Annotated in this window: 50 protein-coding genes (1 of these 50 running past the window's edge); 22 read left to right on the forward strand and 28 right to left on the reverse strand. The window is 55.3% G+C overall.

Annotated features, from left to right (window positions below):
- Nucleotides 1-236: 236 nt before the first annotated feature.
- Entirely contained in the window at nucleotides 237-1,262 is a 1,026-nt protein-coding gene (locus KR51_RS06350) for an ABC transporter permease (protein WP_022606014.1), read from the reverse strand.
- Between the two features lie 942 nt (nucleotides 1,263-2,204).
- Between KR51_RS06350 and KR51_RS06355 the strand changes: the two genes are divergently transcribed.
- On the forward strand, nucleotides 2,205-3,887 hold the full coding sequence (locus tag KR51_RS06355) for a multicopper oxidase family protein (protein WP_071783225.1): 1,683 nt from the start codon (nucleotides 2,205-2,207) through the stop codon (nucleotides 3,885-3,887).
- 72 nt (nucleotides 3,888-3,959) lie between these two features.
- Here the strand turns inward: KR51_RS06355 and KR51_RS06360 are convergent, their stop codons facing one another.
- Together KR51_RS06360 and KR51_RS06365 are read right to left on the reverse strand one after the other, a co-directional pair.
- Entirely contained in the window at nucleotides 3,960-5,669 is a 1,710-nt protein-coding gene (locus KR51_RS06360) for a diflavin flavoprotein (RefSeq protein ID WP_022606018.1), read from the reverse strand.
- A 108-nt stretch (nucleotides 5,670-5,777) separates the two neighbouring features.
- The gene (locus KR51_RS06365; protein WP_022606020.1) at nucleotides 5,778-7,505 is read right to left on the reverse strand and encodes a diflavin flavoprotein; all 1,728 of its coding nucleotides are present in this window, start codon (nucleotides 7,503-7,505) and stop codon (nucleotides 5,778-5,780) included.
- Nucleotides 7,506-8,111: 606 nt separating this feature from the next.
- On the opposite strand from KR51_RS06365, the gene KR51_RS17355 reads away from it, so the two are divergent.
- Nucleotides 8,112-8,450, forward strand: coding sequence for a hypothetical protein (locus KR51_RS17355; RefSeq protein ID WP_051358095.1), 339 nt, complete (start codon nucleotides 8,112-8,114; stop codon nucleotides 8,448-8,450).
- 493 nt (nucleotides 8,451-8,943) lie between these two features.
- Here KR51_RS17355 and mfd read toward each other — a convergent pair whose 3' ends face one another.
- The gene (mfd, locus tag KR51_RS06375) at nucleotides 8,944-12,483 is read right to left on the reverse strand and encodes a transcription-repair coupling factor (RefSeq protein WP_022606022.1); all 3,540 of its coding nucleotides are present in this window, start codon (nucleotides 12,481-12,483) and stop codon (nucleotides 8,944-8,946) included.
- A gap of 280 nt (nucleotides 12,484-12,763) precedes the next feature.
- Here mfd and chrA point away from each other — a divergent pair, with 280 nt between their 5' ends.
- Nucleotides 12,764-13,948, forward strand: coding sequence for a chromate efflux transporter (chrA, locus tag KR51_RS06380; RefSeq protein WP_022606023.1), 1,185 nt, complete (start codon nucleotides 12,764-12,766; stop codon nucleotides 13,946-13,948).
- Nucleotides 13,949-14,005: 57 nt separating this feature from the next.
- Here the strand turns inward: chrA and KR51_RS06385 are convergent, their stop codons facing one another.
- Together KR51_RS06385 and KR51_RS06390 are read right to left on the reverse strand one after the other, a co-directional pair.
- Nucleotides 14,006-14,254, reverse strand: coding sequence for a hypothetical protein (locus tag KR51_RS06385; protein ID WP_022606024.1), 249 nt, complete (start codon nucleotides 14,252-14,254; stop codon nucleotides 14,006-14,008).
- Entirely contained in the window at nucleotides 14,254-14,436 is a 183-nt protein-coding gene (locus tag KR51_RS06390; protein WP_156914995.1) for a hypothetical protein, read from the reverse strand. Before KR51_RS06390 ends, KR51_RS06385 begins: the two co-directional genes overlap by 1 nt.
- Nucleotides 14,437-14,927: 491 nt before the next feature.
- Here KR51_RS06390 and KR51_RS06395 point away from each other — a divergent pair, with 491 nt between their 5' ends.
- Together KR51_RS06395 and KR51_RS06400 are read left to right on the forward strand one after the other, a co-directional pair.
- Complete coding sequence (locus KR51_RS06395; RefSeq protein ID WP_022606026.1) at nucleotides 14,928-15,740, forward strand: SirB1 family protein; 813 nt, start codon at nucleotides 14,928-14,930, stop codon at nucleotides 15,738-15,740.
- Nucleotides 15,741-16,075: 335 nt separating this feature from the next.
- The gene (locus KR51_RS06400) at nucleotides 16,076-17,914 is read left to right on the forward strand and encodes an ABC transporter ATP-binding protein (RefSeq protein WP_022606027.1); all 1,839 of its coding nucleotides are present in this window, start codon (nucleotides 16,076-16,078) and stop codon (nucleotides 17,912-17,914) included.
- A 61-nt stretch (nucleotides 17,915-17,975) separates the two neighbouring features.
- Here KR51_RS06400 and KR51_RS06405 read toward each other — a convergent pair whose 3' ends face one another.
- The 3 genes from KR51_RS06405 to KR51_RS06415 form a co-directional block, all read right to left on the reverse strand.
- On the reverse strand, nucleotides 17,976-18,842 hold the full coding sequence (locus tag KR51_RS06405) for an HAD family hydrolase (protein WP_232214547.1): 867 nt from the start codon (nucleotides 18,840-18,842) through the stop codon (nucleotides 17,976-17,978).
- A gap of 56 nt (nucleotides 18,843-18,898) precedes the next feature.
- The gene (locus KR51_RS06410; protein WP_022606029.1) at nucleotides 18,899-20,161 is read right to left on the reverse strand and encodes a dihydroorotase; all 1,263 of its coding nucleotides are present in this window, start codon (nucleotides 20,159-20,161) and stop codon (nucleotides 18,899-18,901) included.
- A 270-nt stretch (nucleotides 20,162-20,431) separates the two neighbouring features.
- Nucleotides 20,432-21,109 carry a potassium channel family protein gene (locus KR51_RS06415; RefSeq protein WP_040655414.1) on the reverse strand — a complete coding sequence of 226 codons (678 nt, stop codon included), beginning with the start codon at nucleotides 21,107-21,109 and terminating at the stop codon, nucleotides 20,432-20,434.
- 430 nt (nucleotides 21,110-21,539) lie between these two features.
- On the opposite strand from KR51_RS06415, the gene KR51_RS06420 reads away from it, so the two are divergent.
- The 4 genes from KR51_RS06420 (at nucleotide 21,540) to KR51_RS19330 (ending at nucleotide 23,804) form a co-directional block, all read left to right on the forward strand.
- A complete protein-coding gene (locus KR51_RS06420; protein ID WP_022606031.1) occupies nucleotides 21,540-21,800 on the forward strand; it encodes a GlsB/YeaQ/YmgE family stress response membrane protein in 261 nt (86 codons plus the stop codon).
- 203 nt (nucleotides 21,801-22,003) lie between these two features.
- Nucleotides 22,004-23,299 (forward strand): exodeoxyribonuclease VII large subunit, encoded by a 1,296-nt coding sequence (xseA, locus tag KR51_RS06430; RefSeq protein WP_332254509.1) that lies wholly within the window; start codon nucleotides 22,004-22,006, stop codon nucleotides 23,297-23,299.
- The gene (xseB, locus tag KR51_RS06435) at nucleotides 23,283-23,552 is read left to right on the forward strand and encodes an exodeoxyribonuclease VII small subunit (RefSeq protein WP_022606034.1); all 270 of its coding nucleotides are present in this window, start codon (nucleotides 23,283-23,285) and stop codon (nucleotides 23,550-23,552) included. Before xseA ends, xseB begins: the two co-directional genes overlap by 17 nt.
- Nucleotides 23,553-23,666: 114 nt before the next feature.
- Nucleotides 23,667-23,804, forward strand: a complete 138-nt coding sequence (locus KR51_RS19330; RefSeq protein ID WP_156914996.1) for a hypothetical protein — start codon at nucleotides 23,667-23,669, stop codon at nucleotides 23,802-23,804.
- 141 nt (nucleotides 23,805-23,945) lie between these two features.
- Here KR51_RS19330 and KR51_RS17360 read toward each other — a convergent pair whose 3' ends face one another.
- From KR51_RS17360 to KR51_RS06450, 3 genes are all read right to left on the reverse strand, one after another.
- Nucleotides 23,946-24,389, reverse strand: a complete 444-nt coding sequence (locus tag KR51_RS17360; RefSeq protein WP_156914997.1) for a hypothetical protein — start codon at nucleotides 24,387-24,389, stop codon at nucleotides 23,946-23,948.
- A gap of 415 nt (nucleotides 24,390-24,804) precedes the next feature.
- On the reverse strand, nucleotides 24,805-25,074 hold the full coding sequence (locus KR51_RS06445; protein WP_022606037.1) for a TfoX/Sxy family DNA transformation protein: 270 nt from the start codon (nucleotides 25,072-25,074) through the stop codon (nucleotides 24,805-24,807).
- Nucleotides 25,061-25,471 (reverse strand): VOC family protein, encoded by a 411-nt coding sequence (locus KR51_RS06450; RefSeq protein WP_022606039.1) that lies wholly within the window; start codon nucleotides 25,469-25,471, stop codon nucleotides 25,061-25,063. The genes KR51_RS06445 and KR51_RS06450 overlap by 14 nt, the downstream gene beginning before the upstream one ends.
- Nucleotides 25,472-25,851: 380 nt before the next feature.
- On the opposite strand from KR51_RS06450, the gene KR51_RS06455 reads away from it, so the two are divergent.
- Nucleotides 25,852-26,109: a hypothetical protein gene (locus KR51_RS06455; protein WP_022606041.1), complete on the forward strand. Its 258-nt coding sequence runs from the start codon at nucleotides 25,852-25,854 to the stop codon at nucleotides 26,107-26,109.
- Between the two features lie 133 nt (nucleotides 26,110-26,242).
- Here KR51_RS06455 and KR51_RS06460 read toward each other — a convergent pair whose 3' ends face one another.
- The 9 genes from KR51_RS06460 to KR51_RS06495 form a co-directional block, all read right to left on the reverse strand.
- Nucleotides 26,243-26,749 carry a hypothetical protein gene (locus KR51_RS06460; protein WP_022606043.1) on the reverse strand — a complete coding sequence of 169 codons (507 nt, stop codon included), beginning with the start codon at nucleotides 26,747-26,749 and terminating at the stop codon, nucleotides 26,243-26,245.
- Nucleotides 26,750-27,586: 837 nt separating this feature from the next.
- Nucleotides 27,587-28,840 (reverse strand): glycosyltransferase, encoded by a 1,254-nt coding sequence (locus KR51_RS06465; protein ID WP_022606045.1) that lies wholly within the window; start codon nucleotides 28,838-28,840, stop codon nucleotides 27,587-27,589.
- Nucleotides 28,841-29,353: 513 nt separating this feature from the next.
- Entirely contained in the window at nucleotides 29,354-29,773 is a 420-nt protein-coding gene (locus tag KR51_RS06470) for a GFA family protein (RefSeq protein ID WP_022606047.1), read from the reverse strand.
- Between the two features lie 612 nt (nucleotides 29,774-30,385).
- Nucleotides 30,386-30,799: a VOC family protein gene (locus tag KR51_RS06475; RefSeq protein ID WP_232214548.1), complete on the reverse strand. Its 414-nt coding sequence runs from the start codon at nucleotides 30,797-30,799 to the stop codon at nucleotides 30,386-30,388.
- A 645-nt stretch (nucleotides 30,800-31,444) separates the two neighbouring features.
- On the reverse strand, nucleotides 31,445-31,582 hold the full coding sequence (locus tag KR51_RS21410) for a GFA family protein (protein WP_456300043.1): 138 nt from the start codon (nucleotides 31,580-31,582) through the stop codon (nucleotides 31,445-31,447).
- A 175-nt stretch (nucleotides 31,583-31,757) separates the two neighbouring features.
- A complete protein-coding gene (locus KR51_RS17365) occupies nucleotides 31,758-32,324 on the reverse strand; it encodes an ankyrin repeat domain-containing protein (RefSeq protein ID WP_232214549.1) in 567 nt (188 codons plus the stop codon).
- A 128-nt stretch (nucleotides 32,325-32,452) separates the two neighbouring features.
- Nucleotides 32,453-32,824 carry a DUF1801 domain-containing protein gene (locus KR51_RS06485; protein WP_022606052.1) on the reverse strand — a complete coding sequence of 124 codons (372 nt, stop codon included), beginning with the start codon at nucleotides 32,822-32,824 and terminating at the stop codon, nucleotides 32,453-32,455.
- A 1,232-nt stretch (nucleotides 32,825-34,056) separates the two neighbouring features.
- On the reverse strand, nucleotides 34,057-34,920 hold the full coding sequence (locus KR51_RS06490) for a hypothetical protein (protein ID WP_156914998.1): 864 nt from the start codon (nucleotides 34,918-34,920) through the stop codon (nucleotides 34,057-34,059).
- A 740-nt stretch (nucleotides 34,921-35,660) separates the two neighbouring features.
- Nucleotides 35,661-36,155 (reverse strand): lactoylglutathione lyase family protein, encoded by a 495-nt coding sequence (locus KR51_RS06495; RefSeq protein ID WP_022606059.1) that lies wholly within the window; start codon nucleotides 36,153-36,155, stop codon nucleotides 35,661-35,663.
- A 617-nt stretch (nucleotides 36,156-36,772) separates the two neighbouring features.
- On the opposite strand from KR51_RS06495, the gene KR51_RS06500 reads away from it, so the two are divergent.
- From KR51_RS06500 to modB, 6 genes are all read left to right on the forward strand, one after another.
- Entirely contained in the window at nucleotides 36,773-37,486 is a 714-nt protein-coding gene (locus KR51_RS06500; RefSeq protein ID WP_022606061.1) for a phage integrase N-terminal SAM-like domain-containing protein, read from the forward strand.
- Between the two features lie 219 nt (nucleotides 37,487-37,705).
- Nucleotides 37,706-37,858, forward strand: coding sequence for a hypothetical protein (locus KR51_RS19335; protein ID WP_156914999.1), 153 nt, complete (start codon nucleotides 37,706-37,708; stop codon nucleotides 37,856-37,858).
- A 168-nt stretch (nucleotides 37,859-38,026) separates the two neighbouring features.
- Nucleotides 38,027-39,769, forward strand: a complete 1,743-nt coding sequence (locus KR51_RS06505; protein WP_022606063.1) for a hypothetical protein — start codon at nucleotides 38,027-38,029, stop codon at nucleotides 39,767-39,769.
- Nucleotides 39,770-39,834: 65 nt separating this feature from the next.
- Nucleotides 39,835-41,475, forward strand: a complete 1,641-nt coding sequence (locus tag KR51_RS06510) for a glycosyltransferase family 39 protein (RefSeq protein ID WP_022606065.1) — start codon at nucleotides 39,835-39,837, stop codon at nucleotides 41,473-41,475.
- A 276-nt stretch (nucleotides 41,476-41,751) separates the two neighbouring features.
- The gene (gene modA, locus KR51_RS06515) at nucleotides 41,752-42,567 is read left to right on the forward strand and encodes a molybdate ABC transporter substrate-binding protein (protein WP_040655426.1); all 816 of its coding nucleotides are present in this window, start codon (nucleotides 41,752-41,754) and stop codon (nucleotides 42,565-42,567) included.
- A gap of 18 nt (nucleotides 42,568-42,585) precedes the next feature.
- Complete coding sequence (gene modB / locus KR51_RS06520; protein WP_022606071.1) at nucleotides 42,586-44,589, forward strand: molybdate ABC transporter permease subunit; 2,004 nt, start codon at nucleotides 42,586-42,588, stop codon at nucleotides 44,587-44,589.
- A gap of 116 nt (nucleotides 44,590-44,705) precedes the next feature.
- On the opposite strand, the gene KR51_RS06525 is transcribed toward modB, so the two are convergent.
- Nucleotides 44,706-45,467, reverse strand: a complete 762-nt coding sequence (locus KR51_RS06525) for an ABC transporter ATP-binding protein (protein ID WP_022606073.1) — start codon at nucleotides 45,465-45,467, stop codon at nucleotides 44,706-44,708.
- A 213-nt stretch (nucleotides 45,468-45,680) separates the two neighbouring features.
- Here KR51_RS06525 and KR51_RS06530 point away from each other — a divergent pair, with 213 nt between their 5' ends.
- The 3 genes from KR51_RS06530 (at nucleotide 45,681) to KR51_RS06540 (ending at nucleotide 48,224) form a co-directional block, all read left to right on the forward strand.
- Nucleotides 45,681-45,926, forward strand: coding sequence for a hypothetical protein (locus KR51_RS06530; RefSeq protein ID WP_040655418.1), 246 nt, complete (start codon nucleotides 45,681-45,683; stop codon nucleotides 45,924-45,926).
- Between the two features lie 259 nt (nucleotides 45,927-46,185).
- Complete coding sequence (locus KR51_RS06535) at nucleotides 46,186-47,469, forward strand: FIST signal transduction protein (RefSeq protein ID WP_022606075.1); 1,284 nt, start codon at nucleotides 46,186-46,188, stop codon at nucleotides 47,467-47,469.
- 95 nt (nucleotides 47,470-47,564) lie between these two features.
- Complete coding sequence (locus tag KR51_RS06540) at nucleotides 47,565-48,224, forward strand: NAD(P)H-dependent oxidoreductase (protein ID WP_022606077.1); 660 nt, start codon at nucleotides 47,565-47,567, stop codon at nucleotides 48,222-48,224.
- Nucleotides 48,225-48,338: 114 nt separating this feature from the next.
- Here the strand turns inward: KR51_RS06540 and KR51_RS06545 are convergent, their stop codons facing one another.
- The 3 genes from KR51_RS06545 to KR51_RS06550 form a co-directional block, all read right to left on the reverse strand.
- Nucleotides 48,339-50,045: a helicase HerA domain-containing protein gene (locus KR51_RS06545; RefSeq protein WP_022606079.1), complete on the reverse strand. Its 1,707-nt coding sequence runs from the start codon at nucleotides 50,043-50,045 to the stop codon at nucleotides 48,339-48,341.
- A 198-nt stretch (nucleotides 50,046-50,243) separates the two neighbouring features.
- On the reverse strand, nucleotides 50,244-50,381 hold the full coding sequence (locus KR51_RS19340; RefSeq protein WP_156915000.1) for a hypothetical protein: 138 nt from the start codon (nucleotides 50,379-50,381) through the stop codon (nucleotides 50,244-50,246).
- A gap of 69 nt (nucleotides 50,382-50,450) precedes the next feature.
- The gene (locus KR51_RS06550; RefSeq protein WP_040655430.1) at nucleotides 50,451-50,939 is read right to left on the reverse strand and encodes a low molecular weight protein-tyrosine-phosphatase; all 489 of its coding nucleotides are present in this window, start codon (nucleotides 50,937-50,939) and stop codon (nucleotides 50,451-50,453) included.
- Nucleotides 50,940-51,222: 283 nt separating this feature from the next.
- Here KR51_RS06550 and KR51_RS06555 point away from each other — a divergent pair, with 283 nt between their 5' ends.
- Nucleotides 51,223-52,620 carry a hypothetical protein gene (locus KR51_RS06555; protein WP_022606083.1) on the forward strand — a complete coding sequence of 466 codons (1,398 nt, stop codon included), beginning with the start codon at nucleotides 51,223-51,225 and terminating at the stop codon, nucleotides 52,618-52,620.
- Between the two features lie 127 nt (nucleotides 52,621-52,747).
- Here the strand turns inward: KR51_RS06555 and KR51_RS06560 are convergent, their stop codons facing one another.
- The 3 genes from KR51_RS06560 to KR51_RS17370 form a co-directional block, all read right to left on the reverse strand.
- Nucleotides 52,748-53,347 carry a Uma2 family endonuclease gene (locus KR51_RS06560; RefSeq protein ID WP_022606085.1) on the reverse strand — a complete coding sequence of 200 codons (600 nt, stop codon included), beginning with the start codon at nucleotides 53,345-53,347 and terminating at the stop codon, nucleotides 52,748-52,750.
- An 88-nt stretch (nucleotides 53,348-53,435) separates the two neighbouring features.
- Nucleotides 53,436-54,551 (reverse strand): ABC transporter permease, encoded by a 1,116-nt coding sequence (locus KR51_RS06565; RefSeq protein WP_022606087.1) that lies wholly within the window; start codon nucleotides 54,549-54,551, stop codon nucleotides 53,436-53,438.
- Nucleotides 54,552-54,682: 131 nt separating this feature from the next.
- Nucleotides 54,683-55,636 carry a hypothetical protein gene (locus KR51_RS17370; protein ID WP_022606089.1) on the reverse strand — a complete coding sequence of 318 codons (954 nt, stop codon included), beginning with the start codon at nucleotides 55,634-55,636 and terminating at the stop codon, nucleotides 54,683-54,685.
- 102 nt (nucleotides 55,637-55,738) lie between these two features.
- Between KR51_RS17370 and KR51_RS19345 the strand changes: the two genes are divergently transcribed.
- Together KR51_RS19345 and KR51_RS06575 are read left to right on the forward strand one after the other, a co-directional pair.
- Nucleotides 55,739-55,891: a hypothetical protein gene (locus KR51_RS19345; RefSeq protein ID WP_156915001.1), complete on the forward strand. Its 153-nt coding sequence runs from the start codon at nucleotides 55,739-55,741 to the stop codon at nucleotides 55,889-55,891.
- A 63-nt stretch (nucleotides 55,892-55,954) separates the two neighbouring features.
- A protein-coding gene (locus KR51_RS06575; protein ID WP_022606091.1) for a hybrid sensor histidine kinase/response regulator crosses the window boundary here: on the forward strand, nucleotides 55,955-57,671 show its 5' portion. The gene runs 455 nt beyond the window's last position; only the first 1,717 of its 2,172 coding nucleotides appear in the window; the start codon lies at nucleotides 55,955-55,957; the stop codon falls past the right edge of the window.

Here is a 57,671-nt window from a genome sequence, read left to right on the forward strand (position 1 = left end):
GAAGATGGGTGCTTCTGGGGCATCGAGCCCCGTCAGCACCCGCGACTCTCATCCCGACGCTCACCCTAGCGGGTAGAGCGCGGGGCTTCCCGTCTAAAAGCTAAATTTAATGACCTGGGGGTCTTTGTAATACAACTGCCAGGCACTTACAAGGTTTGTTGGCTGCCAGAATGGGACTGGAGCAGCTCGATATCACAGTCGGTCTATTGTCGGTGTTGCGCGCGCCTTGCTCGGGGTTAATACCGAATGCGCGGGTCGATCCAGGCATTGATCGCGTCGATCGCGATGCTGGCGAGTGCGACAATTACACCGAAGAACACCATCACTCCTTGCACTGTTGGATAATCTCGCAAGGCGATCGCTTCATACAGTCGGTTGCCCAACCCCGGCCAGGAAAAGGTCACTTCGGTCAGCACGGCACCGCCCAACAATGCCGCAAAGGTCAAACCCAAGACGGTAATAGCCGGGATCAGGGCGTTCTTGAGGGCATGTGCGACCAAGATACGGCGTTCGGGAATACCGCGCGCGCGCGCAGCTTCTACGTAGTCAGCACGTAACGTTTGACGCAAATTAACGCGAATAATGCGTTCGAAGATGCCGCTCAGCAGCAGACCGAGGGCAAAACTCGGGAGTGCAAGATAATGGAGCGCCGTTATGAGATGGTCGAATTGCCCGCTGAGCAGGCTATCGAGTGTATACAACCCGGTGATATTCGGTGGCGGGGATTCCGCGATCGGGTAGCGCGTACCGAGCGGAAACCAGCCGAGCTGCACGGCAAACACGAGCTGCAACAACATCCCGATCCAAAACAGCGGCAGCGCGTAAGTCACTGCCCCAAACAGCCGCCCGAAGGCATCCCAAATCGTGTTTGGGCGGGCGGCTGCCAGAATACCCACGCCGACGCCGATTGCTAAGGCTACAGCCATTGCGAAGACTGACAGCTCTACGGTGGCAGGAAAGTAATCGCGGATGACATCCCACACGGGCAGTCCGCGACTGGTTAGGGAGGTGCCCAAGTCCAGATTCAACAAGTCGCCGAGGTAGCGGACGTACTGCAGCCACAGGGGGTCGTCTAAGCCGAGTTGCGAGCGGAGTGCTTCTTTGGCAGCTTCCGGCGCGCGCGCGCCCAAAATTGCGTCGGCTGGATCGCCGGGCGTCGCACGCAGGAGCAAAAACACCAACGTGACGATCGTCCACAACATCAGCGGTGCCAACAGCAGGCGAGTCCCAATGTAGTATTGCAGGGCTTTGGAGCGAGACATGGCGATCGCGATTCCTTACAAGTCGAGTCGGGTCGAGCAAAGCGGGCGCGTGGATATTATCGACGCTTTCGCTAGGGGCGGAGTTCGCGACGCAGCATAACGCTCCATGTAGAGTATGTCTAGGAACGATTGCCTTGTGGTTCCTGTTGTTAAGTTATAAGGAATTGTCTCATGACAGACTGTTGCCGCAAAGCAATCAAGGTCGCGACACTTGCTGCCATCACGCCAAACTCGCTATTCAAACTGCGGTGTTAACCAGATAAAGCAATTAACGCAGCTCGTATCACCTAACGCTTCAAGCGCATTGCTTGGCCTCTCCTCTAAACGGTCGAGCAAACCGTCAACCCAATCAGATAAAGAAACGAGTATCGACGCTGGGTTGCAACCAGCGAGCAGTCTTCCTGATAGCTTGCCATTTCGGCTAAAAAAGCTCGGTCTGCATGAAGGTAGGACAGGTTGACGGCTGTCACGCTCTACCTTCAGGGTGTTTCATTTCAATAACGCGCCTCTGGAATATGTGGATGTTGTTTATCAATCCCGACCCACTTCGAGGTTGAAGGTTTGTTTCAAGGACTGGTTTGTTGGTGGCAAACAGGTTAATCTGTCATTGTATTGACATGCTGTCATGTTGGATTTGCTGCTTCGATTTCAGCTGGTGCCAACGGCTAATCCATCCATTTCACAGATCGTTTTTTTTGCTCTAGACAAATTTTGAGGCACTTGGGGCATACGCGTCAAGGAATCTGCCTCGTGGATCTCTCCCGAGCAAACGAATGGCTGCGGATTGTGCATTTTCAGCAGTCATGAAATGTTTTGTTGCCCGGCTTTACGCTGGGTCGCTTTATAGTCTTGCAATATCGCGGCGGGCCCGTTTTCAATCCAACAAGTTGATAACAGCATCGATCGCGATCTCAAATTCTATTGGGAGCAAAGAAAATGAAAATGAATAGACGAGATGTTCTGCAGTTGGGTTTATTGGGCAGCAGTGCCCTATTTCTGCCTTTCGGATCGCAAAAGTCTGCTTTTGCTGCCCCATTAAGTCCGCAGATTCCCCGTTTTGAAATGCCGCTGCGCATTCCTCCGGTGTTATCTCCGCAGTATTCTGACGCAACGACGGATTACTATGAAATCAAACTGCAAAAAGCCCGCGTCGAGATCTTGCCGGGCACCACCACTGAGATATGGGGCTACAACGGGTTGTTGCCGGGGCCGACCATTCGCCAGCGTGGCGGTAATCCCCTGACCGAGGGGCGGCAGTCGGTGGTTCGCTTCATCAACGAACTCGGTGTGGACGCGCGCGGCTGCGATATCGACGCTGTCATCCACTTGCACGGTATGGCATCGCTGCCACAGTACGACGGCTTTGCTACGGATTTTATTCCAACCGGTTACTTCAAAGACTATATCTACCCTAACGATCGCGCAGCGACTATTTGGTATCACGATCACGCGATCGATAAAACGTCTCGCAATGTCTATATGGGACTGGCAGGCATGTATATCGTCGAAGACGAATTCGAGCGCAACCTGCCGTTACCCAAAGGGCAATATGATGTGCCCTTGATACTCCGCGACGCCTTCTTCGCACAAACGGGCAATAATGCCGAGTTAGTTTTTGATAATCGCAATGAAAGAAGTACTTACGGAGATATTCCCCTTGTCAATGGCGTTCCCTGGCCCAAGATGGAAGTCGCCAATCGCAAGTATCGATTTAGAGTGCTGAATGCGTCCGCCTCTCGTGCTTTCCAACTAGCCTTGAGTCGTAAGGCCGATCGCTTGACGTTGGGCGAGAAAATAGCGGTCATCGGCAGTGACGGTGGGTTGCTTGAGGCTCCGGTAGTATTAACGACACCCTATCAAACGCTCGAAATCGGCATGGCAGAGCGATATGAAGTCATTATTGATTTCAGCCAGTACGAAGTGGGCGAATCCGTTTATCTCCGGAATATTGGATTTACCGGCAGTATCGATACGGATGCGCGGATTCATACCTTGATGCGCTTCGATGTGGTTCGCGAGGAACCGGATGATAGTCGAATCCCTAACTCACTGAGAGCGGTCGAGCGACTTCCCATTGGTGACGTTGACAAAGTTCGCACATTTAGATTCGAGAGGAGCTTCAACCAGTGGCTGATTAACGGAAAGGGGTGGAATGAAAACCGAGTGGATGCCAATCCAGATGTTGGGGATATTGAAATTTGGGAATTTGTGAATCCAGGGAGCGGCTGGTTTCATCCAATTCACGTCCATTTGATCGACATGCAAATGCTCGATCGCAATGGGATGCCCGTTCGCCCCTACGAACGCGGCTGGAAAGATGTATTCCACGTTGGCGAGTTCGAGAAGGTAAGGGTTATCGGGGAGTTCGGTCCCCGGAATCCAAAGTTCGTGAAGGGGTTCATTCGTGGCAAGTTTATGATGCACTGCCACAACCTAGTCCATGAAGACCACTCGATGATGACGGTATTTGAGGTCGGTCAGGGAGGCGACGGACCGAAGAGCGCTCCGGCTCAGCCGATCGCCGGGATGCAATCCTTCGAGGCGACTTATCCGACTCCACCAGACGTCTACAACCTGGAGTCTATCGAAGAGTTCGACGAGGAAATCTACGGCAAAGGTCGATAGGCCGCGGCCTGCCAGCTGCACTTAAGCTAACGACAAGTCGGCTGGCCGAATTGCCATCAGCCAACCCACCAATTAGGCGCGTGCGGAGTTGCGATGGTGAACTGCCGTGACGCCTTGCAGGTCTAGGACCTTGCCGGATTCGGCAACGGCATATATCAACCAGTGGTCGCCGCAGTCCATGCGGTTTTCCGCTCGGCATTCCAGGTACGCCAGCGCTCCGTTCAGGAGCGGAGCGCCGTTTTCGGTGGTGCCAATTTCCAGATCGGCGAGCGTATCGCCGTGGATCGATCGCTCTTTGGCAAACCGCTTCTGCCAGCGCTTGCTCTCGGGCAAGATATTGAGGGCGAAGTGATCGCCTGAATGTAGGAACTCTTCGATACCGCTCGCTTTGGAGACGGCAACCGTCAACCCCGGCGGATCGAATGTCGACTGCGACACCCAAGATACCAGCACGAGCTCGGTGCGATTGTCTTTCTTTGCTGCCACCGCACACATCGACCCGACAATCCGCCCGACCGCTTGCTCGGTGCGCGCGGTCTGGGAGTCGCTGCTGACTAAGCGGGCGGGACGTTGCTTCTGCCGCCGCTTGAGCGCGCGCGCAAACTCCGCTCCGACCGTTTCGCAGCGAGCGATGTCTTCATCGGTAGGCTTAAACTTAACCCGAATCGGATCGAACCCGAAGGAAAAACCGGCATCGCGAATCTTGCCCGCCAACAAATCGACCGCTTCGCCACTCCAGCCGTAAGACCCAAAGACACCTGCTAACTGCACTTTATCGGCGGTGGAGAGGACAATGCCGAGTGCCGTTTGTATCTGAGTCGGTAGGTGACCGCCTAGCGTCGGCGAACCGATGACAAAGCCAGCCGTGTTCGCAACGATCGCGCCGATCGCGTCGGGGTCGATTTGCTCGCAATCGACGAGCTTGACATCGGCTCCAGCCGTTTCGAGACCGCGCGCGATCGCCCGCGCCATAGTCCCCGTGTTGCCGTAAGCCGATGCATAGAGCAAGGCAACGGCTTCTTTGCGCGTTTGCTGCTGCTGCGTCCAATCGCGATAAGCGCTCGACAACTCGCTGAGGTCATAGCGAACGAGCGGACCGTGGCCCGTAGCATAGAGCTGGGCGGGCTTTTTACTTAACTTTTCGAGGTTGGCAGCCACTTGCACGGCGTGCGGAGCCATCAAACAGTCGAAATAATATCGGCGATCGGCGCGATAAATTGCCGCCCCTTCATCGAACACTTGATCGCCGCAAACATGTGCGCCGAAGTATTTATCGGTATAAAGTACGTGCGTTTTGGAGTCGTAGGTACAAAGCTCGCCGGGCCAGCGCGGGGTTGGCGTCAGCACGAACTCCAACCGATGGTGACCGCCAAGATCGAGGCAACTGTCCCCCCTGACCGCGACAGTCTCCGGCAAGCGATCGCCCAGAATCGTCCGTAGCGCAATGGCTCCGGGCTTAGAACACACTAGGGTTGCTTGCGGGGCTAGCTCTAAGAGCGCCTGCAAGGTCTTGCCGCGATTGGAATTGACGTGACCGAGCACGATGTAGTCGATCTCCGCTGGATCCTGGCGCTCCTTAAGGGCGGACAGAAAGATCTGCGTAAACGACTCGCCGGGCGGGTCGAGCAATGCCACGCGATCGCCGCGAATGAGATAAGTATTCGCCGTAGTTCCCCGTTGTCGGGCATATTCGGCTTCAAACTTGAGTCGGTCCCAGGTACGCGAGCGCAATAGGGTGGTTTCCGCCGCAATCGGGAAAACTTGCACGTCTTTGGGCTGCATGATCTCCTCTTGACTCTGCGAGCAAACTTGGGTCAGCGAGCGGCACACTAGCTAAAGACAGGCAATGCGCGATGCCCGCCGTTGGCAATCGAACTTGTAGATTGTCAATCAATAGTGATTGCCGACCTTGCGATGATGAACGGCTGTGAGTGCTTCGGCTTTCGATACGCGGCCGGTATCAACCGTGCTGTAAATCACCCAGTGGTCGCTGCACTCCATGCGGCTGACAACTTCGCATTCAAGATAAGCCAATGCCCCAGCCAAAATCGGCGCGCCGTTGCTAGCTTGGCGCGTCTCCACGCCCTCGAAGCGATCCGCACCGGGTGGGAAGCGCTTCAAGAAATGCTTCATTAAGGATTGGTAGTTACCTGCTTCCAGCACGTTCAAGATGAAGCGATCGCCAACCTGCATCAAAGCTTCAATCGCGCGGTCTTTAGCAACAGCAATCGACACGCCCAATGGTTCGGCACTCGCTTGAGCGACCCATGATGCCAGCATGGCACTTTTGAGCTCGCCCTTCTTGGCAGTGATGATGTACAAACCGCCGGAGAGGCGACCCATCGCTTTGTCGAGGTCGCTGTCGAGGGATTTCATCTGTTTGACGGTCTTCTCCCGCAGCAGCCACTGTCCTAGGTCGGTGCCAGCTTCTTCGCAGAGCTTGTACGTAGCTTCGCCGGGAGTTTCGGTGATGCGAATGCTCGGGAAACTCGGCTTCAATCCTAGGTTGCGGAAGCGCGTCAGCAGCGGGTCGATCGGCTCGTCATCGCCGCCGTAAGCTTCAAACAATCCGATTGCTTGCTTCTCGCGAGCCGAGGCCAGAATCGTGCCGATCGCGGTGGCAGCTTCAGTAGCCTCGCGACCGGACGAGGGTGGCATACCTAGAACGATGCCGGCCGCACGTTCGGCCACTTCACGAATTTCCTGTTGGTCGGTACCGGTCAGATCGACCATTTCCACTTCGACCCCGGTTTTACCGATGCCGTAGGCCAGCGCCTGGCTGAGGCGATCGCTGTAGCCGTAGTTGGGCACATAGAAAACCGCCACCATCTTTTCTGCCTTGGCTTTCGCCTGGCTCCAAGTGCGATAGCACTCGATCAGTTCCTCAGCATGGTGCTTGAGCAGCGGACCGTGACCGTTAGCAACTGCCTCAATGTCACCCAAACCGCCCATGCGCTTGAGGGCCATCAGCACGGAACGTGCGTTAGGAGCCATCAAGCATTCGAAGTAGAAGCGGTAGTCCGGCGCGATCGCCTCGAGGTCTTCATCCCAGAGTGCATCGCTGCAGTAATGCATCCCAAACACGTCGCAGGTGAACAACACCTGGGTGCCCCAGTCGTAGGTGAGCATGGTGTCGGGCCAGTGCAGGTTGGGAGCATTGACGAACTCTAAGTCATGCCCGTCGCCTAGATCGAGGCGAATGCCGCTCTTGACGATGCGCGACTCGAAGGGGTGGTGCACGAAGCCTTCGAGAAACTGAATGGCAACTTTCGTGCCAACGACGACCGCTTGGGGGGCGAGTTCGAGCACCTCTCTAACCAAGCCGCTGTGATCGGGTTCCGTGTGGCTGATAATCAAATAATCGATCTCGCGAGGGTCGATTGTCTCCTGCAGACAAGCGATGTACCGATCGCGAAACTTGGCATGGGAGGTATCGACCAGGGCGACCTTGTCACCGCGAATGATAAAGGAGTTGTAGGTCGTGCCGTTCTGCAGCCCAAACTCGATATCGAAGCGATCGCGGTCCCAATCGAGCGACCGAATAGCTGTAGTTCCTGAGGCGATCTCGGCTAACTGCACGGTCAAACGCTTCTCGGTGCTGCTCGCAAGTGCTACCATTGGCTGCCCTCCTGCTCGATCCCGGCCGTTTGTTACTTTACTTAACTATTGCACAAGTTACTGCACTGTTAGGGCTATTATTTGCGTTCCAGCTCCTGTCATTGCAATAAATCCGTCTCTCAGAAAACCTAGCCAACCTGATATGGCACTGTCGCAAAAGGGGATGTACGTGCTGACCGTCGAGTAAATCTAGATCGAGATTGGGACGGCATTGTCTCTCCTGCCGGAGTGTTGGGGCGATCGCGTCCACTGTATCGAGACCAAGTTATTGTGCAGTTATTAGCTCAACAAACGTCCGTTTCCAAAACTCGCGCGGATTGGACGTACTTATCGTTATCCCAAGAATTTCGAAACGATCTCTAGTTCAGCAGCGAGCCATTTAAGTTGATCGTTTGCGTAAGTATTTGCAAGTTCAGTTCAGCAGAGTGCGCGGAAGGGTCCATCGCAATACCTGTTTGCCCCGCAATGCTTCAACGGCCAGTTCTTCACTTCCCGGGAATGCGAACTTGACGCAGACCGCAGCCTCTGGTGAGAAGTCGCTGGCGATTTTCGCTAGTGGCTTTTCCAGCTCGTGGTGAATGTAGGTGAGCTTTTCCTATCAGAGCTTTGCCCGCTATTCCACTCGGGCGGCACCTGGTTATCGCCGATGTGCTCCAGGATAACGAGTTCAACTTTCCGCCGCTGGAAGTACTTCAGCACCTTGGTGCTAGTCCCTATTTGGGAATTTGTCTGCAACCTATTAAAGCTTGCGATAAAGTCCATGGTGAGTTTTGGGCCGAGGTCAGCGACGAGGAAACGACCCTGCAGATTTTCCAGGAATACAGGCGGTGTTTCGGCATCGAGGAGGGCGTCCTTGGCGACAAATTCAAAGGTTGGAATCTCCAGTACTCGCAGCTGCGCTCGGACTGTGCACTGTTGCGACTCTGGTTCGTGTTAGCGGTTTAAGACACCCGACATGAGCGCCGATGGGTTGCGAAGATAGCAGCGGGTCGGCGGAGCTGGGTGGATCCGTATTGTCTTCGGGGCAAATACTATTTCTGCATCGGTTTGAAGTAAGTGAGGGTGGCAATTTATACTGATTTGCGGCCAATTTGGGAGGTGCGATTACACGGCAACGCCGATCCGGAGCCGACGCAAACTTCGCGACTGAAGCAGGAGCAACGCAGCCATCGTTTGGAGTTCGAAATGCAGGCTACTCGCTAGCCTCCTCTATCGCGTAGGTTTTGCCAGCCAGCCAGGGAGACAGCACGTTCGAAACACATGAGAGAGATATTACAATCTCCAGGGTTGGGGTTCCGAATTCACCATCGTTTCAAGGTTTCACACTCGAGATGCCCCGACCAATCCCAATAACTGCGATATATTTGGGTCCGTTGAAGGCAAGCCGAACCGATTCTAAATTGGTTGAGTCCGGTTGGGTTTGAAACAAAAATAGCGGCTAGCTCGCGATCGCTGTTTCGGGAAGGGCGCCTTGCATTTTGCTTAACCAGTCGATGAGGTTTTCAAGCTGCTTGCTAGTTTTTAGGACGCCGAGTCCGCGGACGGTGACTTTCTTCGGGGAGAACACAAAGCGCGACTTAAGATGCTCGGGAAGATTGGCTTGGAGGAGTTTCCACGCCGGTTCTTCCATTGGCGTTTCTAAAGCCACATGTTGCTTGCCCTCCAGTTTGATGCGTGAAAAGCCCAGAGACTTCGAGATTTGCTTGAGTTCGACGACTTTAAGTAACTGCTCGACCGAGCTGGGGATCGGACCGTAGCGATCGCTCCAATCTGCTGCCAGCTGTGCCAGATCCTTTTTATTAGTGGTGGCAGCAACAGCGCGATAAGCGTCCATTTTTTGCTCGAGATCCTGAATATAGTCGGATGGAATAAACGCTGTCAGTTTCAGATCGATTTGCGTATCTTCGACTTGTGGAATCTCCTGACCTTGAATTTCTTGGATCGCTTCTTGCAACATACTCATGTACAGGTCGAAGCCGACTGCATTCATCTGACCGGACTGTTTTGCACCTAGCAGTTCGCCAACTCCGCGAATCTCCATGTCGCGCATAGCAAGTTGGAAGCCAGAACCGAGTTGTGTAAACTCCTGTAATGCTCGCAGTCGTTTTCTGGCTGCATCGGAAAGTTGGTGCTGTTGGGGATACAGCAGCCAAGCATGAGCTTGCGTTCCTGCCCGCCCCACGCGCCCCCGCAATTGATATAGTTGCGACAGCCCGAACTTCTGAGCGTCCTCGATCGCGATCGTGTTCACGCGCGGAATGTCCAACCCCGACTCGATAATGGTGGTGCACACGAGGATGTCCGCGTCGCCGTTGTTGAATGCCAGCATCGTGGCTTCGAGTTCCCCTTCCAGCATTTGCCCGTGAGCGATCGCGATGCGCGCGCCGGGTACCATTTCGCGCAGCTTGCCTCCGATTTCCTCGATACCTTCAACCCGAGGCACAACATAGAAAATTTGCCCGCCGCGATCGAGTTCGTTGCGAATTGCCGTACGAATCACTTCGGGGTCGTACTGTGACAAGTGAGTTGCAATTGGCCGGCGTGAAGGGGGTGGCGTTGCGATCAAGCTCATTTCGCGAATGCCGGAAATAGACATATAGAGCGTGCGTGGAATCGGGGTGGCCGTTAGGGTGAGCACGTCAACTTGAGTTTTCAGAGCCTTGACCTTTTCTTTCTGAGCAACACCAAAGCGTTGTTCCTCGTCGATGACGAGCATGCCCAGGTCTTTGAAGCCTATGGTTTTTCCGAGTAGCTGATGCGTGCCGACGATAACATCGAGTTCGCCAGTGGCAAGGCGTTTGACAATTTCCTTGCGTTCGCTAGCACTGCGGAAGCGGTTGAGCAAGCCGACGTGAATTGGATAGGGGGCAAACCGTTCTCTCAACGTATGGTAATGTTGCTGCGTCAAGATCGTTGTCGGCGCTAGGAAAGCAACTTGCTTCCCCGAAGTGATGACCTTGAAAATGGCGCGGATAGCAACTTCTGTTTTCCCGAAGCCGACATCACCGCAAACGAGGCGATCCATCGGTCGATCGCTCTCGAGATCGCGTTTGACGTCCTGGATGGCTTTAAGTTGGTCCGGGGTCGGTTGGTACGGAAATGAGTCTTCGAGTTCTGTTTGCCAGGGCGTATCGGATGGATAAGCATACCCGCTCAGTTGCGATCGCTTGGCATATAAATCGAGCAGATCGACAGCCAGCTTTTGGACGGTTTTGCGGACGCGACCTTTGGTGCGCTCCCAGGCCTTGCCAGACATTTTGTTCAATTCTGGCGGACGATCGCCCGTCTGCCGAAAGCGCGACAAAACTTCCAAGCCGTCCGCTGGAACGCGCAATAATCCGTCTTCGTACTGAACGACCAAATATTCCCGCGTTTCGAGGCTTTCTAAGCGCAGAAACTTGCCGATACCGTGATGGCGGTGAACGACAAAATCACCGGGGCGAAGCTTGTTGACATCGACTTGCTTCGAAGCCGCGCGTCGGCGCTTGCGCACGTATCCCTTGCTGGCTAAGACATGTTGTCCGAAAAACTCGCGATCGCTGACGACAACGATGCGAAAGGTCGGCAAAACAAAGCCCTCGAGTTCTGCCAAACCCGAGTATTTCACTGCAACGGGCGTATTCTGACCCTGGAGTTTGTCGATCGCCGGGAAATCCCGCGGGTTGGGTACGAATTGCGCCGGGCAGTCGTGCTCTTGGAGCAAGGCAACCGATCGGGAGGGTTGGGCCGACACCAACCAAACGGCATAGTCGCGCAACCGCATGCTGCTGAAGATCTCGCGATCGCCGCGCAAGATTTCCGCTAATTTGCCGAACTGATGGGGGGCGACTGGCAGCGGTCGGCTAGCGAGATCGATGCCCGGACTGCTTTCGTCGGCAAGCTCGGTTAGATGGAGCTGTTGTCGGGTGGATACCGTTGCGATCGCGGCATCTAAGTTGCGGTGCAAACGCGGGTAGGTTTCCTCGGTTAGGTGATGGCTCTTGAGGAGGGCTCGATAGTTATCTTCCGCGTGTTCGAGCCAGCGATCGCCGTGGGCGCGACACTGGTCGGGTTCGTCGAGGGCAAGCAACGTGTTGCCGGGCAAATAGTCCAATAGGGATGCCGGGCGATCGAAGGCTACGCCGACGAAGCGGCGCATGCCCTCGGGTAGGCTATCCGGTGCGAGGGCGGGTGCCACATCCGAGTCCGAGTCCGGCGCGACTGTGGCGAACTCCTCCGGGGTGAGGCACGATTGCAACACAGCCAGGCGGGCGGGGTCGGCAACCATCGCGCGGGCGATCGCAGGGGTGTAGCTAGTTGGTGTCAGGAGCAGTTTGTCAAGGCGGTCGAGCGATCGCTGGGCGGCGGGGTCAAATTCGCGAATTTTTTCTAACTCGTCGCCGAACCACTCCAAGCGCACGGGCAACTCTGCCGATACCGGAAAGACGTCGACTAAATCCCCGCGCCGGCTCCACTGTCCTTCGGTTTCCACTAGAGGCACGCGCTCGTATCCCAAGCGTGCCAACAGGCGATCGAGGGTACCAGCTGCGAGTTCGTCGCCGCGCGCCAGGGAGATGCAATCGGGTTGAAACACCTCTGGTGGCGGCAAGTGCGGCTGGAGCGCCCGCTCTGTTGCCACGATCGCGCGGGGTATTGCCTCCGTGCTTCCCAGTTCTGCGAGCACTTGCAGCTGACCCCACGTCATCTCGGACTCTGGATCGAAGGGCTCGTAAGGTGAAGCTTCCGAAGTGGGATAAAAATACACCGCCCCCCAGTTCATCGCGTCGAGCTGCGCTGCCCAGCGACCGGCTTCTTCGAGGGTGGCGCAGACCACCAACAAATGTTGCTGTTGCTCCTGAGCGACTGCTGAGGCAATTAATCCTTTCGGGAAACGCGAGAGTCCTTTGAGTGCCAACCACTGCTGCTTATCTAGCGTTGCCCGCAGTTCGCGTGCCAGTGTCGACTTCCCAAGCGCGCGGATGATAGAGGCGAAGGCCATTGGGGTTGCTCGAACGATACTCGAACGGTGAATGTGGAGAGTTAGATATTCTAGCGGAGCATTCGTATGAGTGCTTCTGGGGAGCGTGCGCGGCGGGTGACGAGCGCGCAGACCGGTGCGATTGCACGTCGTCGCTGCTCTAAATTGCAATTGGAGTTAGAGAATCACAGACGACTGAGAACCGGGCAAGCCTCCATCAAACATCTAGATTATTTGCAGCGATCTGAGAGGCAAGCAAGCGTAAGCTAGTGAGTGCCCGCCTGCTTCACCCCCTGATCCCATGTCATCGTCTCGCCTGATCGAGATCGCCGGACTATTTCTCAAGCTCGGTACCATCGGCTTCGGCGGACCTGCCGCCCACATTGCCATGATGGAGGAGGAAGTGGTCGAACGTCGCCAATGGTTGACTCGCGAGCATTTCCTCGACCTGCTCGGTGCTACCAACCTCATTCCCGGACCCAATTCCACCGAAATGGCAATCCACGTCGGCTATACTCGCGGGGGACTGCCGGGATTGGCGATCGCAGGTATCTGCTTCATTTTTCCCGCGGTTACAATCACCGCCGCGCTGGCCGCAATTTACGTTGCTTTTGGCGCCCTGCCTCAAGCCGAGTGGCTGTTGCTTGGAATCAAGCCTGCCGTCCTCGCCGTGATTCTCGGAGCGCTGTGGCGGCTCGGGAAAAAGGCAATTAAAACCTGGAAACTCGCTGTCATCGGTGCGATCGTTGCCGCGCTACTGATGGCCGGACTCAATGAGGTTGGTGCCCTGCTGGTTGGCGGTGCTGTGGGGATGGTGTGGCTGCGCCTGAGCAATCGCGACGCAACCGAGAATGCTGCAAATCTTGTCTTGGGGACCTTGCTAAGCGGTATCGCCCTGCGAGTCGCCGCCGCTACAGCCGGCGATCGCCCTGCGGATGCCGCCCCGCTCTGGCAGCTCGGCTTGGCATTTCTGAAAGTCGGTTGCGTGTTGTTCGGCAGCGGCTACGTCCTCGTTGCGTTCTTGGAAGGCGAAGTCGTCGCTCGCGGTTGGCTCACCCAACAGCAACTCCTCGACGCGATCGCCCTCGGGCAGTTTACGCCCGGCCCGGTGCTCTCCACGGCAACATTCGTCGGATACACGATGGCAGGCTGGTCCGGCGCGCTCGTCGCTACATTGGGGATCTTCTTGCCGTCCTTTATCTTCGTCGCCGTCCTCAATCCGCTCGTGCCCCGACTGCGCCGATCGCCGTGGACGGCTGCATTTCTGGATGCGGTTAATGCCAGTGCCGTTGCCTTGATGGCAGTGGTGACCGTTCGCTTGGGCTACGCAACGTTACTGCAGCCGAACGTCAATGCCATTGCAATTGTCACAGCTGCGATCGCGGCCGTGTTGCTTTTCCGCTTCCGCCTAAACTCAGCGTGGATCGTCCTGTTTGGAGCCGCGGTTGGGGGCGGGGCGACCGCCCTAATCAGCACCGGTGGATAGATTGCAATCGCCGGGCTCCCAACTCATCGCCGCTCAGCCTGCTGCAAATAGGATGCTTCACCAAAACTTGTGGGTGTCCTGGAGGTGATGGGGGAGATAGCCAAAGGGCACTGCCGCGCTACTCGCGATGCCTGAAATCGACGCCTGCAACAAACTGCCACGTCGCGATCGCGTGGCAACTGCCCTTGCACCCATCACGTTCAAGAATTGCATCCCGGAGATATTGGGCTGAGGACCAGTCTCGATTTGCACCCGCAACGTTGCCATGCCCGCCATGATTTCGGTCTCGCCGCGCAGGAACAGCATCAACGGCTCGATGGCACCCCTTGTAGGGGAATTCCTTCCGGACCCAGCTGCCAATCGAGAATGGTCTCAACCTTGACGCGCTCGACGGTTCCGATCTCGGCTGCGAAAACCAAGTAAATCTCGATGTTGCCCTTCCGTAGGAGCTTGCAAGGAACGAAAACGCTGCACTTTTTGCCGGACACCTCGAAAAATTGGCGGACCCTGCATCCCTGCGGCAGTAATGCCCGTGCAGACTTGCCGACCTTCGGCCGGAGCCAATTCATCGAGGAGCAGAGCCGCTAATTTGCCAATCGAGATGGAATTGCGACTCTTCTCTAGCTTTGATTTCAGCGATTCTTGTAACTCATTGGCGGGGAAGGGGGGGGGTTGGACATCAACTCGCTAACGCGAATCAGTTCGGTTTCGCTAGCAAAAGCTCATCGCCATTCGTCAGCAATTCGCGGTCGTGTTTGCTATCAGCCATCCCTCGCATACAGCTACCTCGATCGCGGATTCACCGCAGAAGATAGCACCCCAACCTGCGCGCGAACGCCAGTAACCTGAATGGTTTCAGTATGGCGACGCTTGCTCGAACGCGGCATTCGATGGTGCGAGCTATCGATAAAGACAGTCGCCCGCGCGATATTTTGGAAGACGTATATGCTTTCGCAATCCAGCCTTACGGATTTCTATCATGACCCCGGCTGCCAGCGCGCGCGCATTGTTTGCCGAAGAAGTTGTGCGACCGGACAATCGCATCGACCTCGCCCGTGCAGCACTCTACCTCGCGCAAGAAGAATATCCCGAACTCGATGTCGGGTTCTACTTAGCGCGACTCGATGAAATTGCCGCCGCGATCGCACCACAGCTGCCGCCGGAGGGCTACCCCCTGCGTGTTATCCAGTGCATCAACGACTACTTATACGACGAGTTAAAATTTCGCGGGAACGAGTGGGATTATTACGACCCGCGCAACAGCTTTTTAAACGACGTGCTGGATCGACGTACGGGAATTCCTATTTCGCTGTCGTTGGTTTACGCCGAAGTTGCCAGGCGCGTGGGTCTACCGGTGGTTGGCGTTGGCATGCCGGGACATTTCCTCATCCGCCCGACCTTTGAAGGTGCCGAGATCTTTATCGATGCGTTCCGAGGTGGCGAGATCCTGTTTCCGGAAGATTGTGCGGAGCGCCTGCAGCAGGTTTACCAGCAGCCAGTCGAGCTGCAACCGCAGTTCTTGGAACCCGTCGGACCGAAGCAAGTACTCGCGCGCATGCTGACCAACCTCAAGCTCATCTATCTCAACAACCGCGACCTCACCCGCATGTTGGCTGCGGTGGAACGCATCCTGCTACTGTTCCCCGACGTGCCCGGCGAACGACGCGATCGCGGTTTGCTCAATTACCAGCTCGGTCACTACGACTGTGCGACCCTCGACCTCGAGCGTTATCTACTGCTTGCCCCAGATGCAGATGACGCCGACCAAATTCGTCGCTTGCTTGGCAGATAACCTTTAAACAACTTGCCTTGCGCGTGCCAATCGATTGGGAGTGCGTCGGAGCGCGCAGCCTGGGTTTGTAGCCATGCGGGGGTAAGGACCGAAGTCAGACCGGTTCCCAAAAGTCGCACCTGCCATGGAACGCCGCAAGTCCCTGTATGCCTCGATAGCGTCGCAGAGTCTGGATCGAGATCTGTGGACTAATGAGTCGATCGACCGATTGCACGGGGCGTTTTACACCTTTCGAGAGCGCGATCTACGCCTTTGGTTGAAGCGATCGCCAAGAGACTTGCGCCTAGCATGTAGCATGTTGTAGTACGCTGCCGACGCACGTTCGTCTCTCACCTATGGCTTCGCCTAAAGATTTTATCAACTACTTCCGTTCCTTCTGGCGCTCGGCCGTGCTGAGCATCGTTGCCGCCAGTACGTTCGAGATCCTCGACTTGTTGGTGCCCTATGCCATCGGGCAGACGATCGACGTCCTGGCCGAGCAGCCAGTCGATGCCCCCCTGCAGGAACTGAGCGCGACCGCGGCAAGCAGTCTCGGTTTAGAGCCAACACCGACCGTAACGTTGGGGGTGCTGATGGTGGTCGTGCTCCTCGTTGCCGTGGTGCGTGCGCCTTTTCAGCCCTGGCTGGCAGAGTGGTTTCACTGGGCGATTCCGCTGCGCGCTCGCCGCCAGCATGCCGAGCGCACCCTAGCGAAAATCCTCTCGCTACCGCTGGAGTACTACGACGAGAACAACCCGGGTCGGATCGCGCGGCGGGTCACGCGGGGCTTGGCCAACCACACTTGGACCTATCCGGAGATTGCCGGGCAACTCATCCCAAAGCTGGCGCGGGTCGCCGGTATTTTCATTGCTATATGGTGGATTGACTGGCGCATCGCGATCGCCTTCGGGATTTCGTTTGCAGGCATCGCCATCTACAGTATCAGCGGTCTGCGGACGATCGTGAGGCGCGAGGGGCGACTGGAGCGCTATATGGAAAACACCGAGAGTCGCACGTCTGAAATCGTCACCAACATTAAAACCGTTAAAGCTTTTGCTGCCGAAGATCGGGAAATGGAGCGACAGCGGCAGCGCTTGCGACGCGAGCTGGATGTCGTGCTCTACCGGATTCACCTCAGTTACGTGCGGCTCAGTACCTGGCAGCGCACGATCGTGCAGTCGAGCTTGTTCGGCGTACTGCTGATTACGCTCATTCCAACGGCCCGCGGCGAGATTTCCCTCGGTCACTTCGTCACCACCTTCACGGTTGCGAGCATGGCCTACGCCGAGCTGGACCCCCTGAGTTACCTGGCTGAATCCTTCGCACGTCGGTACATGTCGATGGTGCGCTTCCACGAGTTTTCGCAGCTTCCGGACGGACAGGATGCGGTGAACCTGGAGGCGGGACCGCCCGGTGCCAATCCGTATCGTTTCACCGGCAAAGTAGACTTCGTAGGGGTGAACTTCGGATACAACCGCGATCGCTTGGTATTGCGGGACATCAACCTGCAGCTCGAGCCGCGCCAAACAGTTGCACTCGTAGGGCGATCTGGGTCGGGCAAGAGCACGCTGGTAAAGTTGCTGTTTCGCTACTTCGAGCCCAACAGCGGTTGCATTCGCATCGACGGCACTGATATCCGGGACCTCGACGTGAGGCAGTACCGGCGACGACTGGCGATCGTCCACCAGGACGTGGATATCTTCAACGGCACGCTGCTAGATAACCTCATCTACGGCAACCCTCAGGCAAGCTTGACGCAGGTCGAGTCCGCCTGCCGGATCGCGCGCGTGGACGAGTTCTTGCCCGAGTTGCCCCACGGGTACTATACGGTTGTCGGCGAGCGCGGCGTGCGCCTGTCTGGAGGGCAGCGGCAGCGATTGGGCATTGCCCGTGCCCTCTTGGTCGATCCGGACGTGTTGGTATTCGACGAGGCGACGTCGAGTTTGGATTACGAGTCCGAACGCTCGATTCAGTTGGCAATGCGATCGCTACTGGGAACGCGGACGCTGTTGATTATCGCGCACCGCCTCAGCACGATCCGCGAAGCCGATAGCATCGTGGTGCTCGATCGCGGTGGCATTGCCGAAGTGGGGACCCACGAGGAGTTGCTGCAGCAGAGGGGGTTGTATCAGCGGCTGCACGCGCTGCAGGAGAGCGGGGATTTACATTCGCGATCGCCAGTCTGCGATACCTGACGTAACGCGAGTCGAGCGCGGGGGGAGCGCAATCAGGTTGGCAGAACCGCGGGGGGCCGACCTACACCGACGCGCTGAGCAGATGCCGTGCCTGCTTTACGGTAAAGCACGTGCCGTTCAATTCGCCGGCGATCGCGGTGGCGGGGCGGTCGGGATCGCCCAAGCAGTCGAGCACTAAACTGGCAGCGGCAAAGTTCTCAACGCGCGTGTAATCGTTAACGGTAACGACTGTTTTGAGGCCGGCCGCAATTGCCGCTTGCAGACCGTGGGGCGAATCCTCGATGGCAACGCAAGCTTTTGCCGGCAGTCCGAGGCGATCGAGCGCATAGAGATAAATATCCGGGGCGGGCTTTTTGTCCGGTACCACGTCACCCGCTGCGATGCAGTCGAAGCAGTCGGTCCCTTCTGGGGCAAGGGTCGCGCGGACTAACGCCTCGGCGCTGGGGAGCGCGCTCGTGGTGGCGATCGCCAAGCGAATGCCCGCCGCCCGTGCTTCCGCCAGCAGCCGCCGCACGCCCGGCCGCAGCGGAATCGAACCAGTTGCTACCAGCTCTTGGAAATGACGGGTTTTGTCGGCATGGAGCGCGGCAATAAACGCCTCACGATCGCCGGGCGGGATGAATTCGGGGCGATCGTGCTGCAGAAAGTAGCGCAAGCGTTCTTTGCCCCCCGCGATCGAGAGCAAGCGACCGTATTCTGCGACCGACCACTGCCAGTTGAGTCCGGCTGCCGCAAAGGCGCGGTTAAAAGCTACCCGGTGGCCGTCGCGTTCGGTGTCGGCAAGGGTGCCGTCCAGGTCGAAAATCAGGGCTTGCAGCATGGGGCGATCGAGGAGAAGGCGGACGCAACCAAAAACTGGAATGCAGGCGATGGAACGCGATCGCAACCGGCAATGGTGCAACCGGGCCAATGAAAGACTCGGGCTCATTCGGGGCGTGATTTGAGATTGACGCGCAATCACCCCTGCAGTCGAAGCCTGCTCCTCTACCAAACGCGCAGCACCTTGCCCGATAGCTGCGACCCCAGCCAGGGCGTGTTGCAACTTGCCGATACAAGCGTTCGGGGCGCAACCGTCCAAGGCACGCGTGGATCGAACAGGATCAGCTCGGCGGGGCTGCCTTCAGCGCACCGAGCAGGCACTAACCCCAGACAGCGACTGGGATTGGTGCTCAGCGCGCTCCACAGCTCCAGTGCCGTCCACTCGCCTGTTTCTACAAAAGTGTGCCAGAGCAGTGGCAGTGCCAGCTCCAGCCCGATCGCACCCGGCGGTGCATCGGCAAAGGCTACAGCTTTTTCTTCGTAAGTGTAAGGCGCGTGGTCGATCGCGATCGCATCGAGAATTCCCTGTTTTATGCCGCGCGCGAGGGCGAGCCGATCGTTTTCAGTCCCCAGCGGTGGCTCCAAGCGCCAGTTCGTTTCGTAGTTGGCGATCGCGGCCGTGGCATTTGCCAGTAGGTACATCCAGGAGGTGCTGGCCGTAACCGGGACGCCGCGTGTCTTGGCATCTGCAATGAGTTCTACGCCGCGCGCGGTAGAAATGCGCATGAGGTGGACGGGCGTTCCGATTGCTGCGATCGCCTCCAACAGCGCTGCTAGCCCGGCAGCTTCGGACATCGCCGGATCGCCGGGCAACCCGGCCCGTAGGGAAAGCACGCCTTCACGTATGACGCCACCTCCCCGCAATTGCAAATTCGTAGGGACGAGCGCCACGGGTTTGCCGAACGGCTGTACGTATTCCAACAAGCGCCGCACCAATCCCAAATGCTCCAGCGGTCGCCCGTCTGCAAAACCGACGACTCCAGCGGCAGACAGCTCGGACAGCTCTGTCATGCGATCGCCGTTCCCACCAACGGTCAGCGCCCCCCAAAACTTACAAGTGGTGTGGCGGTTGGGTAGAGCTGCCACGTGCTTTTGCAACCACACTGCACTGGCTGGATTATCCGTAGGGGGCTCGGTATCGGGCAAAATCGCAATGCGAGTAAAGCCGCCGGCTGCTGCTGCATCGATCAGCGTGACGAGGGTTTCGCGGTCTTCACGTCCCGGCTCACCGCTGTGGCTATACGGGTCGCTTAGGCCTGGAGCGAGCACTAATCCCGTTCCGTCGATAATCTCGGCATCTGCAGGCAGGTCGCAAATTTCTGGCGCGATCGCGGCGATCGTGCCATCGGTAATGCAGACATCGGCCGCGCGATCGGTGCCCGAGACGGGATCGAGGACTCGGACCTGGCGCAGGAGTTCGCTCTTCATGGCTGCGGCATGGAAATGGATCTGCCAGCGACGCCCCGGCAGGTTTACCCGCCTGGTGTGGGGAACGAGCACTAGCAGTTTGCGGCTATCGCGCTGCTGTCAGGGATACCAGTGTCAGTTTTACCAGACAGCTGTACCCGGCGATCGGTGACGAGCATCTGGACCGGAAGGTGGCGAACGTTTGTGTTTAACGGAGCACTGGGTTGTGAGGTTAGATCGCGCTTGCGATTCAAGTTGCTATTTCCCAGGACGAATCAAGCCATGTTGATATCAGTTGGTTTCGTCGAGTTCGCGGATGACGTAGAGGCTGACAAGCCGGGCAATGAAAACCGCCGGATATAGCAATCCGAGAATGGCCTCTAAGTTGGCTAGCGCGCGTACGAAACGGCTGACCGGTATTACATCGCCGTAGCCGAGAGTCGTCAGGGTGGTAAAGCTGAAATAGACCATGTCATAGGCACCATAAGCGGGGTCTGGCAAAGCAATCGCCGCGGGATCGAGTTCGCGCGCCGCGTCGAATATCAGCGACCATGCAAAACCAGCGAGCAGAAAGACGCAGACTCCTCCGCGGATGGTATCGCCAGTCACGCGAATGTCGGCAAAAATCTGCTGTACGATCGCGAGAGCTTCAATAGCTAGGGCGATTGCATAGACCAGATCGGCAATCGCGGCCGTCAGCGCCAACCCAGGGACATTCGATTCGAGGCGGGCAAACCCGTCGAGCCCGAATGCTAGGAGCGCCAAGCAACCGTAGAGTGCAAAAGTGGAGCGATTGATATTTCTGCCGCCGATGGCGAGGGCACTGGCGAGCAGAACCAGAGACGACAGCGCCAGCAGCTCGAACTTTCCGTTAGTCAAGAAGGGCGAAGTCAGCAGCAGTGCAACGCCGAGCACTAACAGTCGGGAATACTTCTGAGCAAAGATGTTGGCCGCTAACAGCAGCTTCATCAGCAAATTCGTCAAAACTACCTCAGTATAGGGGGAGACCAGTGCAGGGCATCTCATCCTGCAAAACAAATTGCCGTTTGCATTTCTATTGTTCATTCCCAATCGCACCCGTTGCTCCATCCCGGCAGCGATCGCGTAGAGCCTGCTGTTAGCTGGCAGCAAGGCAGGAGATGCTCTTGCTCGAGACAACACCCCTAATAGGGGTAGAGGTTCTTTTGTGCAGACAGCGGTCATCTCCGACGCACAAGATTTTTATTAAACGATCCGATACTTAATCAATGAATATGCGCAGCAGATAGAGCGAAAAAAATGAAACCATATCCTGCGAGCGGCGATTTACCTCGGGTCGCTGTTCCAACCTCTAGCTTTCGCGATCCACTTTTTTCAACTTGGTATAATTTTTGCGTCTAATCCAAGACCAGGAGCGGCGATGGGATTGCTGACGTGGGCGTTTTTGGGATTGATTGCCGGTGCGATCGCCCGTCGTTTGTATCCAGGGGAGCAGAGTGGCGGGTTGCTGATGACGATGCTGCTGGGCATTATCGGTTCGCTCGTGGGCGGCTGGCTCGGGCAAAAACTCTTTGGAGTGGGCGCAATCGGTTCGTTCACGTTCGGCGGCGTGCTCACGGCGGTCATCGGCGCGATCGTGGTGATCTTCGTTTGGGGGTTGCTCACCAAGCCGAGCGAATAACGTCACCGCACGATCGGTTTTGCCCGGCTCGGAAACGCAGTTGTTCGGTATAGAAGTTGCCTGAACTCGGCATCGGGTGAATGGTTATCAGCGCTCCAGTCGCCGAGATCGGTTGCCCAACGCAGGTAGTTTGGGAGCAGCGCGACTCGATCCGTTGAGGACGTTCGAGACTGGTTCGGCGACACGCAATCACCCCACTTGTCTTGGCAGTAGGGCTACTGAAGCTTTGGCGATCGGAGTTGATGCCGCGACGAACGGCTTGCGGTAACGTTGGAAAGCACGCAGCGATCGCGCGGATCGCTGTCTTGGAAATCTCGCCGTTCATGACCGTCGATCTCGACCTTCTGCCCGAAACCGCCCTCACCGTTGCCGGGCTGACCGATTACCTCAAGCTGCTGCTCGAAGCCGATCGCGAGCTGCAACAGGTTTGGGTTGTCGGCGAGGTGATTGCTGCTAGCGATCGCCCCATGGGCACGTTTTTTACCCTCGGCGAACCGGACGGCAGTGCGGTCCTGCGCTGCGTAGCCTGGAGCAGCCAGCGCGATCGCCTCGCTCAGCAGCCCGTTACCGGCGAGCAACTGTTCGTGCTCGGCGGCGTCCGCCTTTATAGCAAGCGCGGTGAATATCAATTGACGGTTTGGCAGGCTTTTCCTGCTGGGGCCGGACTGCAGTCCCTGCGCCGCCGGCAACTCCACGCGCGTCTAGAGGCCGAAGGACTATTTGCCATCGAGCGCAAACGCTCGCTACCCGCCCATCCCCACACGATCGCCGTTGTCACCTCGCCCGATGCCGCGGCCTGGGGCGATATTCAACGGACCGTTCGCCAGCGTTATCCAGGCGTCCGGGTGCTGTTATCCCCCGCGCTCGTTCAAGGCGATCGCGCTCCCGCCTCGGTGGCTGCAGCAATTTACCGCGTGGAACGCGACGGCCGTGCTGAAGTCCTGGTGCTGGCGCGCGGCGGCGGTGCCGTCGAAGACTTGGCGTGTTTCGACGACGAGCGCATCGTCCGGGCAATCGCGACCTGCTCCGTGCCCGTGGTGACGGGAATCGGCCACCAGCGCGACGAATCCTTTGCGGATCTGGTTGCTGATGGCAGTGCCCATACCCCTACGGCTGCGGCCGAGCGGGTGGTCCCGGACCTCACCCGCCTGTCCGCCGACCTGCAGCGCCTGCGCGATCGCGCGATCGCCGCTGTCCGCGCTCGCTGCCAATGGGAACGCGATCGGCACGAGAGGACGCGATCGCGCCTGCAGCAGTTGCCGACCTCCGCCCGCACCTTGGAGCGGGCATCGCGCCGCCTTCAGTCCCTGCACGATCGCCTGAGTGCCCTGGACCCGCGGGCAGTGCTCCGGCGCGGCTATGCGGCTGCTCGCCGTGCCGACGGAACGCTGGTGCGCTCAGCCGCCGAGGCTACGCCCGGCGACGAACTCGAACTCCAGTTGGGAACCGGTACGCTAATCGTTCGCGTTTTGGAAATTCACCATGCCGACGTCCCTTAACGACCAGCCGCTCGACTACGACCGCGCGATCGCCGACGTTGAAGCGATCGTCGACCAGATCGAATCCGGCGTGCTGCCGCTTGAAGAGCTGTTCGCACATTTCACCATTGCCGTCGAGCAACTGCACGCCTGCGAGCGATACCTCGCACGCGGTCGCGAGCAGATGGAACTGCTCGTAGAAACCCTGGACGACTCACCTGAGGACGGTGCTTCCAAACCCGAAGCGCACGCGTTGGAAGAACTGGATTTCTAGTACCGTTTTTGGGAGCAGATAGCTTGGAGAAGATTTGGGCGTCGCGCGATCGCAGGTATGTGATGCGTTTCACCTGTATGCCGATTTTATGCCGATCGCTCCAGAGCAGCGGGAGTGGGCAATCGCCTCAGCGTTCTCGACTGCGATCGCCTCAATGTCGAAATCCGTCTGCAGGCGAGGAGGACGAAGCGATCGCACCACCACAAACCTTACAGTCGCGGGGTCTGGGGCGTTGCGTTGAATGTGGAATAAGTTGAGGCGATCGCCTCCAAACCAACCAAGCCCTGGAACAACTCTGCAAGCGAGGCAGACACTGAGGTAAAAGGGCAGAAGCCTAACGTCTGGTTTCGGATGCGGACCGCCAAGTCTCACGCTGGGCAAAGCCCGACCCGCCTAATTTTGCTCGCAAGACGGACCATCATTCTGCAAATCCGTGTAAGGCGGTTCCACCTCGCTATTTACAATGTACTCCCGCAACAGTTGAATCTCATCTGTTGCCCCAGCTGATGGCGCTGTCCGTCCGCAGATGCCTGTGCCCAATTCGCCTTCAGAGTTGCGACTTGCATATACGAGGAATTCCGAGCCAACCTCGAACGCACTGTATCCACAAGCCGCACTACTGAGAGGGGTTACCAAATACTTATCACTGGGCTCAACACCTTTGAAGTTCTCAAGCAACTCAAAGGATACACGCCGTACCGGGAAGCCGAGCCGGACCTCCTCCATTTCCTCCATTGAAGTCACCGGTACCAGCATTGAAGTCACCCGTGCCAGAAACACAGCATCAGAACCTTCTAAACCCCTGAGCACCCCCTCCTCGAAGGTAAGAGGAAACATGAAACAGCTACATGCAAAAGCTGCGGGTGTGCCCAAGAGTATTGGCACGAGTGCCAACGTGAATCTGACTAGAAATGCTTTCATCTAGTTGTCACCTACGATTCTTTGGTTATGTCTAATGTTTGGGAGTAGAGCCAAGGCAATTTCGAACGCCTGAGAGGATTTAGTTCCGAACGTGAGCTCAGGCGACCCATTTGATTCGCAGTGAAGTTTTCCTCAAGAAGAATCTATTGCCCCCCAACAAACCAGTCTTTGAAAGAACTCTTAAATCAAAATGGTAAATGAGGAAAACGGGCGACAGCCTAAAGTCGAGCTTGGGGGCAAAGTAAAATAGAGTGTAGGTATTATTTTTGGCAAATTTTGCGTAGCAAGACACAGATTATCTGTGCTTCGATTCGTCTCTGTCAGCGCCTTGTTAGCCGATTTGTGCCTTGAGTTTCTGTTTTTTCTTCTCGCCGATTTTATCCCAATGTTCGTCAGTTAAAGCTCCTTCAAATGAATACAGATAATAACAAACTGGCAATATCTCATCCGGGTATCTCTCCTTGAGCATACGATGAGCGCCAACAGGGCTAGCTCGCCTTAAATCGTCTTCGGAAAATATGCCGATTTCATTCAACCGACAGGCAATTTTTTTGCCTATATTTTTGAGGTCGGTGAGATTCCTATTTCTAGTTGTAATCATTCTGATATTCTTCCGTAGGTTCTATAGACTGAACAATATCTAAATATATCCCGTTCGGATCCTGGACGCAGAAGTGACGCTGCCCCCAATCCTCAGACCGCAACTCAAGCACGATGTTGAGTGATTTAGATTTTGCCTCTTCGAACGCGACATCAGCATCTTCCACTTCTAAGCTAAAAATAACGCCTTCGCCAATATATGGCTTTTGAAATATTGGTGGTTGTGTAGAGTGACTTGGCAACAGAAAACCTATTTGAACTCCGGATTTTGAAACCAAGTGAATGTACCAATCGCCCGAAAAAGCAACATCAAAGCCAAGGTTCTCCGTATAGAAGTATTTCGCTGCATCGAGATTCTTGATCACAAACACGGGAAAAGAGCTTTTGGGTTCAATCATGTGTGACTCCTCCATTGAAGGTTAACGAAGAACATGAGCTAATTGCCCCAAAAAACCTGTTTTTGGATCTTGGCTGGCTACAATGACTTTTAAGTTTTACAGGATTCAGTTCCTTCCTTCATGAAGGCATGCCTCGCGTGCGTTGACCCCTAAAGTTTCGGAGGGCATCTGCGGCAGGGTCGGAAAACCGAGACGATTCAGCTCCATCCGTCTACTTCGGTGACCCCGTTAGATTCGTAGTCGCTCGCTTGCCACAAGAATAATTGAACGCCTCCAAACAAACCGATCTCTGAAATAATTCTTCAATCGAGATAGAGATTGATGAGATTGAACGGAAGCTCCTCAAGGAACATGAGCTAATCGCCAGAGAAATTTCGTACTTGGGTGAGCGCAACAGTGCTGACCGACTTCGGAAAACAGCTGCTGCGGGGGGGGGCATCGCGATCGACGTGGGGCTAATGGCAAAGGTCGCGACCGCTTGGCTGGCCGACCCGTCATGGAACGACCTCTACAAACTGGCAGAGTTTGTCGCTCTGTTAGCGATCGCTGCCCTTTTCAAAATCTGGTTCGGGCTTGACATGGTTATCGTGCAAGTGGTCATTGGCTGGATTCGACACAAGGGTTTTCTCTTTGAGTAACCCGCCCTCAAACCCACGTTATCTGCGACAGGGTTTGTTTAGACCAAGGTTGACACACAGTGAAGGCAGAAGCCTTACGTCTGGTTTCGGCTGCGGACCCCCAAGTCTCACACTGGGTATAAACCCGACCCGCCTATTTTTGTCCGCAAGCCGGACCGTCATTTTGCGAATTCGTGTTGGGCAGTCCCACCTCACTATGTTCAATGTACTCCCGCAACAGTTGAATCTCATCTGTTGCCCCAGCCGATCGGGCTGTTCGTTGGCAGAGCCCGGTGCCCAATTCCCCTTCAAGGTTGCGGCTTGCATATACGAGGAATTCAGCGCCAACCTCGAACCCGCTGTATCCACAGGCTGCACTACTGAGATTGGTCACCAAATAAGTATCACTTGCCTCAACACCTTTGAAGTTCTCAAGCAACTCAAAGGAGACACGCCGAACCGGGAAGCCGAGACGGCTCTCCTCCATGTCCTCCATTGAAGTCACCCGGGCCAGAAACACAGCATCAGCTTCTTCTACCCCCCTGAGCACACCCTCCTCGAGCGTATGAGGAAACGCGAGGCAACTACAGGCGAGAGCAGCGGGTGCGCCCAAGAGCATTAGCACTAATGCCACCGTGAATCTGACCAGAAAATTTTTCATTTAGTTGTCACCTAAAGTCCTTTGGTTACGTCTAACGTTTCGGAATTGAGCCGCCCCCGAACCGGAAGAACGAGAGAATTCGATTCCGACTTTCCTATCCAGGGAGCCGTTAGGTTCGAACTGGCTCGCTTAACTAAAGAATAACCGACCGCCCCGCAACAAGCCAGTCTCCGAAACAATTACTCGATTTAAATGTTTACAGAGGAGAACCAGCGAAATCCTGACGCAAAAACTAGCGTGGATTGAATCTAACAAACTGGAGCGGAAGCGAAAGAAGGAAAGAAACAAGCACGGCTGCGTCCCCTTGATAGATGTCACTAGGCGAGACATACTTATTACACCACGCTCATGTGCTTGGCAACAAAATCCTGTGAATGCTTGCAATCGGAACTAACGCCTACAAGTAGTCCATCCAGATCGACGGTATGGAATCGACGCCGACCATACTCCTCGTTACGTGGCTCTTGGGTAATTTCCAAACCCATATCAACAGCTCTCTAATAGAACTCGTCACTATGTGACTAACTTAATAAGGAATAACCGATTGCTCCTCCCATCAGACGAGTCTCTGACGCAACACCTCAGTTGCAATGCAAATTAAGGAGATCCGGAAAGAGCCTAACTCATGAAATAAATTGATTGCGGGCTGGAAAAGCTAAACATTTCGCTAAAAATTCCCACAATCCATAACGTTTCAATGAAATTTAGCTTTGTAATTCGCCTGAAACTTTTTATTATTTTCGGAATACGATATTGCAAGAAAATCAAACAACATCGCTTTGGATGAGCTAATGCTCTGAAAATTTTATTAGAAATTTGAGCAATGAACGTCAGCAATCAAGCCTCTACGATCGCTTTATAAATTTCTTCTCTAAAATCTTCTTTTTCCATGTGGTTTGCAATTTGCTCCGCAGTCTTTTTGAAGGAAATGTTGTTTATTAACTCAAGCACCTTCGGTTCTAGACTTTTCGTAGATATTTTTTCTATCTTTATCCCTTTCGGTCCGACACCCTTATCGAATAGGATTTTGTTCCATACGAATTGGTCAAGTATATGTGGAATAATCATGGTTGCACAACCATATTTCAGAGAAAGATGAGTTGTTCCTGAACCACCATGATGGATCGTCCCATAGATTCTAGGAAATATCCAGTCGTAGGGTACTCGAGAAACAAAGTATATCAACTCTGAAACAAATCCAACCGGTTTGACCAAACCACCAGATTCCGTATTAATTATGGCCGGGATATGGTTTCGTTCAAGTATTTCAATGACGATCTTTGTTTTTTCCTCTGATTCAGGATTGGTCATACTGCCGAAGGTAATGAATAAAATTTTATTATGCTTTTCTAGAAAGTCTATTAATGGACCATCTGGCTCCCAGTTTATAGTCTTCCTTCTCTGATGAAAGCCTAATACTTTTAGATTTTTGTGCCAATAAACGGGCCTTGAAAAAAGCGAGGATGAGATTGTATAAATTGCTTTATTCGATACAAGTGCATCTTGTACTTGTTCTCGTGTTATTTTCCTTGTAATCCCCAGCCATTTCTTGGCTATCATCACCGTTGTGACTAACCCGAAATTTGCCAATGAGTAAGTTAGTTTGTTTAGGAACGGACCGTAATTGCTATTGAAAGCAAGGTGGGTGCGATCTCTTACATAGTGCATGTACGGTAAAGGACTGATCCAAATAGTCTTTCCAAAATGACTCAAGCTCCAGATTATAGGGTAAACGGCTTTTCCGTTGTAGATAATTCTGTCAGGTTTTTCCTTTTCAACTAATTCATATTGACGGTTGAGCAGTTCTTTACTGGCATCTGTCTGATTCCTAGCAAGCCTTATAGTTGCCAGAAACTTCTCTAAGCCCGACCCTCTTCCACCCATGGCTAGTTTTCCATCGTTACTCTGTAACAACTCGATGAATTTCAACCCTAAGGAGACAAACTGCAGGTTTGACTCTTCAGCAAGGTTCCTGAACTGATCTGGGAATGCACAGATCGCCTGATGCCCTTTTTCTTGCAGCAATTCTCCAATTGCTAGAAAAGGTTCTATATCCCCTCGCGTCCCAATTGATATTAGGATTATTTTCATCGACTCTTGTATTTATCAAAAGAGGGCTAGGATGGGTTACCTATACTAATGGACGAGTATTATAGTAGGGCTTGAATCAGAAAATTTCATTGTAAAGTATCAAAAATAATTGGGGTATTTTTCGTGAAGTATCTCATTTCATTGAGCCAGACTATGTCTCTTTTAGAACTTCTTTTTTGATTTCAATATCTGCCTTCATAACCCACCTCACGATCCAAATATATTTTATGAGTTTTGCTATTTCTGGTGACTATCGTTCAGAAGCTTAGCAGTAAAAGGGTGGATAGACGAGAATAGTGAGTTATAACCTAAGGTCCAGCGCCAAGTTGGTTTCGAAGTGGGTCGCGTATTGAAGAATATCTGTTCTTTTCATAACAAGTTAGCCACTAAAACAAACCTACAGTTGGGAAAAATTTGAATATCGGCCGAATGCCTAATGTAAATTATCAGAGATAGCCAGCCAGCTAAACCGCCTACCTATTTGTCTGAATGCGTCTATAATTCGTTTAATTGTTAGATGCCATACTTTTCGATACACTCTGACTCAGACATATTATTTGTATCATTTGAAAAGTCATAAAATGCAGGCTTTTTGTCAACAAAAATCTGTTCGCTGAAAACAAATAAATCTTGATATTTGAAAAGCCCGGCTGGAATCATATGTAACCCACTCTCTTTTAATCGATAAAAAAGATGGCTCCCGCACTGTTTACAAAAACCTCGTTCCGCCCAGGAAGAAGAATCATAGACCGAAATGTTATCCTCTCCATCGAATAATACATTTGTGCCGCAGTTGACTACCATCAGCGGGCCGCCTCCCCATTTCCTACACATGCCGCAATGACAGGCACCTACATTATTACAAGCATTCTTTGCATAAAAACTAATTGCACCGCAAAGACATGACCCTTTGGCGTCGAATAACTCCGGCATCGTTGTCCTCTTTTTTAAACAGGTGAGTTACAAACTTTTTTCAATGGCTGACTGCAGCAAGGACAGAAAGGATACAAGATTGAGTTTCGTCTATAGGCTCATGCACCGAAATATGTTCGCAAAGGCTTTCATACCAGAAGAATAGTAGATTTCTTCCCAGCAAGCCAACCCCTGAAACAAATCTTCAGTTGAGACTGTAACTGAGGTGAGCGGTCGAAATCTAACCTTTAGGCGGAGAGACGCGGCATTTTCGGAAGGCTGAGAGGATTGAGTTCCGGTTGAAGGCGCAGACGATCTACTAGGATGAAAACTGGCTCGTTTACTGAAAGAACAAACGATCGCTTCCGAACAAGCCAACTCCTAAAATAACTCTTCAACTGAGGCTGAAACTGAGGAGAACGGGCGAAAGCCTAACGGATTCGCCCACCACCGACTGAATTCGCTGGCGAGGGCGTGTCGAGCGACGGAAGTCTACGCCAGATTGCCCAAGCGGACGTTCCCGCGAATCGGGAAGGGGTTGCGGAGATCGCTCACACTTCGGTCAACTCTCCGTCAGGTGAGGGGCTTGTTATAGGGCATGCCCTGCACGGCATGCGACCGAGAAGTCCGCGTTCAGAACTCCACAAGCTGGATTAAGTTTCCACAGGTGTCGTCAAGAACGGCGACTTTCGTCGCGCCGGCGTCTACTGGCTCCTGGGTGAAGCTCACGCCAAGGGACGTGAGTCGGCGAAACTCCGCATCCAAATCACTGACGCGAAACGAGGTGGCAGGAATTCCGTCGCCGACGAGCGCCGCGCGATACGGCCCAACCGCAGGATGAGCACTTGGCTCCAGGAGCAGCTCCACGCCGTCAGGCTCGTTCGCTGCCCCTACTGTCAGCCAACGGTATTCGCCGAGCGGCTCGTCCGTTCGGACGACGAAACCCAACTTGTTTGTGTAGAAGTCGAGTGCCTTGGCTTGGTCATCAACGAACACACTCGTCACATAGATTCGCATCGTGTCGATTCCCTGCCCGGGAGGTGCCACGCGCGGCTGGCCGTATAACGCTCAGAAAGTGAGCCCCGGCAGTTTCGGAAGACCGAGAGGATTGAGTTTCTACCCTCGGCTCAACCGCCCAGTTAGGGCTGGCAGTGGCTCGTTTGCTGAAAGAGTAAGCGATCTCTTCCCAATAAGCCAACCCCTGCAATAACTCTTCAGCTGAGACTGAAACTGAGGAGAACGGGCGAAATCCTAACGTCTAAGTTGAGCGGCGCTTGACAGTTGCTGACTGGAGTGGCGATGAAAGAAGGCGACCGACAAGCGTCCGCTCCAAAAGCTTGTTAAGTTTCATTGCCTAGGCTTCTCGTTGAAGGTTCCAATACCTTTGCGCCATGCACTGGGTCCTTGACCGCAGACTTGAACGCCACGATCCCTACTCCGCCACGGGATGCCCCGCGAACTGCTTAGCATCGTCATCGATCTCGTACCACGACGGCTTCTCTGCGACGAATTCGTGAAAACTATTTTTGAGACTGATTTCATCATCTAGCGCGTTCGCGGCAATGGGAAAGCTATCTTCTTCAGAGAGAATCTCCCCTAGCGACGTTCCGCAAGTTTTGCAGAAACACCGACCATACTTGTAAGGCGCAACAGGAGCGAACAGCTGAACTTTATCTCGCCCTTGAATCCATTTCAGATCGTTTTTTTAATGAAAACAATAGCACTTGCGCCAACCTTGCGGCACCTGGTGCAGTGGCATATACCCAGCATTGAAGGTTCAGCCATCAGTTCGAATTTCACAGCACCGCAGCAACAACTTCCAGTAAGCATCTAGGCTATCCTCTTATTCAAAATTCCGTACCTATGGGGCACAACGCGGCGAGCAAAATTGCCTGAAGCCTACTCTAGCAGTATGTGCTAGACGCGTTGCAACGAAACCTAACGCCCCGCATCAGCGGCTGCGGAAAGCGCGCAGCGCTTGGAGCAGTCCGGCTGCAAGCGCCTGCTATGATGCATATTTAAACTTTTCCTTCGCGGTTTTTAGGAGTAGCTCGTAAACCCGTTTTCCTTCTGCCTTTTCTCGTTTCTTTGCCCTATCCAGTGCCGAGAGACCCATCCAGCCTGGTAGCGTAGGATTTGCTCCTGCGCTTACCAAAAGTTGTGCCATTTTTAAGGAGCAGTTATCAGCAATTTCCCCAAGCGGGGTTTCCCCAATTTTTTCCTCTTGTCGAGCATTAACGTCGGCACCCATTTTCAACAAATACTCCACTACCGAAAAGTGCTCCTTTGAGGCGGCGTAATGCAATGGGGTCAATGAAAGATCGTTATCAAACGCGTGTATATCATGCCCGTCTTCGATAAGGTTTTTTACTCTTTCGAGATCGCCCTCATCCGCGGCAAAATGTAGCTGATGTTTCGCGAACCAGTCATCGGACTCATGCATCATAACGTTCAGAAGCTGAGCCGCAGAAAAGGTAAAAGACCCAGAGGATTTAGTTTTGACCGTCGGCTCCAGCGACGAGTTAGGTTCGCAGAGGCGCACTTTCCTGAAAGTTAGCTGTTCGCCTCCCAACAAGCCAGTCTCTGAAACAACTCTTCAACTGAGACTGAAACTGAGGAGAACGGGCGAAAGCCTAACGCTGTAAATCAGCCGCGCACGCCTTTGGCGATTCGGCTGGATTTGCGGCGTTATGCCATTCTTTATGTATCGCTTCTTTTGTCCACGGCTTGCTTAACGAAATACAAGGCATTCTTGGCATCAATATCTTCAGCTGTGAAGATTTTCAAATGCCTTCTCTTCTTACCTTTGCCTTCCAAGTCCGAAGACGGATCGCTGAAATCGGCACCGTTACTGAACTCAATGGACAGATGCTTTTTATATGGGAATATTCCGCCAATCAGCGCACCATTTTGAAAGAAGGCCAAACCGCCATACTTTATTCCTTGAAATATTTCCTCATTCTCCTCTGCAAATAGATCTCTCACTAGTTTAATGATCTCAGCATGCTCAGGATTAACTGACTGAATGTCATTAATGAAATCCTCGACTTGCTGTAATGCTGTATCGTTCATAAGACTATAATTTTCTTCAAGGCATAACGTTTAGAACGTGATCCGCAGCAGGGGCAGAAGTCCGAGAGGATTGAGCTCGGACTGTCGGCTCCGGCGCAGAGTTAGGTTCGCATTGACTTGCTTGCTGAGAGAATAACTGATCGCCTCCCAACAAGCCAACCCCTGAAATAACTCTTCAACTGAGACTGAGGAGAACGGGCGAAAGCCTAACGTTTTGGAGGTGAGCCGCGTCAGGTTCGTAAGACAGAGAGAATTGGGTTTCGACCGTCGGCTCCTGCGACCTGTTAGGATTCGCAGTGGCTCGTGTGCTGAAAGAATAACCGATCGCTTCCAAACAAATCAACTATACAATAACTCTTCAACAGAGACTGAAACTGAGGAGAACGGGTGAAAGCCTAACGCCCAAGATCACCGGGCGGATAGTTAAGTTAGTTGAGCTGAGCGAACGCGCGCCCTAAATCCGCTTGGGTGGATCGCATTATTTGTTATGCGACCAGTCTGGAGACGGGGATTGGATCCGCACCTTCGGTACCTTGGGTGACAATCCGTTGAAGCCCCTAGTCAGTGACAAGTGTCTTGCAAAGCAAGTTCGCAACACGTGTGGACCATGTCCAGCGTTGGCATCAGCAGCCTACAATTTCCAGCGTTGGGTTATCCTGTGTCCCATTAACAGAACCAACAGTCAACCAGAGGCGATTGTGAACCAACCGATCCATTTCATGTCTAGCCTCATAACGACTGAGGTAACCGGGTTGGCGGACCAACGGAGTTGACGTTGGCACGCCGAGAATTGTAAACGAAGGAAACGACATTGAAAAACCGAAAGGCGAGCCAACTCCGGTTCACCGATTTGTTATTTGGAATATTCTACAGACACAGCATCTACGATCCCTCTCGAACCTCTCTGAGCAATTCGGAATCAACAGTGGATGCGGCCGTTTCGAGTAACCATCGTTCGAGCACACCGTTGTCGTCGAGATGACATTGCAAGTCGTTTGAAACCACACCACGAAAGACTCGCGTCTCGCCGCCAGCATCGGCTGGCATGTGTAGTATTAAGCCACGGTACCCGAGCGCCGGCGGTTCAGCACCGCTCGGCGCGCATTCGCGAAGTTGAGAAAGATAGTCATTTAAAGTGTCTGCATCGACAGCCCATCTAGGATTGTCTCTGCCAGAGAACAAATCAATCTCAACTTCGATTCTCACTTGACTCGCGTTGCCACTCATCGTGTTCAGCGAACCTTTGAGCTTTTGCCCGAGATAAAGTAATTACAGAACTCGGTATAGGGGCCTCGATCGCATGTCTCTGGATCGTAGATCACTTTGCCGCTGTTGTCGGTGTTACGCGCGGGTTCTTTTCCAAGTTTGTGTCCCCAATACCCTTCTTTTTGTTTTCGATACCAATGATAGTCGTAACCCGGCCAAATGACCATGACCATGTACCAGCGAGGTATTTCACTGTCGGGTTGGCAACTCCTAAAGCCGCTCGGACTGGACCCGTATTTCGCGCCATCAGAGATCGCGGCCGCGCGAACACTGTCGCAATCCACCGGCCACGGGTATGTCCCTGTTGCGCGACCGGGCTGGGCAAACGTGTTTGTCCTGCGATTCGTTGCGTAGTTGTAACAATTGTTCTCCCGAACCACCGAGGACCCGTTCCAGAATCTGGGATTGAACGTTTCAACTTCAATTGGGCACGATGGCAAGGCGGCGTCTGATTCGGCCGCCTCCGGACCATCGTCTTCACCCGTGGTGAGTATCGTTGTGGTCTGACTCGTTCCTGTGGCGAGTTTGTTGTTCAAGTAAAGGAGTAAGTCTTGGTCAAAGTCAGGGTCGTCCTTAGGAAACTGTTCGAATATGGCGGAAAGCAACTCTGAATTGGCAGCGAGTGCATTGCCTTCGCCGGACAAATACAGTTCGTCGTCACCGAGTCGACCCGCACCTTCGTCGGTAAGTGACGAGAGAGCCACGCCACGAAATCCCAGACGTTCACCTCGCGGATCGGACGCGCGGCTGGCAGTATTCGTGAGGAGCCAATGCGCGAAATCGTCCTCAACGACGAAGGATGGGTTTTCGCGGCCCGAGTAGATGTCCAATTCGATGTTAATCCTAGCCATAGCTTTCTCCTTGTGGTGACAGGCATTGAAGTAAACGTTCGAAGACAGTTCGCAAACGTATTCAGTATATTTCCGTCGTGCAACGGAAAGCCTTTCGGAACACGATATTGTGGTTTCTGCCAAATAACGCCAACGATCGCCGGGCGGAAAGTTTAGATTGTTGGGCGGGGCGAACGCGCGCCGTGAATCCGCTCCGGTGAATCGCATTGTTATCGACCAGTCTGGAATCGACTATTGGATCCGCACCTTCGGTATGCTGGGTGGCAAATCGTCGAACAGCCAAGTAAGCGACAAGTGAACTGCCCAGCAAGTTCGAACCCAATGCGAGCCGTTTCCAGCGTTGGAATTAGCAGTCTCCCAACCTCCAGCGTTTACGCCAGCATCTTTCCATTTAATGACGCATCTGTCAACCAGAGTCTATGGTGTAAAAGGCTAGCCCTTTTAGGCCTACACCGCATAACGTCTAGAAGGTGAGCCGCAGCAGGGGCAGCAGGCCGAGAGGATTGAGTTCCGACTGTCGTCTCCGGCGCCGAGTTGAGTTTGCAGTGACTTGCTTGCTGAAAGAATAAACGATCGCTTCCCAACAAACCACCCCCTGAAACTAACCTTTAGTTGCAACGGAAACTGAGGAGAACGGGCGAAAGCCTAACGTCTCACATCAGCGGCCATCCCACTCCCCACGATCGCGGTCTGGTCCATCTGCATGAATTTGATAATTTTCAGTATGCACCTTGCGAGTAAGTAAGTTCATAGCTGTGGGAGTAGACTTCGAAAATTAAGCCAAATGGATCTTCTACATAGACCATCCTATAAGGCTTCTCGCCCGGATAGTACTCACGGATCGGCATTCTTTGCTTGCCACCATGAGCCAGGATCTTTTCTACAAGACCCTCTATGTTTGGGTCCTGTACGCAAAAATGGAATGTACTCGTTTTCCAGTATTCAAAATCTGTTGGTTTCTCGTTGTTTTTGAACTCAAACATTTCCACTCCAATTCTGTCTCCTGTGGACATGTGGGCGATTTTGAAAGATTTCCAGCCCGCGCCAAAAACATCGATACACATTTGACCAATCGGTGTTTCCGACTCTTCAGTAATTACAGTTGGCTTCATGATTAAGTACCAACCCATGACTGCGCTGTAAAATTCAACTGCCTTCTCTACATCAGGCACCGAAATACCGATATGCGAGAAGGTCCGAGGATAGTTGCTCATGGTTTCTCCTTTATGTGAAAGTTAACGTCCAGAAGGTGAGCCGCAGCAAGGGCAGAAGGCCGAGAGGATTGAGTTCCGACTGTCGGCTCCGGCACCGAGTTAGGTTCGCAGTGACTTGTTTGCTAAAAAATAACCGATCGCCTCCTAACAAGCCAGCCTCTGAAATAACTCTTCAACTGAGACTGAAACTGAGGAGAACGGGCGAAAGCCTAGCTATAATTAGTGCTAATTTCGCAGCCTAAAGCCTCTGCTGAGCGAGAGTTCTCCGAATCGCTGCGAGCCAAAGAAACCAAGATTATTTAGAATTTAGCACGCACATATCTAGATATCAATTCCTGCATGATGCGGATATAGAAACCGATAACGCCAACTGCAAATCTTCTGCCGGAAAAATATTACAGCCATCCTAGCAGCCCGATTTCGCGGCACTTAGGCTGTATTTGCGCGGTATAGACTTTGGTTGCTGCCCTTCACCACTAGCGGATATAGAAACCAATATTGCTATGAGCGAGCCCCCTAGAACATCGATTCTGCAACCATTCTAGCTGTGCGACCGCGAGTTACTTAGGCTGCATTTATCCTGTATAGACTTGGGGTATCGCCATTTGCCATTGGCCATGACCGACTCCGCCACCAAGCCCCCCAAGCTGCTCGATCTCGTCCGCGACACCCTGCGCGTCAAGCACTACGCCTACCGCACTGAAGAAACTTACCTGCAGTGGATTCGCCGCTTCATTCTCTTCCACGACAAACGCCATCCCAAAGACATGGGCGCGCCCGAAGTCGAAGCATTTCTGACCCACCTCGCCGTCGTAGGTAACGTCTCCGCCTCGACCCAGAATCAAGCCCTTAGCGCCCTGCTCTTTCTCTATCGCCACATCCTCAAACAACCCCTGACCGACGACGCCATTGACTCCGTTCGCGCCAGACAATCCAAGCACCTCCCCACCGTGCTGTCGGTCGACGAAACGCGACGCTTGCTGCAGTGCCTAAGCGGCACTCACCAACTCCTTGCCAAGCTCCTTTATGGCTCCGGCTTGCGAGTTAAAGAAGCCCTGCGCCTGCGCGTGAAAGATATCGACTTCGCCCAAACGCAAATCGTCGTGCGCGACGCCAAGGGCAACCGCGATCGCCTCACCATCCTGCCCGACAGCCTGACCGAGCTGCTGCAAGCGCACCTGGTCCAAGTCAAGCAACTGCAGCCGACGACCTCGCCCAATGCTACTGAGCTGGGTTGGGAGTGGGTGAAGGCGGCACTGTACCGGGGTTGGCAGCTGCTTCCGGATGTGCGATTTAGCGTGAATGCCAATCCGAAGCTGGCGCAAGTATGACGGCGACAGCACGAGCATCGCCACTATCGGCTGGGGTTTGAATTTTAGACTACTCACTATGCCTGAGCTTCCGCGTAAGTTTTATCAGTCAAGCAGCCTTACGTCATCGTTCACACCGCTATCCCTGCCAAATACCAACCCGGCACCCCGAACAATTCTTATCAACAGCTCACAACAGCATCGACTAAAGCCCAAGCTTTGTACCGAGCACAATTGCATATGCTGCGCGCAGATGTTGCGTTCGACAGCAACAACTTCGTGTTGTCGCGCGGTCCGCTGCCGCTGCAACCCGATCTCGAAGTAGTTGCCGAGGACGAACGAACCCATCAGTCCTCTTGGGTAAGTTTTATGGTGACCGGCAGTCCCTGGTAGCACGCTGTCGGCATGGCTCCATCTCAGTGCAAACTTTCAAGCCCTTGCGATCGCCAACAGTCCATCCGTTTCGTGCCGTCGCGCGCATTGCCGATCCGGCACGGAATCTGCTAAAACGCTACTGCTCCGCGATCGCGCCGCGCCGATTGCCCGTAGCTGCCGCAAACCATGCCTTACCTCCAGCTCTACCTCCTTCGCATCCGAGCGATTACGCAAGCGGAGCGGACGCGATTGGGGATTGCAATCTGGCTCGGGGCAAGTTTGGCGATCGCAATTCTCTATGGCATTTGGGGACTACAAGAAACCTTCAGTACCGATTACGTCGTTGCCAGCGACGTGCGCCAACACGTGTTCTGGCTGTTGCGATACTTCGATCCAGAACTATTTACCAACGACCTCATCGCCGACTACTTCGAGTCGGTTTCGCCAGCCGGCTTCACCGCCGTTTACCGCAGCGCGATTTCGCTGGGAGCCGATCCGATTTGGTTCAGCAAGATCTTGCCAATCCCGATCGCGATCGGGATGACAGTTTACTGCTTTCTTCTCGTGTTGGAGCTATTGCCCGTTCCAGTGGCAGGCTTTTTCGCTAGCGTATTGCTACTACAGATTGTCTGGCTGAACAATGACGTTCCCTCGGCTACCCCGCGGGCATTCTTGTACGTCTTCTTTCCAGCATTTCTATACTATTTGCTGCGCCGCTCGCCGATAGGGTGTGCGATCTCGGTTGCCTTGCTGGGCTTGTTTTACCCGCAGTACGTGCTGTTGAGCGCGCTCGTTGCGCTCGTCCGCTTGCTGGACTGGACGCAGCCGAAATTACGCTTGAACCGCGACCCACGCGATCGCGTGCTGTGCTTTACCATCCTGGCCGTTGCTTTTGTCGTGTTGCTGCCTTTCGCGATCGGAAGCTCGGAGTACGGGCCGGTTGTCACGTACGCCCGCGGGCAGTTCATGGCAGTATTTTCCGAGAACGGTCGCACCCCGATCTTTCGCAACGATCCGGTTAATTTCTACCTCGGTCCCGGACGGACCGGACTCTTTCCCCGCGCGCTGTTGACACCGGCAACCCTAGCTGTCGGATTGCTCTTACCGGGAATGCTTTTACTGCGGAAGTACTTTCCCCTTGGCGATCGCACCCGCAATCTATCGCTGATTCCACAGCTGATGACTGCAGCAATTTTACTGTATTGCGCCGCCCATGCTTTTTTGTTTCGCTTACACTTACCGAGCCGTTATACCAACCACAGCTTCAAGATTACAGTCGCAGTGACTGCAGGTGTTGCTCTAACCTTACTGCTCGATGGTTTGGCACATTGGGCGATAGCACGTCAGGCAACAAAAAATCCGAAAAACAGCAGCCAAATTATTGCTGGCGGGGTTGCCACCTTGCTGCTAGCTTGCTTGCTCTTATATCCGCGGTTGCTGATCGATTTCCCCGGTAGCTTCTACCCCAGGGGCGGTGCGGTCGATCTTTACCAGTACTTAGAAACCCTGCCCAAATCGATTGTTATTGCATCGCTCTCAGACGAATCGGATAATATCCCGACGTTCGCCCGGCGGTCCGTTTTGGCGAGCTGGAGACTGCTCAGCCCATATCATCTAGGCTATTACGAGCAGATGCACCAGCGCGCGATCGCGGTTATCAACGCTCAGTATGCATCGAACCCAGCCGAGGTGAAAGCAACGATCGCGGCTTACGATATCGACTACTGGTTGCTCGATCGCCAGGCATTCTCGCCGGAGTATTTGTCCGAGAATCGGTGGTTCGGTCAGTGGCCGGACCTGAGCGCTCGCATCATCCGAGAGCAACAGTCAAAGACGCTTCCAGTATTAGAGCAATTACAAGCAACGTGCAGTACGTTCGAGTCGAAAACGCATGTCGTCCTATCAGCTCGCTGTATTCTGAACCAGTGATTCGGTACTGAATTCGCTAGCGATCGCCATTTCCTCAAATGGGCTTCATTCGAGATCGACTCTAAATGCATAAATCGCCCGGACGACCTCTTTCACTCGATCTGGCGCTAGCACTCGCGATCGCGATTGTTATCTTGCTGGGCAGCTACCTGCGTTTTTCCGACCTCGACCGCAAGGTGTACTGGATCGACGAAGTGCACACATCGATGCGAGTAGTCGGTTTCCCCAAACGCGAATTCGCGCAAATCGTGCCGAGCGATCGCCCGATCTCGCTCCCGGAACTGCACGAGTTCCAAACCCTATCGTCCGAGCGCGGTTGGGGCTCGACGTGGAGTGCGCTCGCGCAGAATGCCGAGCATGCACCGCTGTTCTACGTGTCAGCTCGCGCCTGGATGGAGTGGTTGGGCAATGCAATTTGGGTTCCGCGCAGCTTGGCAGCAGTGTTTAGTTTGTTGATGTTTCCAGCTCTGGGTTGGCTGTGTTGGGAACTATTTCGAGACGCTCGTATTGCCGGCATCGCGATCGCGTTAGCAGCTTTATCACCAATCCAATTGGTTTACGCCCAAGAAGCGAGAGAATACTCCCTCTACGGAGCTTTAATCTTGTTAGCAAGTGCGGCGTTACTGCGAGCTTTGCGCCTGAGTCCTCACCAGCGCGCGCGCTGGGTGCTGTCCGGACCTTGGTGGCTGTATACGACACTGCTCGTACTTTCGTTGTACGCTCATTTGCTGGCGTCTCTGACATTATTGGCTCATGCGACGTACGTAGCAGTTCGCGATCGCAAATCCCTCGGGATGCTCGCACTTGCAACGCTAACGAGTTTGATTGCACTCGTACCCTGGATCGTTGTCTACTTTCTCCGTCAAAATTCGATCGGGAGCTGGTCGGCACGAGACGTCCCGATCTCAAACCTATTGCAGCGCTGGCTCATTAATGCGAGTGCGGCGTTCTTCGATATTCAAGGCCTGCATCCGGGTACGCAGTTAATCGATATCGAGGCCCGTCAGAACGATATCGTTCTAAGCTGGCATGACCCGGCAATGTGGATCGCCCTAATCGGCATGAGTTTGGCGATCGCCGCGATCGCATTTGCAATCATGCAAACCGAGTCGGAAGCGCGCTGTTTTTTGCTGTCGTGGATGGGGTTCAGCGGTTTGGTTTTGATTGCAGCCGATCTAGTGGGTGGCGGGCAGCGGTCGGGTATTGCTCGCTACTTGCTACCGTGCTATCTCTGCATCCACATTTGTGTGGCGGTGCTTTTGGCTACTTTGATGCGATCGCAGCTCGCGTATCGGCTCCGCCTCGGTCAACTCCTATTCGTTGCGATCTTAACCAGCAGTTTGCTATCGGACATTGCCTATCTGGACGCCAGCACGTGGTGGAACAAATACAGCAGTTTCTACAATGCCCATGTAGCAGACTTTATTAGCAGGTCGCCAGCACCACTAGTTGTTAGCAGTGCCAAACGAGGTAGCCGGTCGCTGTCCTTAAGTTACAAACTCGATCCCAGCACCAAGTTTCTATTGGTTTCGGAGCAAGGCAGTCTTGGCGTTGAAGAGTTCGTTTCCGAATTCTCAAAACATAATACATACCTATTTCGCCCGAGTAACGAGCTGTATGCAGCCTTGACTGAAAGTCCGCTCTATCGTTTAAAGCCAGCTATTCCGCACGGTAACCTTTGGACGATCGAGGTCGCCCGCGAATGACGGTGCTAAAGCAATCCCAAATGAATCTAAGGTCAACGCGCTACTTCGCACCGCTCGATTGCCTGCTGAAGTGTCCGAATGGACTAAAACCCTTGGTTCTGGATGGTTCGCCCGATTGACTCGATAGTTGGTTCGTCCGGGCATTGATGCAGACAGCTGCCTACTTTGCCCATCAAGATAGTCCCGACGCTGCTAAATAGTGATTTCCATGACCCTAGACCTCTCCCGACCGCTCGGACTTGAATCCTCAGGTTCAGGAGATTAAGGATGTCGGCGATGAAACGTCATTCGGTTTTGACCGGCTTGTTGACCGGAACGATCGCCTGTTTGACAGCATTCGGGTATTGTGCGTCGCGATCGGCAGTGGACGGCAGCGCGGCAACGCCGGCCGTTACCATCACCGTCTCGGCAGCAGCCAGCCTCCAAGATGTCTTGGAAGCACTTACGCCGCAGTTCATCGCCACCCACCCGGAGATCGCTGCGCATTATAACTTCGGCTCCTCGGGGTCGCTGCAGCGGCAAATCGAGCAAGGGGCACCGGTGGACGTCTTTTTCTCGGCGTCAGCCGAGCAGATGGAGGCTCTAGACGACCAGGGACTGATTCTCAGCACCACTCGCCGGGATGTTGTCGGCAACCACTTGGTGGCGATCGCGCCCCTAGACTCTACCCTGGAGGCAAGCGACCTAACGCAACTCAAAACCGCCGCGATCGACCATATTGCCGTCGGCGAGTTTCGAAGCGTTCCTGCCGGACGGTATGCCGAGCAGGTCTTTGCGACCTTGAACTTGCTGGAGCCCCTGCAATCCAAGTTTGCGTTCGGTAACAACGTGCGCGGCGTACTGTCGGCCGTCGAAAGTGGTAATGCCGACCTGGGAGTGGTCTACGCGACCGATGCCGCGCTATCCGATCGCGTCAAGATCGTGGCGACGGCACCCGCAGAGTCCCATCAGCCCATTCGCTATCCCGTTGCCGCGATCGCGAGCAGCGTGCAGCCCGAGGCCGCGCGGGCGTTTATCGCCTTTTTGCAAACAAACGTTGCGCGGGAGACCTTTACCGCATTTGGGTTTGCACCAGTGCCGTCCGACGACTGAGCCGTTAAGTGTGCCCTCATGCCCGACTTCTCTCCGCTTTGGATCTCCTTGCGGATTGCCGCGATCGCCACACCCATTGCCGTTTGCTTGGGCATTGGAGCGGCCTACGGCATACAACGTTATCGCGGTCGGGGACGGGCTCTGATAGAAGGTGTCTTGCTCGCGCCGATGGTACTGCCCCCAACTGTATTGGGCTTTCTGTTGCTGCTACTACTGGGCAAAAACAGACCGCTCGGCGCGCTGCTGGACAGAGCGGGGATCGATCTCGTTTTTACTTGGTATGCAGCCGTCATCACCGCCACGATCGTTGCCTTGCCGCTGGCGTATAAAACCGTCCTGGGTGCCTTCGGGCAAATCGACGCCAACATTCAACAAGCAGCCAGAACTCTGGGAGCCTCCGAGCTGAGGCTGCTGCGAGAGATCGCGCTGCCGTTAGCACTGCCGGGGTTGATTGCAGGAACGACGCTGGCATTCGCCCGTGCCCTGGGAGAGTTCGGCGCAACCTTGATGCTGGCCGGCAATATTCCCGGCAAAACCCAAACCATTTCCATGGCGATTTATTTCGCGGTGGAAGCTGGCGCTTTTGGGGAAGCAGCGCTCTGGACGGGGGTGATTTTCGCGATCGCGTTGGGGGGATTATGGCTGGCCAATCTGCGGTTGACCCCCGATCGGAGTCGCGTTGGGAATCGGATTTCCCCAGCCGAGAGGGAACCAATTGCTCTGGCGGCACCTAACCCCCCGCTGCCGTTCGAGCGCTCCGCGAGTGGCCATCCGGTCCTCGAAGTAGCGATCGCCAAGCAACTTCCTGGCTTTACGCTCGAAGTCTCCTTTACCACCGACCGGCATCCGCTGGGGTTGCTGGGAGCATCTGGTGCGGGCAAAAGCTTGATCCTGCGCTGCATCGCCGGGACCGAAACGCCAGATTCCGGGCGCATTGTTGCCAACGGGCGGGTATTGTTTGACTCCGCAGCAGGTATCGACTTACCGATCCGCGATCGCCGGATCGGGATTTTGTTCCAGAATTACGCCTTGTTTCCAAACATGAGCGCCGCCGAGAACGTTGCCTTCGGGTTGCCGGTCGAACTGTCGCGGCGGCAGCGGCGGCAGCTGGCCGAACGAGAACTCGCCGCAGTGCAGCTTACCGGTTTCGGCGATCGCTTGCCGGGGGAACTCTCGGGCGGGCAACAGCAGCGCGTTGCCCTAGCCCGCGCCCTAGCTAGCCAGCCCGATGTCTTGCTCTTAGACGAGCCGTTTTCGGCGCTGGATACGCATTTACGCCACCTGATCGAGCGCGATTTGCGATTGCGACTTGAGGGCTTCAACGGTACGACGCTATTTGTCACGCACAACATAGAGGAAGCCTACCGATTGTGCGATCGCCTGCTGGTGATGGATCGAGGGCGCGCGCTCGTCTGTAACTCTAAAGCAACTGTTCTGGATCGTCCCGAAACCGTTCGCGCTGCCAGTCTTACGGGATGCAAAAACATTTCGCGGGTGGTGCCTTTGGGTCCCCATACTGTCCGCGCCCTCGACTGGGACTGCACGCTCCAGGTTGCAGAACTCGCGTGCGATCGCATCACTCATCTCGGCATGCGCGCTCACCACATTGGCTTTTTGGAGACCGACACTCCCCGCACGGAAGCGCCTGGCATTGCGTCGGAGGGACGAATCGACTCGAACGGATCGGGCCGCACCGAGCTGCAGGCAGCCTCCGCGCCCTCTCCAAGTGTTTTAACTGCCCCGAACGTCTTTCCCTGCTGGCTCAGCGCGACGAGCGAAACCCCTCACCGCGTAACCCTCTACCTCAAACTCAACGCAGTGCCCAACAGCGCTCAAGATTACCATTTGCAGGCAGAGGTGTTTAAAGAACGGTGGGCAACGCTCAAACATGCGCCCCTACCCTGGTCGATCCAACTCGCCCCACAGCGACTGATGATGTTGAGGGAAACACTCGAGTCGCTCGGTTCGAGTCGTGCGGGTTCTCCAGGATATTCCCGACCCGTTCCCGACTCTCCCAATTAAGCCACTTAACCGCTCAAATCTAATCTCCAATCCTTTGAAGATTGAACGCTAACAAAAGCGGGACTGTTGCAGACCGATCGCAGGTGCACAGTTCGGGTTCGGTTCCTCCAATCAACTTATTGCCCGAGGGCTACCTCACGCATTTCCTCGGGCGTGAGGCGATCGTGGATAACCCGGCCGTCGCGGAACCAGATGATGCGCTCGGTATGCCGCGCTACATCAACTTCGTGGGTAACCATGACAATCGTGATGCCACTGGCGTGGAGCTCGTCGACAATTTCTAACACCTCACGCATGGTCCGCGAATCTAACGCGCCTGTCGGCTCGTCGGCTAGCAACAACAACGGCTCATTGACGATCGCCCGGGCGATCGCCACGCGCTGCTGCTGACCGCCCGAGAGTTGCGTTGGTTTATTCTGCATGCGGTTAGCCAATCCCATTTTGCGCAAGGCCTCGGCGGCGCGATCGCGTCGCTCGTCTGACGGAATCCCCGCGTATACCATCGGCAGCATGACGTTTTCTAGTGCCGTCATCTGCGGTAGTAAGTGGAATTGCTGGAATACGAACCCGAGCTTGCGGTTGCGGATCGCAGCCAGTTCGTCGTCAGTGAGACGCGCCACATCCGTATCGTCGAGAAAGTAGCTACCTTCGGTGGGGCGATCCAGGCAGCCGATCAGGTTCATGGCAGTGGATTTGCCCGATCCTGAGGGGCCCATGATCGCACAGTATTCACCGCGGGGGACGGCAAGGTCGATGCCATTGAGGGCGTGCACGGTTGCCGCACCCATTCCGTAAACCTTCGTCACGCCTTCAAGCCGCACGATCGGGTCGGGGTCGCTAGCAAGCATCGGTAGAGGGTCGGGAAATGAAACGATCATGGTCTTTTGGAAGCAAACTTTCTCGATTCTAGACTCCGCACCGGCGGGCCAAATCTGGTGTGGGAGCAATCGGTCAAACCATGGGTAGTACCAAAAACAATGGTGTGTTGATGAGAGGGTTGTAGTGGTGAATGAATAACCACAACCTGCCAATGCGATCTAATAGACACCTGAAACCAGCTAATCTCCGCCGCAAAACCGTGAGAAGCACTGATGCAAGGTACAGTTGAAACGCGGAATTTCGCTGGTCTTGCCACTGTGATTGGTGACGACCAGATGGCGTTTCGAGCGCAGTATGCCTCGATCGGCTTCCCATTCATGGGTGAAGAAGACGGCCTATTGTCAAGAGACCGGGGGCAACAACGTCCAGAGCGCATCAGCACGCTCGGAACCTCGCGTGGATTCGTAGTCGTTGTTTATTTCTCGGATTTGGACATCAAGCACAAGTCAGACCGCTAATTGACTGACAAAACTGATACGGGAGCAGAGGCCTAGCGAGTGGTGTGAATTTCCAACTCCAGCTGAGAGCAGGGTTACTCGTGTCTCGACATTTCACCTAAGACAGCTCGTTTTTTTCAGCCCGTGCCTCCGGGACAGCGGGGTCTCAACCAGAATGACGGCTGTCGTATTTCAGCTGGGTCGGCAATTGGTGCAAGTGCATCTCTGTGAGTAGCTTGGGGTATGGTTAGAGGCACGTTCCGTTTGTTGCAAATCCGCCATGCCAGACCAAATCCAATGGGCAACTGCTCTCTCAACTCGCCCGTCACTCGAAGCAGCGGTGGCAGAGGTGGTAGAGCTGGTGCAGCAGTCGCTGTCCGCTGCACCAGACGTGGGATTTGTGTTTATCTCCTCTGCGTACGCGAGCGAGTACCCACGCTTGGTCCCGCTGTTACGCGATCGCCTGCCGCTCCCGGTTATCATCGGCTGCGGCGGCGGCGGTATCATCGGCACGGGGAAGGATCGCGCAGCATTAGAAATTGAAAACAGTCCGGCTCTGAGTCTTAGCGTTGCCGTGCTCCCCGGCGTTGCGGTAACACCCTTCCAGATCGATAGTGATGCGCTCCCCGATCTCGACGCACCCACATCGGACTGGACGGAACTAGTGGGCGTCGATCCGGCACGCCAACCCGGTTTCGTCGTCTTGATAGACCCGGCATTCGGGCATGTGAATGACTTGCTAGAAGGTTTGGACTACGCCTATCCCGGTGCCGCTAAAGTCGGCGGGCTAGCTAGCGCCACGGGCCTCGGCGGGCAAAGCGGCTTGTTTTATTACAACGAGGGCGGATCGGCGGTCGGTACGCCGCCAAACGCGGGCGTCGTCGGTGTTGCCTTCGACGGCAATCTGATCCTCGACACCTTGGTTGCCCAAGGTTGCCGGCCGGTGGGTTCGTTGCTGCAGGTCGTGCAAGGCGAACGCAACATCATCTTGGAAGTCACCGATGCCACCGCACCGACTGGCGAAACTATCACGTCACTGGAAGCACTGCGCCGCACGATCGCCGACCTCAGCCCAGACGATCGCGAACTTGCCCAGGATTCGCTCTTTATCGGCATCGCGCGCGACGAGTTTAAACTCGAACTCGAACAGGGGGATTTCTTGATCCGCAATCTGCTCGGCGTCGACCCGCGCATCGGCGCCATCGCCGTCGGCGATCGCGTGCGACCGGGCCAGCGCCTGCAGTTTCATTTGCGTGACGCCCGCACTTCAGCCGAGGATCTTGAGCTGCTGCTGCAGGCAAGCTGTCGGGACGGGAACACATCGGCAGCAGGGGCGCTGCTCTTTTCGTGTCTGGGGCGCGGCCAAGGACTTTACGGCGAAGAGCACTTCGACTCCCGCTTGTTCCAGCGCTACTTCAACGGCATACAAGTCGGCGGCTTCTTCTGCAGCGGTGAAATCGGACCCGTCGGCCATCGCACGTTCTTACATGGCTACACCTCAGCTTTTGGAATCTTGCGCCAGCCGAGCCAGGTTAGTAACGGGACAATTGGAAAAACTATTTGATAGATTGTGCGAGATTTATACATGCAATATGACTTGTCCGCCCTCGCTTTTTTGGCTATGCTGAGCGATGTTGTCCCCAGACTTGGAGCCATCCCGTGAATAGCCCAGAACTAACGCCCGATAAGATTCTGCAAGCACTTAACTGGCGCTATGCTACCAAGAAATTCGACCCCACGCGCAAGATTCCCGATGATATTTGGAATGCGCTGGAAGAGAGTTTGGTGCTTGCACCGTCGTCATTCGGGCTGCAACCCTGGCTGTTTCTAATCGTTCGCGATCCACAGGTGCGCCAGCAGTTAGTAGCGCATTCCTGGGGACAAAAGCAAGTTGCCGAAGCATCGCACTTAGTTGTCTTTGCTATCCAAGAAAACATTAGTTCGGCGGACGTAGATCGCTATCTAGCCCGCATGTCTGAAGTGCAGGGCACGCCAGTTGAAAATCTTCAAGGTTACGGCAATGTAGTCAAAGGCTTCATTGCCAACCCGCCCTTTCCGCTCGACATGAAGGAGTGGGCAGCCCGCCAAGTTTATATCGCCCTAGCGCAATATATGGTGGCCGCAGCCTTCCTCGGCATCGACACCTGTCCGATGGAAGGTATTGTTCCGGCAAAGTACGACGAAGTCCTCGGGCTGAGCGATCGCGGCTACAGTTCGGTTGTCGCCTGCCCGGCCGGCTACCGCTCGCCAGATGATAAATCCGCTACTCGCCCGAAAGTACGCTACCCCAAATCGAGCGTGATCGAATACGTGGGCTAGACTAGACCCCGCGGGCAGGCGATTGTCTCAAGAAGCAAGGCGATCGCCGCCCAAAATTCATCCGATCCGACTCGCTGCCAAGGTAACGGTAAAGCTCCCCGAACCTGAGATCGGTTAAAACCCGAGATCGGCCCGCGCGACTTCGGCTGCGGCAAAGACTTCTTCATCGGGGAGTTCGCTCCAGTCCGGATCGCCGATTTCTGCATAAAACGTTTCGTCGTAGGCACGGGTCCGCGTCACGACAGGCATGGGAACGGCATGACCGAGAACGAGTGCTTGTTGTTTGGAATCTAGCTTGGCGAGGACGGAGCGCAGCGTTTGCCCACCAGAAACGCCAGTAAAAATGGCGTCGATGTCTTTCTCATCGTTCAGCAAACACGTGATGCGCGTGCCCACCTGCGACATGACCTCCGGATCGATTCCCGACGGGCGCTGATCGACGACGAGCAACGTCACGAAATATTTGCGCATTTCCCGCGCGATCGTGCCGAAGATGGTTTGATGCACGATCTTGGAGTCGAGGAAGCGGTGCGCTTCTTCGATGCAGATGACGAGTTGTCGCGGTCTCAGTGCGGGATTTTTTGATTGAAGAAACTGCTCCGCCTTGCGAACGTAGGACGAGTGAATCCGCCGTGTAATCGCGTTTGCAGCCAGCATGTACGACAGCATATTCGACTGCGAACCGAATTCGACCACGATGTGCTTGCCCGCGTGAAGCGACTGCAATATGCGATCGATATAGTCGTGCGGACAAGCCGAGCGGATGTACTTCAGCGTATCCAGGCGTGCGAGCTTGCGCTGTAAAGCGGAGATCGAGCCCCGATGCCCTTGCTTTTCCTCGCAAAAGAGCTGGATCTCTTCGTTGGTCATATTGAGCAGCTGCACGATCCACGATTTGCCAAACTCGGCGCGCAGGATATTCGCGTTGTCGAGACTGGCCTCGGATAAGCCGAGTTCGCCGCCGACGAGGCGCAAGTCTTCAATTTCGATTTGGTCGTAGCTGATGAAGAGTTCTTGGGCATCGCGCACGCCGCGCCGCTGAGTTGATTCCGGGTCGAGCGTGTAAATTTCAACGCGTCCGGGAAACAGTTGTCGCAAACCCTTGACCGTGTTAAAGCCTTTGCCTTCGCGGACGGCTTCCCAACCGTACTCGGAGTGCATGTCGAAAATTAAGTTGACGCCGGCGTCGCGGCGAATGATCCCCGACAACAACAAACGCGTGAGGAATGATTTACCAGTGCCGGATTTACCAAAAACGCCGTTACTGCGCTCGACGAACGTATCTAAATCCAAACAGATCGGAACGTCCATATCCAGCGGTTGTCCGATGGAAAAGTTACGGCGATGCGGGTCGTCTTCCCATCCGAAAACGCTCCGGAAGTCGCGCTTGCTGGCTTCATAAACCTGACTGAAGTGACTGGGAACGGTTTTGACCGGCTGCAATTGGTTTTCACTGCTGCTTTGTGCTTGAAAAGAGGCGATCGCGCCGGTCTGACGAACGTCAGATCGCTCGGGCTGTCCTTCGCGGGCAGGGACGAACATCAGCATCGGCGTCAGCGCGATCGTGCTGTAGGTGCTGCCGCCGGCGAGGACTTCGCACAAAAAGTCGTCGTCCGGCGAGGGGGGCAGCGCAGCAATGCGCGTGCTGGTTGTGCCCAGTTCGACATCCGTAAGCAAGCAAAAAAAACGTGCCTGCTGCCCTTGCACCACGAGAAACTTGCCAACGCGCATGGTTTCGACAGAGATGTCTGGGTGCAGCCGCACGTCCAACCCCTGCGTCAGCGAGCCACCGATGACCGAGCCGAGCGTTCGATCGTTCATTCATCTCTCCTGTCCGAAACCGCAGCGATTGTTTCCCGAATGCAATTACCGAGGCAGCATTACGCACGCCTCCCGATATCGGTTGCAACCGCAGGACCATCCCCCGACCGTACGACCGCGATCGCAATAGAACGATCGCACTACAGATCGAATGTTCGCCTACTTAGGTTCCGATCGTAAAAGAAATCTCGGCAGCTGTCACCCCATTGCCCGCCACCAGGGGCGATACGAGCAACTTGCCAGGTCATCACCGCAGTCGCCATCAATAGCTGGCAATCCACCCGCAAATTGACCGACGCGCCAATCGACTGGCGTGCCGGTCGAGTCCGCACCCACAGCTGCGAGCGAGCAAACCGTTTTGGTTTGCTCTCGGTACGCGGGCCGGGCGAGCTTTCCGAGCGATCGCTAGCGAACAGTCAAATTCTGTTCTTCAATCGTACGTGCGAGCAGGCCGCTACAGGCATCGAGCAATAGGTCGATGACGTAGTCGAAGCCGTCCGGGCCGCCATAGTAAGGATCGGGGACTTCGGTGTCGGCATGATGATTGGCAAAATCGCACATCATTTTGACGCGATCGCCATAGCGATTCTGGGGGTCGAGTCGGAGAATGTTGCGATAGTTCTCTCGATCCATAGCCAAAATGAGGTCGAACGCCTCGAAGTCAGCGGTCGTGAATTGCCGCGCGCGTCCGTTCATGGCAATCCCGCGGGCGGACGCTGCCGCGCGCATGCGCGCGTCGGGCGGCGAGCCGATGTGATAGCTCGACGTTCCCGCCGAATCGCAGACAATTCGCTCGCTCAGTCCTGCCTCGGCGATCGCGTGATTCATAATGTTTTCTGCCGAGGGCGATCGGCAGATGTTTCCCAAACAGACGAACAATAATTTGTATGCCACGCTCGCTCGATACTCCATAACTCGCCCCCGCGATCGCGGGCTTCCAGGGCGATTGCTCGTGCTTACTCTATCATCGCGGGCAATCGGACTAGGATCTCCAGCATGAGCGACAGGACTATCGCGATCGGAAAGGGAACATCCCTGCCAGCGACTGCCTCTGCTGCTCTTACAATGCAATCGTGCAACGGTACGCGATCGCGGCCGCGAGCCCAAGTTCGGACTACACTAATTTCCAAATCGAATGCAATTGTCAGGCGCGCTCGTTGGGAGCGCGCATTAGCTCATGCTGTTGCGATCTCGCCCGTCTTCATACCTGAGCAAAAAGAAACCTCCACGATCGCGATGGTGGGTGTGGGCCGCGGTGTTGGGCGTGCCAGCCGGGATCCTACTGGCGGAAGTCCTGCTGCGCTCGGTTGTTGACACTGCCGACCGCGACGCCACCTTTGCCCGCCACGGCAACGAGGCGGAAGTTGCGGCTTACACGCTGCAATTCCAGACGCGCGCGGGCGAGCCGCTAGCCGGCCAGCCACAATCGGGTCAGATCGCCGTTCGTCGCGAGCCCGCAGTCGGTTATGCCTTGGTTGCCAATCAACAGACCGATTTCTGGCAGTTAAATGAGCAAGGGTTCCGTGCGACCGAGCCGCTACCTCTGGCTAAACCCGATGGCGAACTGCGCATTTTTATCCTCGGCGGGTCGGCGGCATTCGGGTATTGGAACGCTGACAACGATGCCACGATTGCCGTGCATCTGGAGCAACAGCTCAACGCTCGCCTCGAAAGCCAGCAGCAGTCACCAGAGCAGTTCCAACCCCAGCGGTTGCCGTACTTCATACCCGACAAGCGCGAAGCACTCGAAAAAACGCCGCGCGTGCAAGGCGAGCGAGCGCGAGTGGTTAATGCCGCCGTGCCGGGTTATGCCAGCGGCAACCAACTCGCGCAGCTCGCGTTAGAGATTTTGCCCTATCGGCCCGACGCGGTCGTCGCCATCGGCGGGTTCCGCGATCTGATCTTGCCTGCAGACGCCGAGATGACTGATATCCCTCAGCTCGATGCCTACTTGGGCAATACCAAACAACACGCACAAACTGCGATCGCCTTCTCGCTCGGACAACAAGTCCGGCGTTCTTACCTCGCCCGTGCGGTCGAGTTCTGGTTTCTGGGTACGGAACTAACGGCGTCAGGACACACGCTGATCGGTGCGGCTGTCGAGGGACCGACCGAGGGATCGCTCGAGGATCGCCTGCCGGCAACGGAAGCCGAGCTAACTGCGCGTATCGAACGCTATCGCCGTCATCTGGAGCAAGCTGTTCGCTTCGGCGCGAGTGCGCGCGTACCGATAATCGCTGTCCTCCAACCGGAAATTTCCGGACGCGGGCCGCTAGAAGAATTCAGCGAAAGCGAGCGGGCGATCGCCGAAGACCTGGGGACCGCGTACTTCGATCGCGTCCGGCGCAGCTATCCGCCTCTGGCCGAAGCTGCCAACGAGCTCGGGAATACCTTTCCGAGCAACATTACAGTCCTCAACTTGCACGATCTATATGCTGATTTCGAGGAACCGGCGTTTGTCGATGCCATTCACCTCACTGAAGCTGCTAACTACCGCCTAGCCGAGCGCGTTTTCGAAACGCTCGTCGGCTTGCCACCACTGCAACTCGTCCCGCGCGATCCCTATCAACAATAGCGATCGTCGAGAGCTTTTGCTCGCGCTGCAGGTCCTCTGTCTCGATGTCTGGATCGCTTGTTACTCCCTCCGTTGGGAACCGCGCTTGCGCGGGCGATCGTCGCTAATGCTCGGAATGCGCTAGCCTTCATGCAGCGGGCTGGGGCAGCAGATTGCAGACGGCGATCGCGGCATCCGGTCGCGCCAACGGTGCGGCGCTGGCGTCCGGGGCCAGGATCTGGCGATCGCCATACTGCCATCCCGAACTCGCTGCTGGATCGGGAATCGGGGTACGGTAGATCTCCAACTGGCGGTCGGACAAATTAACGATCCAGTACTCGGGGATGCCGTGGCGGGCGTAGAGACTGCCTTTTTGAGCGCGATCGAACGCGAGTGTCGACTCGGATACTTCAACTATGAGTGCAGCCGTTGCCGGGTGGTCGTTATAGTCGCTTGCTGCACCGGCAATTAAGGCCGCATCCGGTTCGGGCTCGGAGCGATTGCCTAACGCAAGTGGCAGCTGCGACTGCACGTGATAATCACCACCGGCCAACTGCCTGAGGTATTCGACGATCTTGATAACGGCCAGCGCGTGAGGACGACCCATCGGACTCATTTCGACGATCTCCCCAGCGATCAATTGCACGCGTTTGCCATCGAACAGCCCTGACTCGCCCATGGCGTAATATGCCGCTCGCGTCCATAGGAACGGTCGCGGGTCCGAAGCGGTCGCGGCAGTCTGGTGCATGGTCCGTTCGGAAACCTCAACTCACCTTAAATATTAGAGGCTCCTAAAAATACTAAAGGCTCCAAGCCCGTGTAGAGCGCACCGTTACTTAACGCGTCAAGCTCCGCGGGTCAAGGGCATCCCGCAACCCGTCGCCGAGTAAATTGAATGCCAGCACGGTCAGGATAATTAGCAGCGCCGGCGGCCAGATCAGCCACGGCTGCAACACCACGATCGACGCATTGGTCGCCAGTGAAAGCATATTTCCCCACGATGCATCCGGCTGCTGAATGCCCAACCCGATCAAACTCAACACCGACTCCGCCACGATAAAACTCGGCACCGCCAGCGTTGCCGACACGATCGTGTAGGTTGCCGTCTGCGGCAGGACGTGGCGCGCGATGATGTAAAACGGGTTCGCCCCCATGGCGCGGGCCGCCATAACAAACTCGCGCTCCTTGATCGACAGCACCTGATTGCGGATGACCCGGGCCAGCCCCGACCAGCTTACGAACGACGTAATCAACACGATCAGTAAGAAACGCTGCGCGCTCGACAATCCCGGGGGCAGCACCGCCGCCAGCGAGACGAGCAAGTAGATACTCGGAATCGTCATCAACACTTCGGTCAAGCGCATGATGCCCGTATCCAACCAGCCGCCGAAATAGCCAGAAATCCCACCGATCGCCAATCCTAACGGAAACGCGATCGCGATACCAACTAGCCCGATGCACAAGCTAATGCGCCCGCCGAAAGTTAGCCGGCTGAATTGATCGCGTCCTTGCTCGTCCGTGCCCAGCAGATTGAACCGCGCCGGACCGACTGCACCGAATAAGTGCCGGTTGGCAGGGATACCGGGAAATAGCGTCATCGGTTCGAAGGTCGGCGGGAGCGGCAGGGTCAGCTCCAAAAAATGATATTGTTCGCCCTTGACAAACAACCTCAGCGGCGACGGTTGCGACCAGTCCACCGAGAATTCGCGCTCGCCCGTCTCGACATCCGTCGGCCCGAGCGTCGTCGGATACACGTGCGGTCCGAGCCAGCGCCCCCCCGGCGATCGCCAATAGACCTGCGTCGGCGGCAGCAGCGAGCCATTCGGCTGCACGCTAGTCGGACTGTAAGGCGCGACGAAGTCAGCCGCAAATGCTGCCAGGTAAAACACCAACAGCACCAGTGCCCCGAAGCGCGCTAGCGAGTTCTTACTCAGTTTGCGCCACCAATCCATCGCCTTGTGGTTGCTCCCGTGTATCCAATACAACTCGACAGATGGGCGATTGCCGGACGGCTGCGACGCGCGCCGACATTGCTTGCCAGTTTAGCCGCGATCGCCAACCCGAGACTTGCCAGGCACTCGCTTCAGCGCTTAACTAACGCGCTGGTTGTCACGACATCTCGCAAGTGTCGCAAAACCCGCAGTACGTCGTAAAGCTTATTGCAGCTGGGCAATAGCAAGAACGCATTCGATACGTCGTAGTAAGGTTTTGCCTCGCGTTGGACCAGCTTGACGAATACGAACTCGTCACCATTCGTGAGGGTGCAGTATGTCGGCTGCTCCGGCTGCAACTTGCCCGCCACAAACGAAAGCAACGGCTGCAGTGCAGCCACCACAGACACTTCAGCTTGGAGTGACTCGAGTTCGAAAATCCACAAGCGATCGTGGACGCTCAGGATCTCCAACACGCCAGCCTGGGCTTGCTTGCCGTTCTCCAAGCTTACGTCCAGCGCCGTCACCGGCTGCAACCGAAACGGCGGATCGAGCAGCCCGGCCATCTCCAGCAATGCCGACACCACGACAACATTGACCGTTCCATCCGAGAGCGGTCCCGACTCGCGATGGTGTAAATACCTCTGCCGCACGCGATCGAGTGCCAGGCGATCGCTTTCAGCAATCTCCGGTAGCCCTTCGCACCATTCCGTGAAAAACTTGGCGTCTCGTGCCTGCTCCACTGGCGGTTGCGGTAGTTGGGGTGCAAAGCTCACTTTGCTCCGCAGCCAACTTACCACTAGCGTCGGGACGTTGTTTTTGAACCACCAGAATCCAACCCGTCGTGCCACAGGCTTTAACGAGCCGGCCGTCGATTTGAGCATGCGATTGAGCCTGCCGGGACGAAATTTACTGTTAATAAAATTGACGGCACCAACTTCGATCAAGCAATCGAGCATCAGCTTGACAGCCACTTCCTCGCGTTCGGCCAGGCCGCGCAACAGTAATTCCACGTCTTGCATTTGCGCGTCCTCGCGCAGAGCTTCCTTCCGGCGTTCTTCTATGATTTGCTGTGCTTTTGCTGCTTTGCGCCCCGGTACGAGCACGGTCGCTCTCCTCACACTTGACACGAACATTCCCTAAATCATAGGGCGTGCTTGCAGTCCCGAACACGCCAACTCAATCCCATTCGGTGCGATGGTGCTGCTATGACGCTGCAACCGCCTGCAAACGGCGATCGCGACACGACAGCAGGAGTCCGAAACGGCGCGATCTCGAAAGCACGTTTATTGCCGCACATCCAACCCGACGGTCAGAATGTTTGCCTTAGCTGCGTCGCTAGAGCGATGGGTCAGGAGTGAGTCGCTTGTTAGACTCAAAAATTAACGCTTTTTATGGTCTGCATTTAACTGCAACTGCACGCTATGTCCGCCGAGCTCTCCGACAGCGATCGCGACCGACAACACCTCGAACGTCAAGCTTTCGTGCTGTCACAGCTCGACTGCGGACTTGCGCTTTTCGATAGCAACCTCAGGCTCGTTTGGTGCAATCGCCCGTTTCAAAGTTTGAGTCGCCTCGACGATTGCCAGACCAAGGCAGAACTAACTGCTGACGATGTCGCGCGAGCCATTGCAGGTCCCGCCCAACGTGCCGAACTACTTAAGTCTTTGCGGACGCAGGGCGCGGTTGCTTTCCAGCACCCCGACGGCACGCTTCTCTCCGGCGATGTACGGTTGGCTCCCGAAGACGGTTGTTTGCTGACTCTGCGCGCCACCGATCCGGTCGTCGCGCAAGTTCGCCTCGATGCTGAGTCCCGGCGCCAAGGCTTCTTGCTCGGACTGACCGAGCGGTTGCAGCCTGCCACCGAACTCCCCGATATCGGTCGATTTGCGCTGAGCTATCTGATTGAAACCACCGGGGCGGCGTTTGGTGACGTGAAAGTCATCAGTGGCACTGGAAACGGACGGAAGGCAGGAATGCTCCTAAATGAGGTTTCCTCGGATTTCATCGCTCACTACGGCGATGCAATTCCCGAGATGGAAGCCCTGATGCAGGATGGCATCCCCTACGGACGCGGTTTGCTCTGGCAGGTAATTGAATCCGGCGAACCATTGTATGTCGATGACTACCCGAACCATCCCCAGGCCATGCCGCAATTTTGCCATCCCGGCGTCGGGCAACTCGGTCTCTTCCCTATTCCCGGTGCCGATGGCACCATCATCGGCGTGTTGACCCTGGAAATGCGACGCGAGCGTCACCTGCAAGACTACATCCAGGCTGACATGCTCCGGGCCGCCTGCCGGATTTTAGGCGTGGCGATCGAGCGGGCGCGATCGCAGGCTAGCTTATTGCGCGCGAACCGCAATCTCGAACGGGCCTCGCAACTCAAGTCCGAGTTTTTGGCATCCATGTCCCACGAACTGCGGACGCCCCTCAATAGCATTCTTGGTTTTTCCGAGCTGCTGCTGCGCCAAAACCGTTCCCCTCTCAGCGAGCGCCAAACGCTCCACGTCCAGGCGATCCAGCGCAGCGGCAAACACTTGCTGCAGCTAATTAACGACATCCTCGACCTATCAAAAATTGAAGCCGGCAAAACCGACCTCGACCTGCAGACCGTATCGATTCAGTCTTTGTGCGCGCAGTGCTTGCAAACGATTCAGCCGCGCGCGGACAAAAAACGCCATCGCCTCGCTCTCGAACTCGACTACCACCTCCACGAAGCCGTCCTCGACGAGCGCCGCGTCCGCCAGATTTTGATCAACTTACTTTCAAATGCCGTCAAGTTTACGCCCGAGGGCGGCCGGATCCGGCTTGTCAGCCGACTGGCCTACGGCAGCGAGCTACTTAAAGGCGATCGCATCGATCGCAGCACGATTAATGCCAGCACCCCTTACCTATGCTTGGAGGTAATCGATACCGGCATCGGCATTCCCATCGAAAAACAGCACCTGTTGTTCCAACCGTTTCAGCAGATCGATCCATCGCTCGCACGACAACATGAAGGGACTGGTTTGGGGCTAGCACTGACCAAACGCCTGGCCGAGCTACATGGCGGCACGGTGTCGTTTACATCCGAGGTCGGCAGCGGTACGACCATGCGAGCGTGGTTGCCTTTAACCGAATTGCGCCGCACGCCAGCCG

Origin of the sequence: Rubidibacter lacunae KORDI 51-2 (assembly GCF_000473895.1) — a bacterium.
In the GTDB taxonomy this organism is placed as follows: domain Bacteria; phylum Cyanobacteriota; class Cyanobacteriia; order Cyanobacteriales; family Rubidibacteraceae; genus Rubidibacter; species Rubidibacter lacunae.

Excerpts from the sequence above, each read along its gene's own strand:
- KR51_RS06350 (WP_022606014.1), bottom strand. The coding sequence starts at position 1,262 with ATGTCTCGCTCCAAAGCCCTGCAATACTACATTGGGACTCGCCTGCTG.
- KR51_RS06355 (WP_071783225.1), top strand. The coding sequence starts at position 2,205 with ATGAATAGACGAGATGTTCTGCAGTTGGGTTTATTGGGCAGCAGTGCC.
- KR51_RS06360 (WP_022606018.1), bottom strand. The coding sequence starts at position 5,669 with ATGCAGCCCAAAGACGTGCAAGTTTTCCCGATTGCGGCGGAAACCACC.
- KR51_RS06365 (WP_022606020.1), bottom strand. The coding sequence starts at position 7,505 with ATGGTAGCACTTGCGAGCAGCACCGAGAAGCGTTTGACCGTGCAGTTA.
- mfd (WP_022606022.1), bottom strand. The coding sequence starts at position 12,483 with ATGGCCTTCGCCTCTATCATCCGCGCGCTTGGGAAGTCGACACTGGCA.
- chrA (WP_022606023.1), top strand. The coding sequence starts at position 12,764 with ATGTCATCGTCTCGCCTGATCGAGATCGCCGGACTATTTCTCAAGCTC.
- KR51_RS06385 (WP_022606024.1), bottom strand. The coding sequence starts at position 14,254 with ATGCTGTTCCTGCGCGGCGAGACCGAAATCATGGCGGGCATGGCAACG.
- KR51_RS06395 (WP_022606026.1), top strand. The coding sequence starts at position 14,928 with ATGACCCCGGCTGCCAGCGCGCGCGCATTGTTTGCCGAAGAAGTTGTG.
- KR51_RS06400 (WP_022606027.1), top strand. The coding sequence starts at position 16,076 with ATGGCTTCGCCTAAAGATTTTATCAACTACTTCCGTTCCTTCTGGCGC.
- KR51_RS06405 (WP_232214547.1), bottom strand. The coding sequence starts at position 18,842 with ATGAGCCCGAGTCTTTCATTGGCCCGGTTGCACCATTGCCGGTTGCGA.
- KR51_RS06410 (WP_022606029.1), bottom strand. The coding sequence starts at position 20,161 with ATGAAGAGCGAACTCCTGCGCCAGGTCCGAGTCCTCGATCCCGTCTCG.
- KR51_RS06415 (WP_040655414.1), bottom strand. The coding sequence starts at position 21,109 with ATGAAGCTGCTGTTAGCGGCCAACATCTTTGCTCAGAAGTATTCCCGA.
- KR51_RS06420 (WP_022606031.1), top strand. The coding sequence starts at position 21,540 with ATGGGATTGCTGACGTGGGCGTTTTTGGGATTGATTGCCGGTGCGATC.
- xseB (WP_022606034.1), top strand. The coding sequence starts at position 23,283 with ATGCCGACGTCCCTTAACGACCAGCCGCTCGACTACGACCGCGCGATC.
- KR51_RS17360 (WP_156914997.1), bottom strand. The coding sequence starts at position 24,389 with ATGTTTCCTCTTACCTTCGAGGAGGGGGTGCTCAGGGGTTTAGAAGGT.
- KR51_RS06445 (WP_022606037.1), bottom strand. The coding sequence starts at position 25,074 with ATGATTACAACTAGAAATAGGAATCTCACCGACCTCAAAAATATAGGC.
- KR51_RS06450 (WP_022606039.1), bottom strand. The coding sequence starts at position 25,471 with ATGATTGAACCCAAAAGCTCTTTTCCCGTGTTTGTGATCAAGAATCTC.
- KR51_RS06460 (WP_022606043.1), bottom strand. The coding sequence starts at position 26,749 with ATGAAAAATTTTCTGGTCAGATTCACGGTGGCATTAGTGCTAATGCTC.
- KR51_RS06465 (WP_022606045.1), bottom strand. The coding sequence starts at position 28,840 with ATGAAAATAATCCTAATATCAATTGGGACGCGAGGGGATATAGAACCT.
- KR51_RS06470 (WP_022606047.1), bottom strand. The coding sequence starts at position 29,773 with ATGCCGGAGTTATTCGACGCCAAAGGGTCATGTCTTTGCGGTGCAATT.
- KR51_RS21410 (WP_456300043.1), bottom strand. The coding sequence starts at position 31,582 with ATGCTTACTGGAAGTTGTTGCTGCGGTGCTGTGAAATTCGAACTGATG.
- KR51_RS06485 (WP_022606052.1), bottom strand. The coding sequence starts at position 32,824 with ATGAACGATACAGCATTACAGCAAGTCGAGGATTTCATTAATGACATT.
- KR51_RS06495 (WP_022606059.1), bottom strand. The coding sequence starts at position 36,155 with ATGAGCAACTATCCTCGGACCTTCTCGCATATCGGTATTTCGGTGCCT.
- KR51_RS06500 (WP_022606061.1), top strand. The coding sequence starts at position 36,773 with ATGACCGACTCCGCCACCAAGCCCCCCAAGCTGCTCGATCTCGTCCGC.
- KR51_RS19335 (WP_156914999.1), top strand. The coding sequence starts at position 37,706 with ATGCTGCGCGCAGATGTTGCGTTCGACAGCAACAACTTCGTGTTGTCG.
- KR51_RS06505 (WP_022606063.1), top strand. The coding sequence starts at position 38,027 with ATGCCTTACCTCCAGCTCTACCTCCTTCGCATCCGAGCGATTACGCAA.
- KR51_RS06510 (WP_022606065.1), top strand. The coding sequence starts at position 39,835 with ATGCATAAATCGCCCGGACGACCTCTTTCACTCGATCTGGCGCTAGCA.
- modA (WP_040655426.1), top strand. The coding sequence starts at position 41,752 with ATGAAACGTCATTCGGTTTTGACCGGCTTGTTGACCGGAACGATCGCC.
- modB (WP_022606071.1), top strand. The coding sequence starts at position 42,586 with ATGCCCGACTTCTCTCCGCTTTGGATCTCCTTGCGGATTGCCGCGATC.
- KR51_RS06525 (WP_022606073.1), bottom strand. The coding sequence starts at position 45,467 with ATGATCGTTTCATTTCCCGACCCTCTACCGATGCTTGCTAGCGACCCC.
- KR51_RS06530 (WP_040655418.1), top strand. The coding sequence starts at position 45,681 with ATGCAAGGTACAGTTGAAACGCGGAATTTCGCTGGTCTTGCCACTGTG.
- KR51_RS06535 (WP_022606075.1), top strand. The coding sequence starts at position 46,186 with ATGCCAGACCAAATCCAATGGGCAACTGCTCTCTCAACTCGCCCGTCA.
- KR51_RS06545 (WP_022606079.1), bottom strand. The coding sequence starts at position 50,045 with ATGAACGATCGAACGCTCGGCTCGGTCATCGGTGGCTCGCTGACGCAG.
- KR51_RS06555 (WP_022606083.1), top strand. The coding sequence starts at position 51,223 with ATGCTGTTGCGATCTCGCCCGTCTTCATACCTGAGCAAAAAGAAACCT.
- KR51_RS06560 (WP_022606085.1), bottom strand. The coding sequence starts at position 53,347 with ATGCACCAGACTGCCGCGACCGCTTCGGACCCGCGACCGTTCCTATGG.
- KR51_RS06565 (WP_022606087.1), bottom strand. The coding sequence starts at position 54,551 with ATGGATTGGTGGCGCAAACTGAGTAAGAACTCGCTAGCGCGCTTCGGG.
- KR51_RS19345 (WP_156915001.1), top strand. The coding sequence starts at position 55,739 with ATGACGCTGCAACCGCCTGCAAACGGCGATCGCGACACGACAGCAGGA.